This window comes from Afipia sp. GW823-FHT06G09, assembly GCF_058794875.1.
Window position 1 is genome coordinate 114,301 of the sequence record NZ_JBXAHF010000007.1, and the last position, 45,126, is coordinate 159,426.

The 45,126-nt window shown below is 64.7% G+C and carries 38 protein-coding genes and 1 pseudogene (1 of these 39 only partly in view); 11 read left to right on the top strand and 28 right to left on the bottom strand.

Going from position 1 to position 45,126, the window contains the following annotated elements:
- The 4 genes in view from AC1Q67_RS24780 to AC1Q67_RS24795 are tightly spaced (at most 37 nt apart) and all read right to left on the bottom strand, a layout consistent with a single transcriptional unit that may run on beyond the window.
- Positions 1-810, bottom strand: the 5' portion of a protein-coding gene (locus tag AC1Q67_RS24780; RefSeq protein WP_054164256.1) for an HlyD family secretion protein. The gene continues 267 nt to the left of window position 1, outside the view; only the first 810 of its 1,077 coding nucleotides appear in the window; its start codon is at positions 808-810; its stop codon lies off the left edge, out of view.
- Positions 811-847: 37 nt separating this feature from the next.
- A complete protein-coding gene (locus AC1Q67_RS24785; RefSeq protein WP_492237835.1) occupies positions 848-2,038 on the bottom strand; it encodes an acetate/propionate family kinase in 1,191 nt (396 codons plus the stop codon).
- Positions 2,035-3,453 (bottom strand): bifunctional enoyl-CoA hydratase/phosphate acetyltransferase, encoded by a 1,419-nt coding sequence (locus tag AC1Q67_RS24790; RefSeq protein ID WP_492237837.1) that lies wholly within the window; start codon positions 3,451-3,453, stop codon positions 2,035-2,037. Before AC1Q67_RS24790 ends, AC1Q67_RS24785 begins: the two co-directional genes overlap by 4 nt.
- Positions 3,454-3,456: 3 nt before the next feature.
- Positions 3,457-5,214, bottom strand: coding sequence for a PHA/PHB synthase family protein (locus tag AC1Q67_RS24795; RefSeq protein ID WP_492237839.1), 1,758 nt, complete (start codon positions 5,212-5,214; stop codon positions 3,457-3,459).
- A gap of 337 nt (positions 5,215-5,551) precedes the next feature.
- On the opposite strand from AC1Q67_RS24795, the gene AC1Q67_RS24800 reads away from it, so the two are divergent.
- Entirely contained in the window at positions 5,552-5,875 is a 324-nt protein-coding gene (locus tag AC1Q67_RS24800; RefSeq protein ID WP_057196280.1) for a hypothetical protein, read from the top strand.
- Between the two features lie 426 nt (positions 5,876-6,301).
- Here AC1Q67_RS24800 and AC1Q67_RS24805 read toward each other — a convergent pair whose 3' ends face one another.
- The 3 genes from AC1Q67_RS24805 to AC1Q67_RS24815 form a co-directional block, all read right to left on the bottom strand.
- Complete coding sequence (locus tag AC1Q67_RS24805) at positions 6,302-6,676, bottom strand: hypothetical protein (protein ID WP_062313662.1); 375 nt, start codon at positions 6,674-6,676, stop codon at positions 6,302-6,304.
- Positions 6,677-6,736: 60 nt separating this feature from the next.
- Positions 6,737-7,984 carry an APC family permease gene (locus AC1Q67_RS24810; RefSeq protein WP_492238176.1) on the bottom strand — a complete coding sequence of 416 codons (1,248 nt, stop codon included), beginning with the start codon at positions 7,982-7,984 and terminating at the stop codon, positions 6,737-6,739.
- Between the two features lie 182 nt (positions 7,985-8,166).
- A complete protein-coding gene (locus tag AC1Q67_RS24815) occupies positions 8,167-8,970 on the bottom strand; it encodes a universal stress protein (protein ID WP_492237841.1) in 804 nt (267 codons plus the stop codon).
- A gap of 1,890 nt (positions 8,971-10,860) precedes the next feature.
- Between AC1Q67_RS24815 and ihpA the strand changes: the two genes are divergently transcribed.
- From ihpA to AC1Q67_RS24840, 5 genes are all read left to right on the top strand, one after another.
- Positions 10,861-12,132 carry a divalent metal ion exporter subunit IhpA gene (ihpA, locus tag AC1Q67_RS24820; RefSeq protein WP_057196275.1) on the top strand — a complete coding sequence of 424 codons (1,272 nt, stop codon included), beginning with the start codon at positions 10,861-10,863 and terminating at the stop codon, positions 12,130-12,132.
- Positions 12,129-13,103 (top strand): divalent metal ion exporter adaptor subunit IhpB, encoded by a 975-nt coding sequence (gene ihpB, locus AC1Q67_RS24825; protein WP_062313668.1) that lies wholly within the window; start codon positions 12,129-12,131, stop codon positions 13,101-13,103. Before ihpA ends, ihpB begins: the two co-directional genes overlap by 4 nt.
- Positions 13,096-13,455: a P-II family nitrogen regulator gene (locus AC1Q67_RS24830; RefSeq protein ID WP_492237843.1), complete on the top strand. Its 360-nt coding sequence runs from the start codon at positions 13,096-13,098 to the stop codon at positions 13,453-13,455. Before ihpB ends, AC1Q67_RS24830 begins: the two co-directional genes overlap by 8 nt.
- The gene (locus tag AC1Q67_RS24835) at positions 13,452-16,673 is read left to right on the top strand and encodes an efflux RND transporter permease subunit (protein ID WP_492237845.1); all 3,222 of its coding nucleotides are present in this window, start codon (positions 13,452-13,454) and stop codon (positions 16,671-16,673) included. The genes AC1Q67_RS24830 and AC1Q67_RS24835 overlap by 4 nt, the downstream gene beginning before the upstream one ends.
- A gap of 288 nt (positions 16,674-16,961) precedes the next feature.
- Positions 16,962-17,675, top strand: coding sequence for an autoinducer binding domain-containing protein (locus AC1Q67_RS24840; RefSeq protein ID WP_057196271.1), 714 nt, complete (start codon positions 16,962-16,964; stop codon positions 17,673-17,675).
- A gap of 19 nt (positions 17,676-17,694) precedes the next feature.
- On the opposite strand, the gene AC1Q67_RS24845 is transcribed toward AC1Q67_RS24840, so the two are convergent.
- From AC1Q67_RS24845 to traA, 5 genes are all read right to left on the bottom strand, one after another.
- Positions 17,695-18,012: a transcriptional repressor TraM gene (locus AC1Q67_RS24845; protein WP_057196270.1), complete on the bottom strand. Its 318-nt coding sequence runs from the start codon at positions 18,010-18,012 to the stop codon at positions 17,695-17,697.
- A gap of 491 nt (positions 18,013-18,503) precedes the next feature.
- The gene (locus AC1Q67_RS24850) at positions 18,504-19,127 is read right to left on the bottom strand and encodes a TraH family protein (RefSeq protein WP_057196269.1); all 624 of its coding nucleotides are present in this window, start codon (positions 19,125-19,127) and stop codon (positions 18,504-18,506) included.
- 10 nt (positions 19,128-19,137) lie between these two features.
- Positions 19,138-20,373 (bottom strand): conjugal transfer protein TraB, encoded by a 1,236-nt coding sequence (locus AC1Q67_RS24855; RefSeq protein WP_492237847.1) that lies wholly within the window; start codon positions 20,371-20,373, stop codon positions 19,138-19,140.
- Complete coding sequence (gene traF / locus AC1Q67_RS24860) at positions 20,294-20,824, bottom strand: conjugative transfer signal peptidase TraF (protein WP_062313680.1); 531 nt, start codon at positions 20,822-20,824, stop codon at positions 20,294-20,296. The genes AC1Q67_RS24855 and traF overlap by 80 nt, the downstream gene beginning before the upstream one ends.
- The gene (gene traA, locus AC1Q67_RS24865) at positions 20,821-24,141 is read right to left on the bottom strand and encodes a Ti-type conjugative transfer relaxase TraA (protein WP_492237848.1); all 3,321 of its coding nucleotides are present in this window, start codon (positions 24,139-24,141) and stop codon (positions 20,821-20,823) included. Before traA ends, traF begins: the two co-directional genes overlap by 4 nt.
- 250 nt (positions 24,142-24,391) lie before the next feature.
- Here traA and traC point away from each other — a divergent pair, with 250 nt between their 5' ends.
- From traC to AC1Q67_RS24885, 4 genes are all read left to right on the top strand, one after another.
- Positions 24,392-24,661, top strand: a complete 270-nt coding sequence (gene traC / locus AC1Q67_RS24870) for a conjugal transfer protein TraC (RefSeq protein WP_057196265.1) — start codon at positions 24,392-24,394, stop codon at positions 24,659-24,661.
- A gap of 4 nt (positions 24,662-24,665) precedes the next feature.
- Positions 24,666-24,881 (top strand): conjugal transfer protein TraD, encoded by a 216-nt coding sequence (gene traD, locus AC1Q67_RS24875; RefSeq protein WP_492237850.1) that lies wholly within the window; start codon positions 24,666-24,668, stop codon positions 24,879-24,881.
- Positions 24,868-26,796, top strand: a complete 1,929-nt coding sequence (gene traG / locus AC1Q67_RS24880) for a Ti-type conjugative transfer system protein TraG (RefSeq protein ID WP_492237852.1) — start codon at positions 24,868-24,870, stop codon at positions 26,794-26,796. The genes traD and traG overlap by 14 nt, the downstream gene beginning before the upstream one ends.
- A 220-nt stretch (positions 26,797-27,016) precedes the next feature.
- Entirely contained in the window at positions 27,017-27,397 is a 381-nt protein-coding gene (locus tag AC1Q67_RS24885) for a thermonuclease family protein (protein WP_492237854.1), read from the top strand.
- A gap of 352 nt (positions 27,398-27,749) precedes the next feature.
- Here the strand turns inward: AC1Q67_RS24885 and AC1Q67_RS24890 are convergent, their stop codons facing one another.
- Entirely contained in the window at positions 27,750-28,127 is a 378-nt protein-coding gene (locus AC1Q67_RS24890; RefSeq protein ID WP_492237856.1) for a hypothetical protein, read from the bottom strand.
- Between the two features lie 579 nt (positions 28,128-28,706).
- On the opposite strand from AC1Q67_RS24890, the gene AC1Q67_RS24895 reads away from it, so the two are divergent.
- Positions 28,707-28,952 carry a WGR domain-containing protein gene (locus tag AC1Q67_RS24895; RefSeq protein ID WP_492237858.1) on the top strand — a complete coding sequence of 82 codons (246 nt, stop codon included), beginning with the start codon at positions 28,707-28,709 and terminating at the stop codon, positions 28,950-28,952.
- Between the two features lie 15 nt (positions 28,953-28,967).
- Here the strand turns inward: AC1Q67_RS24895 and AC1Q67_RS24900 are convergent, their stop codons facing one another.
- From AC1Q67_RS24900 to AC1Q67_RS24970, 15 genes and pseudogenes are all read right to left on the bottom strand, one after another.
- On the bottom strand, positions 28,968-29,237 hold the full coding sequence (locus tag AC1Q67_RS24900; RefSeq protein WP_492237860.1) for a DUF4326 domain-containing protein: 270 nt from the start codon (positions 29,235-29,237) through the stop codon (positions 28,968-28,970).
- Between the two features lie 64 nt (positions 29,238-29,301).
- Positions 29,302-29,613, bottom strand: coding sequence for a DUF736 domain-containing protein (locus AC1Q67_RS24905; RefSeq protein WP_492237862.1), 312 nt, complete (start codon positions 29,611-29,613; stop codon positions 29,302-29,304).
- Between the two features lie 657 nt (positions 29,614-30,270).
- Positions 30,271-30,564 carry a type II toxin-antitoxin system RelE/ParE family toxin gene (locus AC1Q67_RS24910; protein ID WP_492237864.1) on the bottom strand — a complete coding sequence of 98 codons (294 nt, stop codon included), beginning with the start codon at positions 30,562-30,564 and terminating at the stop codon, positions 30,271-30,273.
- Positions 30,561-30,866, bottom strand: coding sequence for a type II toxin-antitoxin system RelB/DinJ family antitoxin (locus AC1Q67_RS24915; RefSeq protein ID WP_492237866.1), 306 nt, complete (start codon positions 30,864-30,866; stop codon positions 30,561-30,563). The genes AC1Q67_RS24910 and AC1Q67_RS24915 overlap by 4 nt, the downstream gene beginning before the upstream one ends.
- 54 nt (positions 30,867-30,920) lie before the next feature.
- Positions 30,921-31,787, bottom strand: a complete 867-nt coding sequence (locus AC1Q67_RS24920) for an adenine nucleotide alpha hydrolase family protein (protein ID WP_492237868.1) — start codon at positions 31,785-31,787, stop codon at positions 30,921-30,923.
- Positions 31,787-32,713, bottom strand: a complete 927-nt coding sequence (locus AC1Q67_RS24925; RefSeq protein ID WP_492238177.1) for an ArdC family protein — start codon at positions 32,711-32,713, stop codon at positions 31,787-31,789. Before AC1Q67_RS24925 ends, AC1Q67_RS24920 begins: the two co-directional genes overlap by 1 nt.
- Positions 32,714-33,048: 335 nt before the next feature.
- Complete coding sequence (locus tag AC1Q67_RS24930) at positions 33,049-33,636, bottom strand: hypothetical protein (protein WP_492238081.1); 588 nt, start codon at positions 33,634-33,636, stop codon at positions 33,049-33,051.
- Positions 33,637-34,022: 386 nt separating this feature from the next.
- A complete protein-coding gene (locus tag AC1Q67_RS24935; RefSeq protein WP_492238083.1) occupies positions 34,023-34,433 on the bottom strand; it encodes a hypothetical protein in 411 nt (136 codons plus the stop codon).
- Positions 34,430-35,320 (bottom strand): DUF7007 domain-containing protein, encoded by an 891-nt coding sequence (locus AC1Q67_RS24940; RefSeq protein ID WP_492238084.1) that lies wholly within the window; start codon positions 35,318-35,320, stop codon positions 34,430-34,432. Before AC1Q67_RS24940 ends, AC1Q67_RS24935 begins: the two co-directional genes overlap by 4 nt.
- A complete protein-coding gene (locus tag AC1Q67_RS24945) occupies positions 35,317-35,793 on the bottom strand; it encodes a UCP036055 family protein (RefSeq protein WP_492238086.1) in 477 nt (158 codons plus the stop codon). The genes AC1Q67_RS24940 and AC1Q67_RS24945 overlap by 4 nt, the downstream gene beginning before the upstream one ends.
- Before the next feature lie 87 nt (positions 35,794-35,880).
- Complete coding sequence (locus tag AC1Q67_RS24950) at positions 35,881-37,554, bottom strand: ParB/RepB/Spo0J family partition protein (RefSeq protein ID WP_492238088.1); 1,674 nt, start codon at positions 37,552-37,554, stop codon at positions 35,881-35,883.
- Between the two features lie 246 nt (positions 37,555-37,800).
- Positions 37,801-42,900 (bottom strand): helicase-like domain-containing protein, encoded by a 5,100-nt coding sequence (locus tag AC1Q67_RS24955; protein WP_492238178.1) that lies wholly within the window; start codon positions 42,898-42,900, stop codon positions 37,801-37,803.
- 98 nt (positions 42,901-42,998) lie between these two features.
- Positions 42,999-43,604: pseudogene (locus AC1Q67_RS24960) on the bottom strand (DUF1419 domain-containing protein).
- A 171-nt stretch (positions 43,605-43,775) separates the two neighbouring features.
- On the bottom strand, positions 43,776-44,543 hold the full coding sequence (locus AC1Q67_RS24965; RefSeq protein WP_492237693.1) for a hypothetical protein: 768 nt from the start codon (positions 44,541-44,543) through the stop codon (positions 43,776-43,778).
- Between the two features lie 73 nt (positions 44,544-44,616).
- On the bottom strand, positions 44,617-45,006 hold the full coding sequence (locus tag AC1Q67_RS24970) for a hypothetical protein (protein ID WP_492237695.1): 390 nt from the start codon (positions 45,004-45,006) through the stop codon (positions 44,617-44,619).
- Positions 45,007-45,126 lie beyond the last annotated feature (120 nt).

Sequence of the window (45,126 nt, forward strand, 5' to 3'; positions counted from 1 at the left end):
CTCCGCACCGAGCGAGAGGCGGCCGGCCTGGGCGGTCGGCAGGAAGAAGGTCATGTAGACGTCGTTGAGGTCGATCAGGTTGAGCACCCGGCCGCCAGCGGCGATCACTTCGCCCGGCTGCGCCACGCGGTATTGCACCCGTCCATCGCGTGGAGACCGAAGGGCACTGTCGTTGATGTCGACCTGAATACGCTCGATCGTGGCTTCGGCCGCTTCGATGTTGGCTTCGGCATCGACGATCTTAGCCCGCGCCGAAGCGATGCTCGCCTCGGCTGCAGCGACTTGCGCACGCGCGGCGTCACGTGCGGCCGTCGCTCCTTCCCTCCGGGCCCGGTCGTCATCGAGCGTCTGAAGCGACACGGCATTGCGTTCCGCCAACTGCTCCGACCGCTCCAGCCGGCGTTGCGCGGCGTCGAGCTCGGTCGCCCGCTGTGCGAGAACCGCCTGCGCCGCGGAGCGCTCGGCTTCGCGCTGTGAAACTCCGCTCTGCGCCGCCTGCTTGGCAATCTGGCTTCGCTGCAGAAGGGCGCGTGCCTCCCGCAACTGGGCCTGGAGCGGAAGCGTATCCATGTGAACGAGTATCTGTCCGGAAGTGACGACATCGCCTTCCTGAACGAGGATTTCCCTGATCCTCCCCGACGAACGGGCCGCGATGTCGATCGCGACCGCCTCCATGCGACCGTTCCCGCTCGCAATTCCGGCCGGCAATTCGCTCTTGGTCAGCTGCTGCGTCAGATACCAACCGCCGACGCCTGCTGCGACGGCGATGGCAATCCAGAGCCACGGCTTTCCTGTGAACACCTTGCTCATTCCGGCCATTCCTTCCTGGCCTGATCGGTGAACGGCCTCATGAAGGATCTTTCCTAATGACCTGGAGTGTGTGAAGGGCGATCATGCGCTCTTCATCGGTGGGTATGACGAGGATTGCTACGGGGCTGTCGGGCGTCGATATCCGCAGAGCGCTGTCGCGATTGGTCGCCTCGTCGATCCGAAGGCCAGCCCAAGCGAGCCGGCCGCAGATCCGGTGGCGCACATCGGCGTGGTTCTCGCCGATGCCGGCGGTGAACACGAAGGCATCGAGTCCGCTGAGCGAGGCGATGAGGCCGCCCGCCTCACGCGCTGCCCTCCAGCAGAAAAGTTCGATCGCTTCCTCGGCCTCGGGGCCGCCACTAGCCGATAATGTGCGCATGTCACTGGAGATTCCAGACACGCCCAGCAGCCCCGACTTCCGGTAGAGGAGATCCTCGACCTCCGCCGCGGACATTCCGAGCTGCGTCTGGAGATGAAGCACAACGCCGGGATCGATGGCGCCGCAGCGGGTTCCCATCATGAGCCCGTCGAGCGCGGTGAAGCCCATGGTGGAGTCGATGCTTTTGCCGGCGCGCATCGCGCACAGGCTGGCGCCGTTGCCGAGATGAGCCGCGATCACCCGGCCGGCAGCGAGCACAGGATCAATCTCACGCAGGCGCCGCGCGATATATTCGTATGACAGACCGTGGAAGCCGTAGCGCCGAATGCCCTGCTCATGGAAGGCGCGCGGAAGGGGCAGGCGCGCGGCGAACGACGGCTTGTCGTGGTGGAACGCCGTGTCGAAGCAGGCCACCTGCGGCAGCTCAGGGCGGAGCTGCGCGATCGCGCGGATGGCGGCGAGATTGTGCGGCTGGTGCAGCGGCGCGAGCGGGCTGAGCTTTTCCAGTGCATCAAGGACTGCGTCATCGAGGAGACGCGGTGCGGCGAAGGCGGTCCCGCCGTGGACGACACGGTGGCCGATCCCGATCACCTCGCGACCGGCCAAATGTTCCGCCGCCCAAGCGAAGATGTCCTTCAGCAGTTCGGCGTGGGTCAGCGATGCGCCGTCCGGCCAGCCGCGCTCCAGCACGATATCGCCTTTGGCTGAGCGGACGCTCAGGCTGGGCGCGATGCCGATCCGCTCGATCTTGCCGCCAGCTGACAGCGTGGGGTTGTTGGCTCCGTCGAGCGTGAACAGTGCAAACTTGATGCTCGATGAGCCGGAATTGAGACTGATGATGGCTTTCATGCGCTGGCCGGCAATCCTGGGGCCGCCTTGGTCGCCGTGCGCGCCATCAGCACGGCGACCGCGCAGGAGGCCAGACGCGTACGCAGGCTGTCGGCGCGGCTGGTGAGGATGATGGGGACCCGCGCCCCCAGCACAATGCCGGCAGCATCCGCATCGCCGAGAAAGGTCAGCTGCTTCGCGAGCATGTTCCCAGCCTCGAGATTAGGCACGACAAGAATGTCGGCCCGGCCGGCGACGGGAGAGACGATACCCTTCTCCTTTGCGGCTGCCGCACTGATCGCGTTGTCGAAGGCGAGCGGGCCATCGAGAATGCCACCGGTGATCTGCCCGCGATCCGCCATCTTGCAGAGCGCGGCTGCGTCCAGGGTCGACTCCATCGCTGGATTGATGGTCTCGACGGCGGAGAGAATGGCCACTTTCGGCTCCTCCACGCCGAGCACATGGGCAAGGTCGATGGCGTTTCGAATGATGTCGGCCTTTTCCTCCAGCGTCGGAGCGATGTTGATCGCGGCGTCGGTGATGATAAGCGATACCGGATGGTCCGGCACGTCCATCACATAGGCATGACTGATCCTGCGTTCGGTGCGAAGACCGGTGGCGGTAGCGATCACCGCGCCCATCAGCTCATCGGTATGAAGCGATCCCTTCATCAGCAGCCGTGCTTCGCCGGCGCGCACCAGCGCGACCGCCTTCTCCGCCGCGTCGTGGCTGTGGGCTGCCGGCACGATGCGCAGCGCAGCGATGTCTTTGCCGGCCTCTTCCGCAGCCTTCCTGATCTTCGCGTCAGGCCCGACCAGGATCGGCGTGATCAGGCCGGCCTCCGCCGCCTCCACCGCAGCCGTGATGGCCGCGGCGCTGCACGGGTGCGCGACGGCAGTCACCACCGCTTCGCCCCCCGTCGTCTTCTCCATCAGAAGGCGATAGCCACGATGCTCGGCCAGATGGACATCCGGCAGCACGATGCGGGGACGACGCACCTTGTCCTTCGGCGCCCTCACCTCCGCGCGCCCGGAGATCACTTCGTCGTCGTTCTGGTTGACGCAGCGGCAGTCCAACACGATGACGCTTTGCTCGGCCCGTTTCTCGGCCACGGTCACGCTCGCGGTGATCGCGTCTCCCAAGCCCACCGGCCGGATGAAGCGCAGCGACTGGCTGAGATAGACAGCGCCAGCCCCCGGCAGTTCGGTGCCGAGCACCGCGGATATCAGGCCGCCGCCCCACATGCCATGGGCGATCACGCGGCGGAATATGTCAGTCGCCGCGAAGTCGGCGTCGAGATGGGCCGGATTGACATCGCCGGAGACGAGCGCGAACAGCTTGATATCCTCCTCGCGGAGCGTCCGGGTCATGCTGGCTGTGTCGCCGACCCGGATTTCATCGAATGTCCGGTTCTCGATCATCCCATCATCGGCCATCGCTCAACGCTCCAGCACATAGAGGCCGGGCGCGTCGGCGATGATCGGATGGTTCTTGTCGGGCGCGCCCATCGGCGGCGGCGCTACGGCGGCGCCGGAATGACGCTTGAGCCAGTCGCCCCAGGCCGGCCACCAGCTTCCTTCGAAGCGTTGCGCCCTGACGAGCCATTCATCGGGATCGAGCGCCGGCCCGTCCGCTTCGCGGCGAAGCAGGCGGTAGGAACGCCGCGGCCGGCCCGGCTCCGACACGATGCCGGCGTTGTGGCCGCCGCTGGTCAACACGAACTCGATTTCGCCACAGGTCAGGCGATGGATCTTGTGGACCGATCGCCAGGGCGCGACGTGATCGCGTTCCGTGCCCACGACGAACATCGGCTTGCGCATCGCGGAGAGGCTTATCACGCGCCCGTCGACCTTGTAGCGGTTCTCAGCCAGATCGTCCTCGAGGAACAGTTGCCGCAGATACTGGCTGTGCATCGCATAGGGCATCCGCGTGCCGTCGGCGTTCCAGGCCATCAGGTCGGTCATCGGCTCCCGCTCGCCCATCAGATAGGTGGTGAGCACGCGCGACCAGACGAGATCGTTGGAGCGCAGGATCTGGAACGCGCCGCCCATCTGGTTGCTGTCCAGATAGCCCCGGCTCCACATCATGCTTTCCAGGAGGTTCAATTGTCCCTGATCGATGAACAGGCCCAACTCGCCGGGTTCACAGAATTCGGTCTGGGCGGCGAGCAGGGTCACGCTGGCGAGCCGATCGTCACCATCGCGCGCCATCGCCGCGGCGGCGATCGATAGCAGCGTCCCACCCAGGCAATAGCCCACCGAATGGATGGACGCGGTACCGGTGATCGCGCCGATGGCGTCGAGCGCGGCCATCGGCCCGAGCCGGCGATAGTCCTCCATGTCGAGGTCGCGGTCGGCGCTGCCCGGATTGCGCCACGAGATCATGAAGACCGTGAAACCCTGTGCGGTTAGCCAGTTGACCAGCGAGTTCGCGGGCGAAAGGTCGAGGATGTAGTATTTCATGATCCAGGCCGGGACGATCAGCACCGGCTCAGGCCGGACCGTATCGGTCGTCGGCCCATACTGGATCAGTTCCATCAGACGGTTGCGGTAGACGACTTTGCCCTTGGCCGTTGCGACGGTTTCTCCGACCCGAAATGCTTCCGTTCCAATCGGCGGCTGATCGCGGACCAGCCGCCCCATGTCCTCCATGAAGTTACGCATCCCGTCGATCAAGCATTGCCCGCCTGTCTCCAGGATGCGCCGCTGGAGGACCGGATTGGTGGCGAGAAAGTTTGTGGGCGCCGCCATGTCCAGCCATTGCCGCACGGTGAACGCCACCATGTCCTCATGATGTTTGGTAACGCCCGCGACACCGGTCGTCGCCGCGTGCCAGAATTGCTGGTTCAGCAAGAAGGCTTGCGAGATGAGATTGAACGGCGGTGCGGTCCAGGCCGCGTCGGCAAAGCGGCGGTCTTGCGGCAGCGGCTCGATCGCACGCTCGGCGTCCTTCTTCGTCGCGCTCCGCGCGGCGTAGTCGGCCAAACGGAGGCATTTGCGCATTGCTTTCGCGCCGAGCTGCAACTGCTTGCCCGGCGAAGCGGCGAGATGCAGGCCCCAGTCGGAGAAAGCCTGCGCCAATGTCGCGGGAGAAAGCCCGAAGGTCGTTTGCGCGAGGACCGCTGCCGCCGCCCGATCCAGCATCTCTGACAATCCGTCCAACGGATCGGGCCGCGTCTGTGGGTTGATCTCCGGCATTCGTGTTCTTCCTTACAATTCTACAAGCTGAGCCAGAGAATATAGAGATCGACGCAAATCGGGGGCAGCGGCAACCGAGAGCAGCGTGCCTCGACCTTGGCATTAGCGCAGAGACAAAAGACGATTTGTCATAATACCATCTAGAATCTGTCCTACGAATCATTCTGGTTCGTGCACCTTCCGAATGCGGTTAGCCTGCCGCTTTCGAGGACAACACAACAAGATTAGAGCACGATAAGCGGGTTGGCTTGATCTCGCTCAATGTCGACTGGTCCATTTTGGATTAACAGAGTAATAGACGCTGGTTTGACATGTGTCTCAGAAGAGGAGGCTGCCAATGACTTATCCGTTGGAGCAGATGATCGGCATTTCGCATGCCAACACACAGTTGGTGCGGAAGCTTGCTGATATAGGCTACTCTAATTGGGAAGAGCACGTCCGGATGGGCGGCCGGTTCACGAGCGCGTTTGCCGATCAATTTAAGGGCCTGACACCCGGCACAATACCAACGCTAAAGAGCGAGACGGTTTCGGGCCTCTTTGATGATTTTGTACAAAAACGCACGGCGGCCTTTGCCGACACGAAGGCGGCCTGGGATGAGTGGCGATCTTGCTGCGCCGAGGTCATGTCAAAACCCACCGGCGTCGAAAGATCCGGTTGACAAGATGCCGCAGTAGTTCGTCCTAAACTCAGCACCGGCAAATCGGACAAGATTCGCCGTTCGCGATTGGCACATCGCCCGTCAATCGTATAGCGGTTTTGACACTCGTTTGCGACCGAGTTCTCCGGGCGCTCGATCTCGGCCGGCAGACTGTCACTCTCTTTTATCCATTGCGGTATTCCCGCTTCTCCAGGCGAATTACGGAACGCGCGTCGCATCAGTAATGATCCCTCGACGCTTGCAGTCCAGAATGAAAGCCGGGAAGACTTGCTAGGATTACCAATGACACGCGCTGACCCTCTTGCCGCCGTTCACCGCGACGTTCAAACCTCGGCGCAGGCCGTGCGCGATGACGACCTTGTCCCAAAGGGTGCTTTCGGCAGATCGTTGTGACGCCGGCAAGGGCGAGATTCTCCACGTCGTCCGCTACGCAAGGTCGGTCGTCGCGAAATGATTCGGATCGAGCGCCGGCTTCGTACCAGACTCGCGCCGGACGGCCGGTCGCACATAGGCGCCACCGCGTGAGTGATCGCTCATCGTGGTCGACCGCAATGGCCAATGCCGTGCAGTGTTGGCGACCGATACCGCCGCGCCGGTGGCGGCGCTGGTAAGGAGTTGATCATCCACAATGCAGAACCCGAAGCGGACGCGCTCAATCGCCTTGCGCTTTGGGACCTGCGATATACGTCGATCACCGCAGCAGATCCGCACGTGGGCATTGTCATCGATGGATCGGGCACGACGCATCTGCACTGCGGCGAAGACGCGGTGCTTGCTGAGATCATGCAACGGCTGAACCAAAAATGGCAGCCTCCATTTTGGTATTTTGAGCTCCCTCGTTATCGACCTGTCCGCTTCTCTTTATGCAAAAAGGTTTGCGAAGATCAGGGCTACAGCCGAAGCTGCCGCGACTGGCGGAACCCAGCGAGCAACGGCAAAAGCGCGTTCGCCAGTAGGTCGAGTGTTCTGAATGCGCCAAAGCGCCAGATCGACGAGCACGAAAATGCCAAGCGTCAGCGTGTTGGCAAAGCCGACTAGCTGTTTGAACGGGATCAACACAGATGCAGCCAGCACGATGGCGCCGGCCAGCGCGGTGGCCACGATCGGCGTGCGGGTTCGCGGATTGACCTGCTCAAGAAACGCAGGAAGCTGGCGCCGACGCGCCATACCATAGAATAGGCGGGCCAGCATCATAATCTCGACCAGGACGCCGTTGGCTATGGCGAGCGACCCAACCGCTGCAAAAAGCGATGCGTGCGATCCCTGGAACAGGCCGATCAATGGACTTTCACCACCGCGATCTGCGAGGACAAGTGCTGCAGACACAGCGATATAGAGCAGCGTACTGACGACAATCGCACCGACGATCGCATATGGAATCGTGCGGCGCGGTTCTTTGGCCTCTTCGGCCATGTTGACCAGGCTTTCGAATCCGATGAAGGCAAAGAACGCGATGAAAGAGCCCCCGACGACACCCTGCCATCCGGCAACGCTGGATGGCAGCATACCTTCGACATTCAAGTCGGGCGCGGTCAGAAATCCCACCCACGTGGCTACGGCGATGCCCAGAATTTCGAGCACGCCGATCGCAGCGGACAGGCTGGCGCTTTCCCGCACACCGAGCATCGCGAGCATCGTGAAGCCTACCACCAGCAGCGTGGTCAACGCCGTGGGAGACAACCCGATGAGCTTGGAAAGATAGGAAACGGAGCCGCTTGCGATTGAGGCCGCTGCAATTGCAATCGCGACCGTCAACGCCAGCGCCGTCAACTGCGCCAGTCGGTTGGAGCCGAAGCCGTGCATGACGTAGGCTGCCGCGCCCGACGCCTCGGGGAACCGGCTTGCGAGTTCCGCGTAGCAAAGGCCGGTTAGTCCGGCAACTATTCCTGCAAGCAAAAAAGAGAGTGGCGTCGCATCGCCAGCCCGGTCGATAACCGACGCAATTGCGACATAGATTCCAGCCCCGACGATAACCGCGAGTCCATAGAAGAGCAACGTTAAAAGCGTAAGCGAGCGTCTCAGGGAAAGATGCGTGCCCGCTGGCCCAATCGCTGACGAATTCATTGTCAATCCACACTGTGAGCGACCATCTCTACGGCGGCCTGACATTGCCGCCGCACGCACGTGCGGAGCACGTGTGTTGATTACCGCCGCTCTTGCTTTAAGACGTAGGCTCTCCCGGGTGGCGCCATAGTCTGATCTCTGCAACCGTTACGCATCCGTGGAAGCATGGGCCGGATACAAGAATTAGATAAGCTACATGCGTGGTGCTGCCGCCGCCCTAATAGACCTCAATGGGACATAAACCAGGATATCTCTGCATTCTTGAGCATACTTGCGGTCACCCCGCCAAGAACGCGCTCAGTCAATGGGCCACGGCTATAGGCGCCTGTAACGATGAGTTGTGCGCCTTCGTGCTGCGCTTCCTTAAGCAGACTCAAACACACGTCCCCCGTCGTGTCCGATATATGCCAAGGACGCGCCTTGACCGCATGCAGTTGCAGATGCGCCGTAACCGCCTCGAGCCGTTCTGCTGCAAGCTCATCACCAACTCCGATGACTGCGACACTGTCCGCGCGCTTAAGTATGGGTAGGGCGTCATGGACAGCGCGGCAGGCGTGTGGTGAGTCTTTCCACGCCACCACAACGTTTGAGAAGCCAGGGTTTCGCGGCGCTCGTCCCAAGCGAAGAACCGGAGCCCCGGAGCCAAGGGCGACGTAAGCCGGGTTCGCCAATACACAAGCTTCTTCCTCAGCCGAATCGGTGATCAGCAGGTCTGCGGTCAAGAGGCGCGCTTGCATCGCAAGGGTCGGCTCGCCTATCCCGGATTGCCAGCCCGTTTCCTCATTCTTTGCAAACACCTCATCAAACACGCTTCGGCTCGCTTTAAGCGCACGTTCCATCAGTATGGTCTGCTCTTGATCTCGGAATGTATTATGAACCAAAACATCTCCGATCGAGGTTCGCGGCCAAGCATAAGATGCTGCTGACAACTTGGCGCTAAACATCTTAGTCATGTCGCGGGCAAATTCTAACGTTCGATGCAGGTCGGCCCGCGGACTAGCATCAACGACTATGTCACGATAATTAGTCATATTCAGCACTCCTTCAGTGTCGGCTCCAGTCTACGCCCGTAGCCGCTCAGATTGGTCATGGCTTCCAAGCGTAGCTGCAAAAGCCCGAGCCGACGATAGCCTTTATTTCATCGTCGATACCGCAGCCTTGCCGGTGCGACGTTCATGATCACGTGACATTCCTCTCTGACTGAATCAACAGACGATAATTTTTTTGCTATCCTGGACGTTAGATGCATTGATCTGCGTCAAGTCTGCTTAGCCGATCGGCGCCAATAGCTCGTACCTTTCGGTAGTCGATTTCGTATCACGCATCTGCTCAGATCTTGAGTATCAGCCCGGTGTTCGGATTTGCCCGACAGGACTGGGCCGTCGCGGCCGATACAAAAATTAGAGAAGCTACATGCGTGGTGCTGCCGCCTTTCTCGGAAAACAACACTCTCTCAGATTCAAGAAGGGGTTCATGGCGAAAAGCAGCGTGGCGGAGTTGGAGGCCCGTCGTCGCCGCTGCGCAGTGCGGTTCTATGCAAGAGCGATTGCCGGAGTCCCCCTGCGTGCCGTCTCCAGCGAACGCGGCCAGCCTCACTTCGCCAACCGGACGACGCGGTTGTAGAGCGTCTTCTTCGGCCCGGAGACATCCGCGCAATCCGCTCAGCGCGCGCCACAGCGCAAGGCGTGTACGATTCCGCTCAACACCTGTCGCATCAACATGCTTCATCCCAAGGACGTCTGTCGGCAACAACAGCTCGACCCGAGCCCATTCCGGATCCGAAAGCCAGAACAATCAGAGGGCCCATTGCCTCCCAAATCAGAGGCAATGAATCACGATCAACACCACTGGGAATTCCGGCTCTCGGATATGCAGGGCTCGGGCCCGCGGACTTTTCTGGTCGCGGGGCGCATAGCGGCTGGCGACAGCGTTGGCGATTGGCCGAAGGGAGCGTCATTCGCATCCTGTCGGAAGCATCCTTGCCGGTGGTATGTGACGGCGCCGTCATGCAGGAAGACGTGGCGCGCCGACGCAGCACGGCGCTATCATCCTCTCGCGTGGGTATGGTCGAACTCGACGCGCACAAGCATGCCCGCGCTCGCTTCCGCTACCAGTACGCCCGGCAGCGCACGTAGACGATCGGCGACCACCAACCTCCGACTTGAGCCGCGCGATGCAGGCGTCATCGGCGTCCGGCACACCAGGCAGCAGGATCGGTATGTCCAGACGAAGTTTTCAGTCCCTGCGCGTCCTTGTGGAACTCCAGAAGTTGCCCAACTCAAGGCCGCATCATCAATGGCAGCGGTCCGTGATCTGTGCGCCACAATTCGCGCTTGGAGAATGCTCCTCGACACTGCGCGATGTTCCTTGGCATCGAGCGGAACCGCTATAGCTCATGACGGCATGCCAAAGTAGGTGGCAGATGTTACAATGTTCCTGATCGACGTCCGATACTCTGTCGTGTAATGGTGACTTTGAAACTGATGAAGTGCTTATTTTGCGAAATCGAGGCGCAATTTTCGAGACGTGCTGCCCGCGCATTCGACGTGCGTTTGTTGTCGTATTCTTGATCGCAGCTTACCTTTTGTCAGGTCCCCTGCATACGTTTTATGATGACGATGTGGTCAATTCGCCTGGCTCTGGCTTCGTGACAGTGGGTTCTTTTGACGAGGACTCCGGGCAGTCCGGCAAGACCGTTATCGTCAGTCGGCATTGTCATGGCTGCTTCTCTGCATCGATCCCGAATCCCCTTTTAGCAGCCTCCATGTTCACCCGGCCGATGCCAGCGAATTGGCCGTATTGGACAATCCTTACGTCGGGGCTGTTCCGGGGCGTCGACCTACCGCCGCCAAAATCTCTATCCTGAATTGACCGGCCGGCGCACTTGCGCCCAAATTCCGTCATTCGTCAGGTAGGTTCTCATGTTCTTGAAGATCGGCATGCGCCTTGCATGCGCGATTGCGTTGCTCGCGAGCCCCGCGCTGGTGAGTCTGTCGCATTCGCAACCGCTCACGTTGCGGACCGCGCTTTCCCGAGCGCTTTTGGCAAGTCCTCGTCTGACGGCCGCTGAACGCGATGTTGGCATAGCAACTGGCCAGCGCATCCAAGCGGGCGTGCTGATTAATCCTGAAGTGTCATACGAGCAGGACAATTCTTTTGGATCAGGGCCTTACCGTGGGACGAAATCCGCCGAGAGCACCTTGCAGATCAGTCAGCTTTTCGAGCTGTTCGGTAAGCGCGCAGCACGGATTGCTGCGGGCCGGGCGGGCGTCGAGAATGCTGCGATCCAAAGACAGGCTGTCCGGCTGGAGGTGCTCTCAGAGACTGCCATCGCTTTCCTAACCATCCTTGGACTGCAGCATCGGATCGCGATCCTCGACGAACAGGTGGTAGCACTCAATCGGCTGACCCCCCTTTTGCAACGTCGGCTTGATGCAGGGGCCTCATCGCCGGCCGAGACTGGGCGCGCCGAAGTCGCGGCAGCCCTTGTGAAGGTCGAGCGCGAGCGGGCTGCCGCATTGCTCGACAGTGCGCGGCGCGAGTTGGCTGTGCTGATGGGCGATACCTTCCCGAAATTCAGGGCTGTATCGGGCCGGCTGGAGGCGACGGGGCGGCCGCCCAGTTTCCAGACAGTCGTCAAAGCCATCGACGCCAATCCGCAGTTGGTCCGGTGGACGGCCGTTTACGCGCAGCGCAATGCGGAACTCCTCATAGCTCGGCTGAAACCCTATCCGGATGTGCGAGTAGCCGCCGGATGGCGCCACTATAACGATACGAACGATAACGCCGTCCGCCTTACCCTTTCCGTGCCGATCCCGCTCTTCGACCAGAACCAAGGCAATATTCTTTCCGCACAAGAGAACCTCGCGAAGGCGCGAGCCGAGCGGGAAGCCAACCGCAACACGCTGATCACCATTGCCGGGCGCGCTTACGACTCCCTTCAGGGCTCGCTGCGCGAGCTGTCAATTTTGCGCTCGATCGCAATTCCAAAGTCGCGTCAAGCATCAGACGTAATTTTGGACGGATATGGCCAAGGCCGCTTTTCGCTTCTGGAGGTGCTTGATGCACAGGCGAGCTTCACGCAGGCGAAGTTGCGAGAGCAGGAAGCATTGCAGAACTTCCACGTCGCGATCGCAACCATCGAGGGATTGGTTGGCAACCCATTCTCACTCTCACGGGGGAGCGCACCATGAGGAAACTCGGCATTTTCGCGGTAGTTGCCGGACTCATCGCGGTGACCGCCGTCGGCTATCGCATGATGGCGACAGACGGTCCGCGGCCTCCGGCCAGCCAAGCGGAAAAGAAGGGAGAAGCAAACGACACACAAGTCGAAAAGGACGAACATGCCGCTGATAGAGTCATCATGAGCGATGAACGGGTCGCCGCCGCAAAAATTGTGCTCTTGAAAGTGCAGCCTGCGACGTTGAGCAATACGCTGCTGCTTAACGGCGTCATTCGCGCCAATCAGGAGACGCTGGTGCAGGTGACGCCCCGGTTTCCTGGCGTCGTTCGCAAGCTTCAAAAACGAATCGGCGATCAAGCGCGAAAGGACGACCTGATGGCGACAATCGAAAGCAATCAGAGTCTGACGTCCTACGAGCTCAAAGCGCCGATCGACGGAACAGTCATCGATCGACAGGTTTCGCTTGGCGAATACGCATCAGAACAGAAGCCTGCGTTCATATTGGCGGATTTGTCTGCGGTATGGGTTGACCTGTCCGTTTACGTACAGGATCTCAATCGGGTGCGCGTAGGAGACGAACTGACTATCGACCTCGGCGACGGAGGCGCTCCGGTCAGTTCACGTATTTCCTATGTATCCCCCGTAGGAAGCAGCGATACTCAAAGTGCGATCGCTCGTGCTGTCGTTGCCAATCCCGATGGACGTTTGCGGCCAGGACTCTTCGTTCGTGGAAGCGTCATTCTCAGCAGCCGGCGAGTGTCGGCTGCCATCAAAGCCAATGCCCTGCAGACAATGGAAAACAAGACCGTTGTTTTCGTTCGAGAGGGCAACAAGTTGGAGGCTCGCCCGGTCGAGGTGGGAGAGCAAGACAGAGACTATGTTGAGATCACCAAGGGGCTGTCCGTCGGAGAAGTCTATGCCGCCGACAACAGCTTTGTGGTGAAGGCAGAGATTGGCAAATCCGAGGCTGAACATGAATGAAGAACCGAATGTGCTCATCACCGCTTTCATCAAGCCGAACATGGAAGGTCATGTCGTGAAAGCCCTGCATGATCTGCCGGAATTTCCCGGGTTCACGATCGATCGCATTCGAGGACAGGGCCGCGGACGCGGTGCCGGCGGTCAATTCCATGCGACCGAATACAACTTCTCCTATCAGGAGCACCTGCAAATGCAGATTGTCTGCCGAGAGGCGATTTCCGGCGAGATTTGCCGCCGGATTGCGCGAGCTGCATGGACTGGCAGCAAGGGCGACGGCATCATCTTTACGCAGGTCGTCAAGAATTTCTTGCGCATCCGGACAGATGGAAAGCAAGGAGGAGCACCGGAATGATCGATGCAATCCTCAGCTTCTCCATCAAGCAACGATGGCTGGTCCTGATCGCGGTGATTGGGGTCGCGGCGTTTGGCGGCTGGAATTTCACCAAACTACCCATCGATGCCGTGCCTGACATCACGAACGTCCAAGTTCAGATCAATACTCAGGCGCCCGGTTATTCGCCACTGGAAACAGAGCAGCGCATCACCTATCCGATCGAAACAGCGATGGGTGGTCTACCCAAGCTCGACTATACCCGTTCGCTGTCGCGGTATGGACTGAGCCAAGTCACGGTCATCTTCAAGGACGGCACCGACATCTACTTCGCCAGGCAATTGGTCAATGAACGCATCCAACAGGTTAAGGACCAACTTCCCGCGGGCGTTGAAATGGCGATGGGACCGATTTCGACCGGTCTTGGCGAGATTTATATGTACACGGTGGAGGCTCGGCCGGGAGCAAAACGTACGGATGGCGAGCAATACAGCCCGAGTGATTTGAGAACGATCCAGGATTGGATCATCAAGCCGCAACTTCGGCTGACGCCGGGTGTTGTCGAGGTCAATACAATCGGCGGATTTGAAAAGCAGTTTCACGTGCTTCCAGATCCTGCCCGACTGATGGCCTACAAGCTCAGCTTCCGAGACATCATGACGGCGCTCGCCAACAACAACAACAACGTTGGCGCCGGCTATATCGAACGCAATGGCGAACAATACCTCGTTCGAACGCCTGCTCAGGTGGCAAACCTCGGTCAGATTCGCAACATCATCATCGGAGCTCGTAGTGGCAATCCGATACGCGTGCGCGACGTCGCCGAGGTCCGAGAAGGAACAGACCTACGAACCGGTGCCGCCACCATCAATGGCAAAGAGACGGTCGTCGGTACCACAATGCTATTAATCGGGGAGAACAGCCGAACCGTTGCGCAGAGCGTTTCGAAGAAGCTCAGCGAGATAGGCAAGTCCTTACCGGAAGGGGTGGTTACCAAAACCGTCTACGACCGCACGCGGCTTGTTGATGCAACGATCGAAACCGTTCAGCGCAACCTGATGGAGGGTGCGCTGCTTGTCATCATCATATTGTTTCTCCTATTGGGAAATATCAAAGCTGCGATCGTCACGGCCTGCGTTATTCCGCTGGCGATGTTGTTCACCATCACAGGGATGGTAGAGAACAAAGTCAGCGCCAACCTGATGAGTCTTGGCGCAATTGACTTCGGTATTATTATTGATGGCGCTGTGATCATCGTCGAGAACTGCCTGCGCGTTCTTGCGGAGGAGCAACACAGACATGGGCGATTGCTGACGGCGGGCGAGCGCTTTGAGACGATCCTCAGCGCATCGCGCGAGGTCATAAAGCCAAGCTTGTTCGGCACCATGATCATCGCAGTGGTTTATCTTCCGGTCCTCACGCTTACCGGTGTGGAGGGAAAGATGTTCACCCCCATGGCGCTCACCGTGCTGATGGCGCTGCTCGGTGCGGCCATTTTCTCCATGACGTTCGTTCCGGCGGCGGTGGCGTTGCTCGTCACGGGAAAAGTGTCGGAAAAAGAGAATATTCTTATGCGGGGGGCGAAGCGCGTTTACGTTCCTCTCCTTACGCTGTCCATTCGCTTTCGCAAGAGTGTCGCGGTTGGAGCCGTCGCTATCATTGCGGTCAGTGCGTTCGCCACAACGCGGATGGGCGGAGAGTTCATTCCAAGCTTGGATGAAGGCGACGTGGCGCTCGCAGCCATCCGGATTCCCGGCACGAGTCTTACGCAATCGATCGAGATGCAAAAGACTCTTGAAGACCGGATCAAGCAGGTTGCAGAAGTGAAAGACTTTTTCGCACGTACTGGCACTGCTGAAGTTGCGACCGATCCGATGCCACCGTCCATCTCGGATGGCTATGTCATGTTGAAACCGCGTGAGGAATGGCCTGATCCAAAAAAATCCAAGGCGACCGTGGTCGAAGAGATCCAGAAGGCCGCTGAGGAGATTGCCGGCAGCCAATACGAAATTTTGCAGCCAATTCAGCTTCGCTTCAATGAGTTGCTTTCGGGTGTACGCAGCGACATCGGCATAAAGATATTCGGGGATGATCTCGATACCCTTTTAAAGCTCGCACGGGATGTTCAGTCGGCGATCGAGCCGATGAGAGGGATTGCGGATCTCAAGACCGAGCAAGTTTCGGGCCTTCCCGTGTTGACTGTAACACTGGATTACGAAGCGCTGTCTCGGTACGGTCTCAGCGCGAATGATGTCCAAAGCCTGGTTGAGATCGCTGTCGGCGGCAAGGCAGTCGGGAAGGTGTACGAGGGAGACCGAAGGTTCGACATCGTTGTCCGCCTGCCAGAACAAATGCGCGGAGACATCAATACGATTCGAACACTTCCTATACCTCTGCCGCCGCTCGATGATACGCAGACAGCGACGAGGACCTCGTGGACCGCCTCACCACTCGCGCGAATGCGATATATTCCCTTGTCATCCGTCGCGAAAGTCGAAGCTGCCCCGGGCCCCAATCAGATCAGTCGCGAAAATGGTAAGCGTCGGATTGTTGTGACCGCCAACGTTCGCGAAAGGGATTTGGGATCGTTCGTCGAGGAAGCGCAACGTCTGGTCAATGAGAAGGTCAAGCTGCCCCCCGGATATTGGATAACGTGGGGGGGACAGTTTGAGCAACTGGTTTCCGCCACCCAGCGACTGACCATCGTTGTTCCGGTCGCCTTGCTGTTGGTCTTCCTGCTGTTGTTGATGAGTCTCGGTTCGGTCGCCGATGCCCTGCTGGTCTTCAGCGGAGTGCCTTTAGCCCTGACCGGCGGGATAGCAGCCCTACTACTGCGGGGCATTCCCCTCTCGATCAGCGCCGGTGTTGGTTTCATCGCACTGTCCGGTGTTGCGGTGCTCAATGGACTCGTCATTATCGCCTTCATCGAACGTTTGCGCGAGGAGGGCAAGCCTGTCCTAGACGCGGTGCGCGAAGGTGCCGTGACGCGGCTGCGCCCAGTGCTCATGACGGCGCTTGTCGCATCTCTCGGATTCGTGCCGATGGCGATCGCAACGGGGGCGGGAGCTGAAGTTCAGCGTCCCCTTGCAACGGTCGTTATCGGTGGAATCATCTCCTCGACAATACTGACGCTTCTTGTTCTACCAGCGCTTTATGTACTCTTTCGGAAAGATTCTTTGCCGACTTCTCATGGTGAGAGCGCTGATGATGTCGGACAGGCGAGCCCCGGCATGAGGTGATCGGAATGATTTTGGAACGGGGAAATCGTGCCGATGACGTTGATCGCAGGTTTTTGGCCGGAACCGGCGGTAAAGCGCTGATAGTAAACTCGCTCGCTGGGGAAATGCTTGAGGAGCCCTTTATTCGCGGTGCGCTGTGCTCGAGGTTCGGCTTGACATGAATAACATGGATATCAGCTGAGCCTCGAAAAGGCGGCTGAATAAGAAAGGCCGAGGATCGGTCAGGGCTATCAGCGACGCAGGAGAGCGACGTCAGATCAACTAACAAGAGAGGGAGATCGCAGAGGAATGAAGCGCGTCCAGACTCTTGATGGGGCATTCAACGACCTCATGGAAGCGAGTGGTCTCGCACAAGACGAGCGAGCCATCAATCAAGCGCTCCGCAACTTCACGGCCGCGGTCGGATTTGATCGCTTTGCCTACCTCAATGTCCGTGCGGGCGACGCCCGCGCTCTCTCCAACTATCCCGCCGATTGGCAGCACACGTATCTTGACAACAACTACGCCGCCATCGATCCGGTCGTCACCATCGCCAAACGGACGATGCAGCCATTCGTTTGGTCACGCGAAGAAAACGCAGGCAACGTGCCGGAAACGGTGCGCTTCTTTGGCGAAGCCGCCGACTTTGGCATCCGTAGCGGCGTTTCGATCCCGGTGCGCGGCGGCTTCGGCCGGACGGCGTTGTTGACGCTTGCAACCGACAGGCCGAGCGCTGACGCCGAGGTCCGCAACTCGATTCATGCGATCACGGCGGTGGCGTTTGTGCATGTTCACCTCAATCGGCTTGTCCGTGCGCCACATAGCACGATGGTCGTGCTGACACCTCGTCAGTCGCTTTGCCTGTCTTGGGCGTCCATGGGAAAGACCATGGACGAGATTGCCGAGTTGCTCGGCATCTCCGAGCGTGCGGTGCGCTTCTATGTCAAAGGCGCGCGCGACAGGCTCAACGCAACCAATACTACACACGCTGTCCGACTCGCCGTCGAACAGGGTCTGATCTAACTGCCAACCGAGCCTGCGCTTAAGTGGACGGCACACTCGGAATGAAACCGAGCCGTTCAATCAGGGTTGCAAGCACCATCTGTCGTGCTCGCGCTGCAAGCATCAGCCTCGTATAGTCACTATAAAGTTCGGCTACCGTCTCTAAGTTAGCAGCTTGTGCGCTCTTCCAAGAATCGAAAGCTGCTTCGGCTTTCGCAAGCGACTCACGATGCTCAAGAATCGCGTCGATTGTCAGGCTCTCAATTTGGGTTGATGATAGTGGCGCGATTAGATTCGCCATTGTCGTCGCCACGTCGACGTTGTTGTGCTGGCCGCCGTCGTCCTCTGTCGTCACCATAACCTTCAGTCGGTAGGTCCGCGGTGCGCCCCCGCTGACGTCAATCCCGTAAGCCCAAGCCGGGGGTTAGAAAACCGCACTCAAACGGTCCCTGTGACCTTTAGTGCCGAGGCACCTGGACATACGTCGCAGGCCCCCGGCCGTTGGCCAGAGGATCCCGGTGCCGTAGCGGTCGGCACCAACCGTTGAGTGCGGGGTTTCTATGCCCCAGACAGCGCGTACTGTCTGGAGGGGTTATAAGCGGGCAAGGCGAGTGACGCTAGCTGAGGCGCGCACGCACGCCGACTTTTCAGCAGTAGAATTTGCCCAACGGGTGCAGCGCTGGCGCAACGCTCTGCGGGGTTGCATTTTGCGTCGGTGCGCGAAATTCTTCAGGCAAGAGATGATGGGGCTAAATTGGTCGCCGTCACATTGACGGCGCAAGATAGATTCGTGGCGAACCCTTCGGCGCTGCCTTGCGACGACCTTAAGCCCCCGCTCTAGGCGGCGTCTCAGTCATCCACTTTGCTTCTTTGCTTATTATTCAACTTCGCACCACCGATTCCCGACAGGTCGATGCGAATTCCCGCGCGGTTCGGATCGATCTCCGGCGCCGGCTGCTCGGTAGCAGGCTTTGCAGTCGGTCCGCGCGGAGCGCCGTCGTCAGCCCGCCGCGGCGCCGCCGCCGTCGAACCGGGATCGGGCGCCGAGAACACGGCAACGTCCTCGAACGTCCCGGTCCGCCACGCGATGATGGCGTCCTCGAATGCGTTGTCGTTTTCGACGCCATACCATTTCACGACGATGCGATAGACCTTCGCGAACAGCGCCGTGCCCATGCGGATGTTCTTGCAAGGATCGACCAGGTCGGCTGTGAGCTGCGAGGCGTCCGTCACGCCGACGCCGGCCGGATATTGCGTGATGCCGACGCGCACGACGGCCTGGCCGACATAGCGGCGCACGAGCTCGAGCGCTTCGTCCGGCGATTTCGGCGGCGGTACGAGCACCACGCGCCCTCCGGCGCGTACCGTCATAGCAAAACGATCGGCCGACCCCGCCGTGGCGATGAACTTCTCGACGATCGCAGGCTTGAGCCCGGGATCGGCGCATTGCTGGATCAAGGCTGCATCGACCATCACTGTCTCCTCACAGATTGAACGCCATCACGAGCGGCACGCCGAACAGCCGCGCCCAGGCTTCGGCGCTTGCGCGTTGAATCCCGACGATGGATGTGCCGGCGGTCCACCATCCGTTGCCGGTCGCGACGATCATGTCGGGCGCATGCAGCATCGACTGCAGCACCGGCCAGACCAGAAGTTGCTCGTAGCAAATCAGCGGCGCGATCCGCCGGCCTTGCGACGTCACGATCGGATTGGCGAGGAAATGCGCTCGCGCGCTGTCGCCCTCGCCGATCCACGACAGCCACGGCTGCCACATCGACACCGGCACGGGCATTCGTTCTCGATAGAGGACGCGCGCCTGCCCTGCGGCAATCTCGACCAGGACATTGTCGTAACCGTGCCGATCAACCACGGCGGCGCCGGCGATCACGACAACGCGCGTCGTGCGCAACGCGTCCATCCAGACTTGCGAGACAGTCGGGGTCCATAAGCCCAGCGCGCTCTCCGGCAAGACGACGACGCGGGCGCCCGCCTCGTGTGCGCGCTGCACATGCGCCAGCAAGTCGCGATGCTGCTCGAGGTCGGTTGCGCGGCCGAGCGATGCGCCCATCGTGGTGTCGACACCGCGCCAGCCCTCCGGTCCGGACGGCGGCGCCCATCCTGCGGCGGACCACAGCCACGCGCCTATGACCGCGACCGCCGCAACCGGCCACAGCCTGGTCGTGAGCGCGAGCATGACCATCGCGGTCGCCCCCAGGCCCAACCACCCCCATCCCGGAAACAGCACGCCGGCCGCGGTCAGCGGATGCGCCCAGCCGACGATCCCGAGCGGCAGCACCGCCATCAGGAGGCTCGCCAGCGCAAACCGCCCGGCCCGGTCCCATCCCGGCCGAACGGACCATAGAAGGCCGTGGACGGCGACGAAGACAAGGCAGGCCCCGATCCAGAGCGCCCCGCCCAAGGCGATTCCTGGCCCATAGAAGGTCATCACGCCTTGAGGCAGGCCCCGCGAGGCGGCCAGGAAATACGCCGCCGAGACCGCGGTCGCGATCATGCGCGTCGGCGCGGCCGCCCAGAGCGCGGGGAAGGCCAACGCGAGAGGCAGCGCCAAGGCGACGCCGCTCCAGCCGATCGCTCCGGCCGCGGCCGCTCCGGCGATCAATGCCGCCGCGTGCAGCCCATCACGGATCGAACGTGGCAACCGGCCGGGCGAGCCCGAGGAGCCCTGCGTCGGGGAGTGGCCCGAAGTAGCGTGAGTCATATGAGCCTGCGTAGTCGGAGTGGAGATAGAGGTGTCCCGGCGGAACGACGCCGCCCGCATAGGCGGCAAGCGCCCTGCCCTCGGCGTCGACCAGGCGGATGCGGGAATGGGCGAGCGTGCGACCGTCGATCGTGACCGATCGACCGACCGCGACATGCGCGCCGGCCATGGCGGCGACCGTCTTGATGAGTGGTCCGGCGCCGCCTGGGCAGAGACCAGCGCGCAGGTAGCCGCGTTTGAGCCCAAGCGTCAGTCCGGGCCCCGCCGGCATGCAGATAAAGATGAGGTCGCCAACCTTGATCGGCGCGACGGCCCGCTCGATGCGCCAGAGACCAAGCGGATAGCTCGGGGTCGCATTCAAGCGGAAGCCGCCCGCCCAGCCAAGGACCGCGATGCCGGCGACGGCGGCTGCGCCAAGTCCCAGCACTGAGATGACAGGCCGCGGTCTCATTTCATGGCCATCCCGCGACTCCGGGCTTGGCGCTGAACCTGGCGCTCGGTCTCGACCTTGTTCGGCGCTTGAGCGGATTTCTGCTGCGCGGCGAGTTGCTGTCCTGCGCGGAGCATGGGCCATGCAGCCGCGAGCGCGGGTCGTTCATTTTCCCGCAGGCCGGCGGCGGCGGCATCGAAGGCTGCGCCCTTCGGCTCTTTCGCGCGATTGGACAGGAACGCGCCGTCCCCGAAGCGCTCCGCCACGGCCTTGTTGAACCCTTCGATCTCCGCCGCCACCATCTTGTTGGAGAGCGCAAAGGCGAGCGCGTTCGGCAGATCGTTGCGGTCGATGGCGTCGCGAACCCGCTCCAGCACCAGCGTCGCCGCGGGCGAAAGCGCCGGGACGTCGACGGTGACACGCAGCCGCAGCGCACGCTCCTCCGTTTCGTACTTGCGCAACGCCTCCGCGCGCAGTCGCGCATAACGCTCGATTTCGCGGCCGAGCGTGGCGACATTGGCTTCGGCCTCTTTGCGCTCCTTGGTGGCGGCTTTCCCTGCGAGCACGCCCTTCGCGCCGCGCAAATCGCCGAACGATGCCGGCTCGGTTGCGAGGCGGCTGAGTGTCGCCTTGCGGGTTGCGGGATCGTGCAACACGGCATCGAAGTTCATGGCTTTGAAGGCGGTCTCCGGCTTCGCGAACACGAGCGCGAAACGGCTCGACATTTCCTGCCACTGCTTCCTGCAGGCCGGATCGGCGACGATCTTGTCCTCGACCGACTCGGCGACGGATTTCGGCCATGTGGTGACACCGGGCAGCATGGACGCGGCCTCCTTTTTGCGGCTGGTGGGCGGAACATGACGAGGGTTGAAAAGGCCGAGACGGGCGCCGACGGCCCGAAGGCGCGCGGCCACATCATCGAGCCGCTGCTTCTGACGCCGCGCCCAGCGCACGCGGTCGGACACGAGGGTTCGGGCGACGCGCATCACATGCAGGCCGCGGTTGGCGGCGAAGCGAAGCGCGTCGCGATAGAGGCCGCCACGCTCGTAGTCGAGCGTCGTCTCCTTGGCGTTGCGCTGGGACAGGATGGGGATCAGTCCGCCGGCCTTGCCGAACGATCGGCGTCCATAATAGAGCGCAACATCCTCACGGTGTCGGGTCAGCGCCACATAGGCAAGATGCCGGTCAAGCGACAGGCTCGCCAGCACCTTCACGCGGTCGACGGTCGCGCCTTGCGCCTTGTGTATCGTGGTGGCGTAGCCGTGGTCGACATTGCGGTAGAAGCGCTGGTCAACCGCGACGCGCCGGCGGTGACTGCCCTCCCCGACGTCGGCCGTGAACCGGCCTGGCGCCGCTTCGATGACGCGTCCGATCATGCCGTTCTTGACGCCGAGTGACCCCTCGTTGCGCAGGAACACGATCTGATCGCCCGCCGCGAACCGGCGCTCTCCCTCCTCGGTGCGGAAGGCGTGACCCGTGCCGACGATTCCGCGCGATACGAGCGTGGCGCGCGCCATGTCATTGAGCGCGCGCACGTCACGGCGCAGATGCGCCAGGATCAAGGTCGACTTCACCGGATCGTAGTCGCGGCTCCAATCGTCGATCAGCGCAGCCACGGCCTGCGCTTTCAACTCGGAGCCCATGACGTGCCCATGATGGCGATACGCTGCCAGCGCCTTGCCCACGCGGCCGCGGGCGAGATCGAGCGATGCGTCACGCATCCATTGCGTGTTCTGGCGGTAGATCGTCTCGAGCTCGGCATAGCCGATGCGCTCGACCAGCGCGCGGAAGGCAGCGCCGGCCTCGATCGGCTGAAGCTGCTCGGCATCACCCACCAGAACCAGCTTGGCGCCGGCGCGCGACACCGCCTCGACGAAGGTCGCCATCTGGCGTGATGCGACCATGCCTGCCTCGTCGAGGACAAACACCGTGCGGGTGTCGAGGATCGACCGGCCCTTGCTCCAGGCGAGCTCCCATGACGCCAATGTGCGCGAGGCGATCCCTGCTTCTTTCTCCAGACCCTCGGCCGCCTTGCCCGCCAATGTGCCGCCGACAACCCGATAGCCGGCGGCCTCCCAGACCTCGCGCGCGGCCCGCATCATCGTGGTCTTGCCGGCGCCGGCGCGCCCGACCACGGCCGCCGCGCGGCCGGGAGCGGTCACATGCTCGATCGCCGACCGCTGCTCGGCCGAGAGCATGGCGTGTCGATCGAGGACGGCATTGCGGATCTGATCGCGAACGCCGAACGTCTCCGCGCCGGCAAGCCCGATCGCGCGCCTGGCCATCTCGGATTCGATGCGGATCAGCTCGCGTGTCGTGTAGCGCGCCGGCGTTCTGGCGCCGCTCGCAAAGTCGATCCCCTCGTGCTCGAGGCGGACGGCATCCGGGCTTTGCAGGATGCGCGCGAGCAGTACCCCGAACGCGGTCGGATCGTCGACATAGCGATGCAGCACCTTGGCGACGTCGCGCTCATCGAACACGCTCTTCTCGCGCGACACGATATCCAGAATGATCTCCGGGCGGCGCAGCACGCGCTCGGCCGAGACCTGCCGCTGCTCCTCGAACAACCGCAGGCGATCGAGGTTTGGTCCGCGTCCCTGCCGCTTCGCCTTGCGCTCGATCGCCTTTGCGGCGACCCCGACATGGGTCGTCGGCACGATGTCGATGCCACGCTCGGCATAGGATCGGCCATCCACGCGCACGTCGAGCCCGGCGAGCGCGAGATGATGGTTCTGCAGATCGATCCATCCCTGGCGAACCGCCAGAAACTCATTCTTGTCGCCGGCCCAGAGCTTGTAGACGATCTTGCCGGCCCGGTTGCGCAGCGGTGCTCTGTCCGCGCCCAATACGGCCACGCGCTTGGGACCGAATCCATCCTCGGTGAGCGCGCGCAGACTCGTCATCAGATGGACATGCGGATTGCCCGGATCGTCGTGATAGGCCCAATCCGCCACGATCCCTGCGGGCAGGATGTGCTCGGCCACGAACTGGCGCATGAGCGCGATGTTCTGCGCGGTCGTCAGCTCGATCGGCAGCGCGATAATGTACTCCTTGGAGAGCTGCGCATCCGAGCGCTTCTCGAAGCCCTCAATCTTGTTCCAGAACGCCTCCGATGCCTGCGCTACGGAGCGGTCCGCCACCATCGCCCGCGCCCATTGCGGCGCGTCCGCCGGCAGTAGGAATTCTTCATGCACCATGTTGCGCTTGGCCGTGTAATCGACGGTGCGGCCCTCGGCCTCGAAGGTCATCTTCGCGCAGTGGCGATACGCGGCCGCCAGCACAGCGCTGCGGCCATCGGCGCGGCTGATGAGCTGGGGTGTGAAGTGCGTGATGGCCAAGGCGGCGGTCCTGCGAGAATGACGACACGGCTCGTCCGCAGGGATCGGCGTCGTCCTTCCGGCTGAGCAGACCTACGTCGCGCCAGCGACGTATTACTGCGCCCTTGGAGCCGACCCTTCGGATCGGCGGGATGATCCCCCAAAGTGTCGGCTTCGCCGACCTGTCGTTTCCGACGGGGTGCGCTTCGCGCATCCCCGGTCAATTCTCCCTCGCGCGTACCGCGCGCCAGCAGGAGGATGACCAACCGGAATGAAAAAACCGTCCCGACAGATTCGAGAGGAAATCGCCCGCCTGCAGGACCAGCTCAAGGCCGCCGAGACGCGCGAAGCGGAGCGGATCGGCCGGGTGGCCCTGAAGGCCGGCCTCGGCGATCTGGAGATCGACGAGGCAGACCTGCTGACCGCCTTCGAAGAGGTGAAGGCGCGATTTCGCAAGGCCGGCGCCGCGCCGCGATCCGCGCGCGGGTCGGGTTCGCCCGAGCCGCCTGGCGCGGGTGCGGGCGCGTCTTCTGAGGCTTGAGCGCATGGACAGAACCCGCCGCAGCGACGACAGGAAGAAGGACACGCGCGAGAAGATTCAGCTCGGCGGGCTGATCGTGAGGGCGGGACTGCGTTACGAGAAGCGCGCGCTGTTGCTCGGCATGCTGATCGACGCCGCAGAGCGGGCGCGAGCGAGCGAAGCGGAGCGCGAGCGGTTCGTGGCGATCGGCACGAAGGCCTTCAGCCATGAACGCGAATAAGGTGGCGCTGACGATCGTGCCCGCAGCGCTGATGATCGGCGCGATGATCGCGCTGCGCGGTCATGAGCAATGGTTCGCGAGCTTCGCAAAGACGCCGCAGGCGGCGCTGTTGCTGGGGCGGACCGGCATCGCCCTGCCCTATCTCGGCGCGGCCGCAATCGGCGTCATCATCCTGTTCGCCTGCGCCGGCGCGCTGGCCGTGCGCTCAGCCGGCTGGGGCGTCCTCGCCGGCGCGACGGCTGTCGTCGGCTTCGCCGCATGGTCAGAAGGGAGCCGGCTGTTCGCCCTCGCCGGCCGCGTGCGCGACGGATCGGTTCTTGCTTATGCGGACCCCGCCACGCTGATGGGGTCGTTCGCCGCGCTCGCATGCGGTTTGTTCGCATTGCGCGTCGCGCTGGCCGGCAATGCCGCGTTCGCGGCGGCAGCGCCGCGGCGGGTGTCAGGCCAGCGCGCGATTCACGGCGACGCGCAATGGATGAGCGTCGGCGAGGCGGCGCGGCTGTTTCCGGAAGGCGGCGGCATCGTCATCGGCGAACGCTATCGTGTCGACAGGGATTCCGTCGGCGATCGCGCGTTCCGCGCCGGCGAGCCCGAAAGCTGGGGCGCGGGTGGCCGCGCGCCGCTCCTGTGCTTCGATGCATCGTGGGGCTCGACCCACGGCATCGTGTTCGCCGGCTCTGGTGGCTTCAAGACGACATCGGTGACGATCCCGACCGCGCTCAAATGGGGCGGCGGCCTGGTCGCGCTCGATCCATCCAACGAGGTCGCGCCGATGGTGATCGACCATCGCAAGCGCGCCGGCCGCACCGTCTTCGTGCTCGATCCAAAGACGCCGGAGACCGGCTTCAACGCGCTCGACTGGATCGGCCGGTTCGGCGCGACGAAAGAGGAGGACATCGCCTCGGTCGCGTCGTGGATCATGACCGACGTGGCGCGCACCCACTCGGTGCGCGACGACTTCTTCAGGGCGTCGGCGCTGCAATTGCTGACCGCGCTGATCGCCGATGTCTGCCTGTCAGGTCATACGGAACAGAAGGATCAGCACCTGCGCCGCGTGCGAGCAAACCTGTCCGAGCCCGAGCCGAAGCTGCGCGAGCGGCTGCAGGCGATCTACGATCATTCGGGCTCGGACTTCGTAAAGGAGAATGTCGCATCCTTCGTCAACATGACGCCCGAGACCTTCAGCGGCGTGTACGCGAATGCGGTGAAAGAAACGCACTGGCTCTCGTATGAGAACTATGCGGCGCTGGTGTCCGGCGCGAGCTTCTCGACCGACGAGCTGGCGGCCGGCACAATGGACGTGTTCATCAATCTGGACTTGAAGACGCTGGAGAACCATCCGGGGTTGGCGCGCCTCATCATCGGCTCATTGATGAACGCGATCTATAACCGCGCGGGCGAGGTGGCCGGCCGCACGCTGTTCCTGCTCGATGAAGTGGCGCGGCTCGGGTTCCTGCGCGTGCTCGAGACCGCGCGCGACGCTGGACGCAAATATGGCATCACGCTCCTGATGCTGTTCCAGTCGATCGGCCAGATGCGCGAGGTCTATGGCGGCCGCGACGCCGCATCGAAGTGGTTCGAGTCGGCATCGTGGATGTCGTTCAGCGCCATCAACGATCCCGAGACAGCCGAATACATCTCGCGGCGCTGCGGCGACACGACGGTCGAGGTCAGCCAAATCAGCCGCAGTTCGCAGGCCTCCGGGTCGTCGCGGACGCGCTCGCGGTTGCTGTCGCGTCGGCCGCTGATCCTGCCGCACGAGATCACGCAAATGCGCGGCGACGAGCAGATCGTGTTCACGGCCGGTAATCCGCCGCTGCGGTGCGGGCGAGCGATCTATTTCCGGCGCAAGGACATGACGGCCTGCGTCGGCAGCAACAGCTTCGCGCCCAAGGGCGGGCGCCGATCGGCTTAATCGCGCGCCGAGCGAATCGGCGGAAAGACCTGTGGTCGCCGGATGAGATCGGCGTGCGGAGAGGATCAAGGTGAGGATCGGACGGCCTTCCAGGAGAGCAGCGAGCAGCGCCGGTATCGCGACCGCCGGCAAAGGGCTGACGGTCGCGGCGCTTGCGGTCGCCGGCCTCGCGATGTGGGCAATCCATTCTCGCGACGGCGGTCCGTCCGGAGCGCCGGCGATGCCTACCAACGCGGCCGAGCAGACATTCGCGATGACCTTCTCGATCTGCGGCGCCGGGCGGCGAACGAACTGCGTCGTTGACGGCGACACGTTCTGGTTCCGCGGCGAGAAGATCCGGATCGCCGACATCGACGCGCCCGAGGTGAGCCCGCCGCGCTGCCAGCGCGAGGCGGTCCTCGGCGAGGCAGCAACGCGGCGCTTGCAGGCGTTGCTCAACGCCGGTCCTTTCACGTTGGTCGCCGGCGCGCGCGACCAGGATCAATATGGCCGCAAGCTGCGCAACGTGTCGCGCGGCGGTCGCTCGATCGGCGACGTGCTGATCGTCGAAGGCCTCGCCAGGCGATGGGGCGGTGCGCGCCAGAGCTGGTGCAGCGGTTGAATGCTGGCGCGGCGCAAGCCGCGCCAGCGCGAGAGGATCGTCACCCGAAGGGCGGAGACCGCGCAGCGGGCTCCGTGAGCGAAGCGAATAGAGCCGTCCGCCAAAGGCGGCTCGCCCAGACCGCTCTCATCTTCACGCCAAAATCAAGCCGACGAGGGACTGCGATGCCGAAGCCGCCGCAAGTCATATGCGCGACCACAGATTCAGGATCGACCGCAGGAAACACACGCGGGCCTTTCCCCGGCGACGGGAGCTCCTGCGCCCGCCAGCGGCGCCGGCCGGTCGATCCGGTCGGCGGCGCTTTGGGCATGGCAAAGAGCAGAGGCGGCGCGAGCCGCCTCTGCTCTGGACATCAATCCGTGTCCGGGCCCCAGAGCGGATTGTTCACCGGATCTTCGATGGGGTCCTCCTCCAATCGCGTCACCGCGAGGATCACCTCCGGGATCGGGCGGCCGCCGATGTGGGTCCGGCGCTGCGCCACCAGGATGCTGACAGCCGTCTCGTTGGCCTCGATCGCCCGAACCGCGTCCTCCATATCGTCGTGAGGTCCGAGATTCTCGACGGGGATGACGTCGCCGTCTTCATCGTATCCGCCGTGGAGATAGAGCGGCGCGGTCTCCAGCCGCTTGGCGCAATCCTCCGCGTCGTGGATCAGGCGGAAGCCTTCGGTCCGGCGCTTCCAGTAGTCGGCGCTGCCGCCATCGACGGACGTCACGGTCTGATGTGTCATGATGATCTCCTTTCGTCTTCTGACGGAAGGAGACGACACCGTAGCCGCGAGGTGTCAGGGATCGCGCAGCGACCGGCGGAGCCGGCGAGCGGGGGAGCCGATTTTCTGGCGCCGCCCACTTCGGCGGCGGCGGAAAATTGGGGGGACCGCGATGTCCTTGACGCCGGAGTGGCGGGTGTAGAATTGGAAGTCAGAGGAGCACCCACGGCGCCGGCAGGCGCCGTGTCCGCATGCCGGCCGGCGCCGGCCCAGGAGCGCGAGGGGGAACCCTTCGCGACGAGACGCCCGGTCGATCCGGGCGATCTCGTCTTGCGAGAGGATCGTTACCCGGAGGGCGGAGACCGCGCAGCGGGCTCCGTGAGCGGAGCGAGTAGAGCCGTCCGCCGAAGGCGGCTCGCCCAGATCCTTATCCTGGACACGCAGGATCACGCACACCGACATCCAGCGAGGATTCGCAGGATCTCGGCCGGCGCGGGACGGGCCAGGCGCCACTGAGCCATCAGCGCGGTGAATCGAACCAGGCGGACCGATTCAATAAAGCAATTGGACGGCGCTTCCGAAGGAAGCGAGACTCCGTTCATGCCGAACTGGGATAGAGCCCCGCTTCATCTTCGCCGCATCAATCCCGCGCTCAACATGCGGCGGTTCTATACGCTGTCGATCCAGCCGACGCTGTTCGGCGGCGCGTCGCTGGTTCGCAATTGGGGACGGATCGGCGCGGGCGGCCAATCCATGATCGAGACCTTCGACGCGCCGGAGGAGGCCGACGGCGCGATGGGCCGCCTCGAGCGCAGCAAGCGCCGCCGCGGCTATGCCGATCGCTGAGGCGCCGCCGCGCCGTCAGCGTCCGTTCGCGAGCTCGCGCAGCACGTCGCCGTGGCAAGCCAGCGGCGCGCACCAGCAGACGAGATCGCGGCCGCGCAGCTCGCCGAGCGCGTTCAGCAGCTCGGGCTGCGCGACGATCCATGCGCGATATTTCGCGATGACATCGGCACGCGAGCCGTCGCGGCCAATGACGAACGGATTCCCCCATTTGCTCGGCCGGCCGATATAGACCTGCGTCGCCGTGCTGTGGCGGCCCGTCCGCCGCGCGTTCAAAACCTTGCACATGACAGTCCTCCTTTTCCGGACGCCGAAGGCCCCGCCGCCGGGCGGGGCCTTCTTGCGCGACCGCTCAGTCGCGGTTGGGGCGGGACCAGATGACCTGGAGGCCTTCCTCGCCTTCCACCGCGACCATCGTCGCGTAGATGGGGTTCGGGAAGCTCGGGTCGTCGAACTTGAGCGAGACGTAGTCCCGACCCTGCTCGGACTTCTTCTTCCACCCGGCCCCGAACTCGATGGCGCCTGCGAAGACCCGGTAGTCGGGAGCCTTGTCGGAGGTGCGCTCGGCCGGGACGATCTTGGCCTTGATGGTGCCAAGGGCGAGGGTCTTGATGGTGCCGACGAAGCCGTTGCCGTTCACGGTGAAGTTGCCGATGGTAGCCATGTTCGTGTCCTCTTTCGTTTCTCGGGCCGCGACCATCGCGACCTCGATGGCTGTCGATGACCGGAGGCGATCGGGCCGCACCCGAAGGGCCGCAACGCAGTGGAGGGCGGCCAGGGCGAGGCTTTCTTGGCTCGCGAGGAATGGGCGCGCAGCGACCAGGGGAAGAAAGCTGAGAACGGCCGTTGCGGTCATAAGAGATCGAGGCGGCGCGCAGCGCCGACGGCCTTCGGTCAGACATGCCAGATCGAGGACGCAGTGGACGCGAACAGGCCGAACGATGGGGACACGTTGAGCTACCGGCAAACCACACCGCATGGCGACGGCCCGGCCACCATCCCGGAAGACCCGACTGAGACCACCAAGGCCGCCCCGGCTTCTCCGCACCTTCAGGGCCGCTGACGCCGCAAGGTCGAGCGCAGTCGCTGTTCAACCGGGGGAAAGTCCGCAGCCGAGGGACGGGCTCCTTGGCTCATCGCCGGCGACCCTCCCCGTCCCCTCAACGCCGATGGGCGGGAAGCGAGGTGCTGGTCCGGTTTCGGCGCTGTCACTCCGGCGCGATGACGCTCCGCGGGAATGCCCGCCGCGCGGCGGGGCCTTCGGCGCACGATCGGAGGGCGATGCGCAATGGTCGGGTCAGTGCGGCGAATGCGGATCGCCTCAGCCTTGCGGAAGCTCGTCCGGCCATCTCTGGGCGCCGTGCAGGACGCGGAGAATCCGGATCGTCTCTGCGGTCACGGCGTAGGCGGCGATATAGGGCGTCCCGGTGATGACGAGCTCGCGCGTGCCGGCGACGCGGCCGGGACGGCCGCTCTCCGGGAAGTCGACCAGGCGGCGGGCCGCGGCCGCGATGCGCTCGTCGACGGCGATCGCCGCGCGTGGATTGTCCGCTTCGATATGGGTAAAGATGCCGTCGCGATCGGCGAGCGCGAAGACCGACCAGACGAGCTTCACGATCCGCCGGCGGCCTTGCGCCGGGCGGTGGCGCGGCGCTCGGAGAAATGCGCCTCGGCCTGTTCGTCAGGGATGTCGGGGCGCGTGTCCTGCAGCGCCTCCTGCACCTTGGCGCGGAACCAAGCGTCATGCGCCTCGCTGTTGGTCACGAGCTCGAGCGGCAGCGCGCCCTCATTCGCGGTCCGGGTGAGCAGGATGCGCACGGCGTCCGACACCGTCAGCCCCATGCCCTCGAGCACGGCGGACGCGCGGTCCCGCACGTCCGCGTCGATTCGGGTCTGAACAAGCGCATTCGCAGCCATGATCGCCTCCTTGACGAGGCAATGTAATGCAATTGAATGACGATTTCCAGCCCGTCAGAGGCCGCACATGCCTTCGCATTCATTCGGCCAGAGGTCGAGCTGGCCGCGATCCGCCTCGGTCGACAGGTCCGCCTCGTCGAGCGGGACCGCCGAGCGGTGCAGATAGACCTCCCCGCGGATTCCGCGCAGGCCGGACCGGATGGCGCGGTCGACCTCGACCGCATCCGCCCAGGCGGCCGGGTCGCGATCGCGCATGGCGCGCCAGACCGCATCGGAATGGAACGGGCAGCCGATGCACGCGCTTTTCGGGGGGCGCGGATAACCGTGGCGGTCGAGCCAGCGCAGGCAGTCGCTGCGCGCCATGCGCCGCTCGACGAGCGGCCAGCGATTCACGCGCCAGCGCTCGAAGCTCGGCTTCATCCGGACGATTTCATCCGTCGAGATGCCGATCCACTGCTCGACGACAGGGACAGCGGGGGATCGCTTGCGGGTCAGGCCGGCGAGTTCGCGCACCTTGCGGCGGATCGGGTCGATCTTGTAGTCGCCGGTGCATTGGCGGCGGATCATGCCGATCGAGACCTGGCCGCGCCGGTTCGTGGTGCGGGTGAAGGCGGGGATCGACGCCCAGCGCCGCCCGCACCCGGCGGCGATCAGGTTGTCGCGGATATTGCCTGCCGAGACGATGTGGACCGGGAACGGCAGGACGTTGGGCGACATCAGCCAGGCGAGGTGCTCATACACGGCGTCGGGCTCCCAGCCGGTGTCGGCGAAGATCGCGCAATCGGGCATCGGCCCGATTTCTTCATGCGCCGCCAGCAAGGCGAGCGTCGTCGATTGCACGCCGGCGCCGAGGCTGAGCACGCGCAGGCGGATCGGGGAGAGCTCGGCGCCCTCCCCTTCTGCAGCCGGAGCGGAGAGCATCACGCCGCCTCCGGGACCGTCGCGGCCTGCGGCTGCAGGCCGTGCAGATAGGCGCAGGCCCGTTGCGCGTGCGCGGCGGCCGAGAAGATGAAGCGCTTGTCGTTGGCGAGGACCGCGAGCCAGGATGCGAGGTAGCTCGCATGGTCGGCGCGCGGCTCGATCTCGGGGACGATGCCGAGATCGGCGCTGACGAAACAAGCGCCCAGATCCGCGATCAGCTCCTCGCGGGCGCGTTCGCTGCGATCGCTGTGATAGCGCGAGAGATCGCGGTTCAGCCGGTGCTCGGCGCCGGCCCAATGCACGGTCTCATGCGCGAGCGTGGCGTAATAGCTCTCCGGGTCGCGGAACGACTCGAAGGGCGGCATCTGGATGAGATCGAGCGACGGCGCGAAGAACGCCTTGTCGCCGCCATGCCGGATGGCGGCGCCGGTGTTGGCGAAGAATGCGTCGGCATGGGCGATGCGCTGCGCCGGCGCGGCGGGCGCCGCCGGCCGGGCGTAGAAGTGCTCCGGCAAGCCGTCGATCTGGTCGACGCAGAAGACCGAATAGGCGCGCAGGAACGGAATCGCGCGCTCCACCTCGTCGCCATGCTCGTCGGTCTCCGTTCTCGTGAACCGATTGGCATAGACGACGGTCGTGGCCGTCTCGCCCTTGCGGACATTGCCGCCGAGCTCCAGGGCCTGCTTGAACGTCATCCAGATCGGCGAGGCGAAGCCGCGCGCCACGGCCTCCGACCAGAGCAGCACGATATTGATGCCCTGATAGGGCATACCGTTGTGGCGCAGCGGCCGCGTGATGCGTCCGGCGCCGTTCGCAGCGCTCCACGGCTGAACCCACGGGCGCACGCCGCGTTCCAGGTCGGCGACGATGCGATCTGTGATCCGCGCATAGATGTCGACGCGAGACTTTGTTTCCTTACCAGTCATAATCCGAACCTCCGTTGGAGGCCGCGCCCATCGCGGCCCGTCACGGCGGTCCGCCGCGGAGGCCCGCACGGCCGCGCATCCGGTGAGGTTCATGGGCGAGGTGACTGTCGACGCGCCGGACCGGAACGTCAGTGGAGGACGGCTATGCCGTTGCGCTGCCGCGCAGGCCGGAGCATGGACCGAAAGCCGAGACGGGCGGCGATGGCCGCCCGCATCTCTCCTTTCCGTCCTTCTTTTCGCGTCCGCGCTGCGCGACATGAAAAAGGCCGGTCCCGAAGGACCGGCCGGACTTGGTCGGAGAGGAAGAAGGCGGGGCCGAAGCCCCGCCGGCGGCGTCACTCGAATGCCGCCATCTGGACCTCGGCCGCCTTGCGGCTGACGGTCTCGCCGGGATGCTCGGGCTGGCGCTCGAAGGGCTTCCAGCTCTCGCCGACGACGTGCTCGTAAGCGGCGACCGCGCCTTCGGCCGCCATGCGCAGCGCGTGCGCCTGCAGGCCGACCTCGGCGGCGAACTCGCGCTTGCGCTGGGCCGCGGAGTCGAAGCCGACGGGTCCGTCGAGGTCCTCGTCGCGGGCGTCGTTGGCCAGTCGCGCCGTCGCCTCGCGGGCCTCGGTCACGGCCCGGCTGTAGAACTGCCCGGCGCCGTGGGCGGAGCCGACATAGGAGCCGACGATGCGCTGCAGGTGGATCTGCATGGCGCGTTCGCTGAGGCCCTCGCCGAGCGCGTCCGCGGTCTCGGTGATGAGCCTCTGATGCAGGTCGCGGATGCCGTCGCTGTCGAGGATGGCGAGACCGAAGCTCTCGGCGATGCGGGTGGCCTGTGCGGCGTCGGGGCAGACGAGCCGGATCATTTCGACCGTGGTGCCGCGGCGAAGCTGGACAACGCGGGCGCTGGTGCGAGGTGCGCGAGCGGTCTTGGTCATGGGAGTGTCCTTTCCTGGTTGCGCCGTCGGGGTCGATCCGGCCCCTGCCGGACCCCCTTCGGGTGCGGTCGCCCGGCGCCGCCGGCACGAGGGCCGCTTCAAGACCCGGGGGCCGCCAGGCGAGCGAGGTCCGGTTGCGGACAAGCGGGGCTAAAGCCCTGCGCAGGCCGCGGCCGGGCCTTGCCGAGATCGGCGGGCTCCGGCCGCTTGCGGCTTGGTCTTGAAGCGGACCGCCGGGGGCGCAGACCGCAGCAAACCCGAGGGGAGGGCCGACAGGGTGCGGGCCGGGTTGGCGATGCCGGAAAGGACGGACCTGGCCACGCCGATCACCACGCTCACGCCGTGCCGTGCCGCTCGCATCCGCATGGCGGTGACGCGCGATGCAGCTAGACCAGACCGCCGCGCTGCTCTCCCGGCCGACAAGTGCGCCTGCCATCCTCGACAGCGGCGGCGTCTGCCGGCTGTGCCGGCCGGGACCCGCATGGGCCGGCGCCGCAGCGTTCGCGCAATGCCTCGATCGCCGCATCCTGCCGGGCGAGCTTGCGCGACAGGGCGTCGATCTCCGGCTGGCGTGCGGCCGTGATGGCGGCGAGGTTCGAGCGGTAGCGCTCGAGGAAGGCGCTCGGATCGGCGGGTTTGCCGCGGCGATATGCGACACGCTTGCGACCGAGCTGCGGGATCAGCGCCGTCATGCGCCGGATGATCTGCCGGTCGATCATGTCGAGCTGGCGCTGCGTCTGGCGGCGCGCCTCCTCCATGCGCGAAAGCTGCGCGATGCGTTGAGGGGAAGGTGTCATCGCGCCCTCCCCTGCCAGCCGATGAAGCTCGACGGGCCGGAATAGACCGGATGACGCGCCACATCGACGACGAAGCCGAAGCGTCCGACCTTGTATTCGCCGGACGGCACGAGGAAGCGCCGTTCCTCGGCGCCCGCGCCGCGGCGGCCGCCGGGCGTGGCGACGACTTCGACGAAGCCCGGCTGCTGATCCGATGTGATCGCCGACACGACGATCCAGTCGTCGGCGTGCCGCTGCTCGAAAGCGCGGCGATCCTTTTCAAGGGACTCGCCGGGCTGAAGGATCGTGCCGAAGATCGTTTCCCAGGCGTCCGGCCAGCTATCCTTGATCGTGCGCTCGGCGCAGCGCCGCTCATAGCTGGTGAAGAGATGCGGGAAGGTCAGCGCGACGATCGCCCAGCCTGCATCTTCCTCGTACCAGCCGCCGCGCGACCGCAGCATGGAATGGACCGTGCGATTGCGCTCGGCCGAGAGGTGGAAGCCGCCATGACCGGCGGTCGAATGGCAGATGACGCCCTCGGCATAGACGGTCGCGCCCTGCGACCGACCCCACGGCGTATTCGCCGTGGAGCCGATCTCGCGGCGGCCGAGCGCGCGCTTCTCGCGCTGATGCTCCGCGTTTTCCGCGACCTTGCCGCGGAAGGCCGCCTCATCGGCAAGCTCGCCGGCATGACCGTAGAAGTCGGATCGCTTCCATTCGGCCATCGGCCGGCCGATGCGCCAGCCGGTGGCGAGATAGTGCCGGCCGTCGCGCGCCGGCAGCATGGCGAAGGCCGTGTCGGCGACACAGGCGACGAAAATGCCCTCTGCTGTGCGGCCGAACGCGATCGGCGGAAATGCGGTCGCGGAATCCGCGATCATCGTGACGGAGGGTGCGGTCGTGCTCATGCGGCCGTCCTCCCCTCCACGACGGCAGCCGCGACCTCGTCGGCCGAGATCTCGCGCAGGACGGCGTTCGGATAGCCGTGCCGCGTCAGCCATTCCTGCGCGTCGGCGCGATGGCTGGCGAGATAGACCAGCTCGCCGTCGTCGCCCGGCCGGTCGAGCACCTGGACCGAACCGATCTTCGGTCGCTCGGTCACGACGAACGTCAGGCTGCTGTCGACCGAAAACGTCCGGTGGACGCGCAGCACCACGACGCCGCGACTGCCATAGTCGCCGGCATGCAAGGTGATGCTTGCGCCGACGACGGTATTGCCGATGCGGCGCTCGGCCTGCTTGCGGATGAGGCGCCCGCCGCTGTTGTTGTTCTCCCAGGCGGAGAGCTTCCTGCGATGGCGTTCCGGCGGGCGCGGCGCGCCGTCGGAGAAGCGAATGATCGAGCCGAGCGGCGCGAGGTCATAGATCAACTGTGCGGACATGATGTCCTCCTGTGCGGATGGTGGAAATGAAGCCGCCGCCGGCATGGGCCGGCGGCGGCGGTCGTTCGGGAGAGAAGAAGGCCGGCGCTATTCCGCGGCTTCGCGGAAGGCCTCGTCGTCAGCGGCTTCGCCGCCATCCTCGCTGTCTTCGACGAGTTCGTCGGACTCGTCGTCTTCGGCGACGGCGTTCGACGCGATCCAGCTCAGGAGCGCGGTCTTGTCCGGCGCGAACAACGCGGCCGGATGGACGAAGCGGCCCTCCTTGAAGTGCTCGACCAGGGCGGCCCGCGTGTCCTTCACCTTCTGGCGCGGCAGGACCGGCGTATCCTTGAACGAGCCCTCGAGCGCGCTGCGCGACAGGCACGACAGGAAGTCATCACTGCCCATGTTCGGCAGGAAGTTGTCGGCGCCGACGACATCGCCGGCGACGCGCGCGACGATGCCGCTGTCGGTACGGTTTTCCCGGCACGACAGCACCTCGGCGAGGATCGAACGTGCGGCGACGCGGAGCGCGTCGTTGTCGAGCACGAGCTGACCGTCCTGATCGAACAGGTTCACCGCATGGCGGGCGATCCGGCGGTTGCCGTAATAGGTCCCGCCGCTGGCGGACGCGACGGTGACGTTCTGGCCGGCGAAGGCGAGGATCAGCAGCGCCATCAGCGCGTCGTCCTCGATCGGCGCGCGGGCGAGCGCCTCATGCAGCGCGTCGGTGCGGAAGTCGCCGATCATCTCGACGCCCTTCCGGGTGACGTCCGGACGCGGCTTCGAGATGGCGCCGGTCTCATCCGCCGCATCATGAGCGGCCGACGCACCCTTGCCCTTCGCCTTCTTCGCCGCGGGCATGCGATAATGCACCGTCTGCACCCGGCCGTCACGGTCGAGATACATGGCCGTGCAATCGCTCTTCGACGGCTTGCCATAGACGCGCTCCGCCTTCGGCGGCAGCTTCACCTCGCCATAGTTCGTCGCCTCGGCGATGATGCCCTTCTTCGGGAGATTCGCCGTCATCCACTCCTGCTGCGCGCCGAGGAACGCCTCGACGTCCGTGGTGTAGCGGCTGTCCTCGTCGGCCGGAGCGAACAGGTCCTCGACCCACTGGATGCCGTAGGCCTGGGCGAGGTCGTCGCCGAAGCTCGCATGACGTGCGTACATGCGGGCCTTGGTCAGCGCCTGCGCGACGCTCCACCACGACACCTGCGGGTCGGCCTTGGACGGCTTGTGTTTCTTCCAGACCTCCTTCTGCTCGTCGGGCGAGGCCGCCGCGATCGTGCGGAGCTGGCGCTCGTCGGGCATGTCGCCCTTGGCCATATGATCGAGCATCGCCGGCAGCACATTCGCGAGCAGCCGGAGCTTCCTGACCTGCCGGACCGGCAGCGTGAGAGCGACGCCGATCGCCTCCTCCGTCCAGCCGAGCGCGACGAGACGTTCGATCGCGCGCCACTGATCGACCGGGTTCAGCGGCTCGCGCGCGATGTTCTCGACAAAGGAGCGCATGGCGCCGTTGTCGTTCGCCGGATCGTCGACGAGCACGTCGATTTCGTCGAGGCCCGCCGCGATGGCGAGACGCACGCGGCGCCGGCCGGCGTTGATGAGGAAGCCGTTGCCGCCATCGGCCTGCTGCGACACGACGGGCGGCTGCACGATGCCGACGGCCTTGATCGAGGCCAGCAACAGCGCGTCGGCCTGCGGCGTCGACTTTGTCTGGCGCGACTGGTCGGGATTCTCCACGAGCGCGCGCGGATCGACTTTCAAGAGATACATGGGATGCTCCTTTTCCGGGGTTCGCGGACCGCGCCTCGCGGTCCTTCCTCGTCTTCTTTCCGAAGACACCCCCCGGCCCGCGGAGCGGTCGGGCCGGCACAACTGCGGCCGAGCAGCCCTGCCCGGCCGGACAAGCAGGGCTCACAGCCCTGCGAAGGACGACGGGCCGGGCGCGCGCAGGCGGCGGTTGAGCTCAGGCGTTGCCGGCCTGGCCGATCTGCGAGCGGGCTTTCCCTCTTTTCTTCTTCACGCCGCGGCGGCCTGTTCGCCGCCACCCTCGACATCGCTCGCCAGGGCTTCCTCCACCTCGGCCAATTGCCGGCGCTTTTCGGCGAGCTCGCCGGCGAAGGTGAAATCGCCCTCGCCGCGCGCCTGGTACGAGGCGAGCCTGCGGCGGGCGTCGGCAAGGCGCTGGCGATAGCGCTCGCGCTCGCCCTCGAAATCGTCCAGCGCATGTTCGAGGCGCGAGATTGCGCCGAGCGGCGTGACCGTAACCGGCAGCTCGATCTCGTATTCCGATCCGGTGCGGAGCAGCATGGTGCCGTAGCGATAGCCGTCGCGGCCGAAACGCTTGCCGGAATATTCGAGATCGAAGCCGCCGATCGACGCGATGATGCTCTCGCCCTCCTGCTGAAGCTGGACGAGGGTGAGGATTTCCTTCATCAGCGCGCGGCCGGCGTCCTTGCGCTCGACATGACGCTTGCCGGCGATCGTCGCGGCGAAGGCGTCGCCCGTCGTCGGCACGAGGCGCTCCATATCCTGGCCGATCTCGGCGATCCGCCGGGTGCAGAACTCGATGTCGCGCTCCGCGTCGCGAAGCTGGCGGCGCACGGCATGCTGATCGTCGATATGGGCGGCGCGCAGCCGTTCGAGCCGCGCGATGTCGGCTTCGAGCCCGGCCTTGAGCATCAGGCGCTGATCGCCCGATGCGATCGCCTTCGCCATCGCGAACTGGCTGGCCTGGCCTTCGCCGAGATCCTCGAGGCGGCGGATCGAGGCGTCGCCGGACAGCGCGGCCGCGATGAAGCGGGCCTTGCGCTCATTGTTCTGCCACATCGTCGCGTCGAGCGAACCTTCCGTCGCATAGGCGAAGATGTCGATGACGTCGTGCTGATTGCCCTGACGCTCGATCCGACCTTCCCGCTGAGCGATCTGCGACGGAAGCCAGGGCACATCGAGGTGATGCAGCGCCTTCAGGCGGAGCTGCGCGTTGACGCCGGTGCCCATCGTATCGGAGGAGCCGATCAGGAAGCGAACCTTGCCGGCGCGCACGTCGCTGAACAGGCGCTGCTTCGCCTCCGACTTCTTGTAGTCCTGCATGAAGGCGATCTCGGACGCTGGCACGCCCATGCGGACGAGTTCGTCCCTGATCCAGCGATAGGCCGAGAAGCCGCGGCTCTTCTCGACGGAAATGGTACCGAGATCGGAGAAGATCATCTGCGCGGCGCCGGGGAGGTCATAGGGCTTGCCGTCGGCACGCACATAGGCGTTGTCGGCGGTTTCCCGCCAGATGCGCAGCGCGTTGCCGATCATCAGGTTCAGCTTGTTGTCCGGCTCGTCGTCATTGTCCGGATCGACAAGGCGAAGGTCGATCGCGGCATGGCGGCCGTCGGTGATGACGGAGAGCAGGATGTCGTCGCCCGGCTCCGGCGGGCGGTCGCGCATCTCGATCGCCTTGATGCGCGCATCGAGCTGGAGCTGGTAGCGCTTGAAGGCGGCCGTCGGCTTCGCCGTCACGATCTGGCGCTTGCCGGTCGAGATCGCCGGAATCTTCACGTAGCGACGCAGGTCATCCGGCATCACCACGTCGGCGAAGGACCGGAACATGGCGATCAGCTCGGGGACGTTGACGAAGGTGGCGAAGCGCGTAACCGGCTTGTATCTGCCGGAAGGCTGAAGCTCGAGCTCGGTCGATACGTCGCCGAAGGTCGAGGCCCAGGCGTCGAACTCGTGCAAGCCGCGCTCGAACAGCGCGGCGTAGCCGAGATAGCGCTGCACCGAGTACATTTCGCCGATCGTGTTGGTGATCGGCGTGCCCGAAGCCAGCACGAGCGCGCGGCCGGGATTCTTCGTCTCGATGAAGCGGGACTTCACATAGAGGTCCCAGGCGCGCTGCGAGCCGTTCGGATCGACGCCCTTCAGCGTCGACATATTGGTCGCGAAGGAGAGCTTGCGGAACTCCTGCGCCTCGTCGACGATGATCTGGTCGACGCCGATTTCCGAGATCGTGAGGAGATCGTCCTTGCGGGTGGCGAGCGATTCCAGGCGCTCCTTCAACCCCTCCTTCAGCCGCTCGAGCCGCTTGCGCGAGACGCGATCGTCGGTCTCGACCTTGGTCAACAGCGTCTCATAGAGCTCCAGCTCGTCCTGGATCATCTGCTGCTCGAAAGCGGACGGCACGCCGATGAAGCGGAAGGCCGAGTGCGTGATGATGATTGCGTCCCAGGTCGCCGTCGCCGCCCGCGACAGGAGGCGCTGCCGCTTGTCCTTGGTGAAGTTCGTCTCGTCGGCGACGAGGATGCGGGCGTTCGGATAGAGCGCGAGAAATTCGCGCGCGGCCTGCGCCAGGCAATGGCCGGGCACGACGAGCATCGCCTTGGCGATCAGGCCGAGCCGGCGCTGTTCCATGATGGCGGCCGCCATCGTCATGGTCTTGCCGGCGCCGACGGCGTGGGCGAGATAGGTCGCGCCCGCGGCGATGATGCGCCAGATGCCGCGCTTCTGGTGATCGTAGAGCACGAAGGCGCCGGACGCGCCCGGCAGCTTCAGATGCGAGCCGTCGAAGGCGCGCGGCACGATGTTGTTGAAGCGGTCATTATAGACCCGCGCCAGCCGATCCGTGCGATCCGGATCGGTCCAGATCCAGGTCTGGAACGCGGTCTTGATCTTCTGCAGCTTCTCCTTCGCCGCCTCGGTGTCGACGACGTTGAGGACGCGGCGCTCGCTGTCGCCGTCTTTGATCGTGTCGAAGATCTGCGGCACGGACGAGTTGAGGGCGTCGGCGAGAAGCTGTCCGGCGTGCCGACGCTCGGTGCCCCATTCCGACGTCCCGGCCGCCATCCAGGCGAGCTGCCGGGCCTCGACCGTCCACGACGCCAGCTCCGGCATGTGGTGGATCTTGATGTCCGCGCCCATCGTCTCCTTCACGAAGGCGACGATGTCGTCAGCCGGAATCCACGGCGCCCCGAGCCGCGCCGTGATGTCGGAAGGCCTGAGATCGGCGGGCTGCACATCGCGCAGCGCCGCGACATTGCGCTCATAGGCAGGATCGAGCGCCGCTGCTGCCTCGGCCGCGACGAGCTTCGACCGGACCGCGCCGGAGAGGTAGGCGTCGGCGCTCTGCCAGGAGCCGTCCGACGGATCGCGGAAGATGGCGCTGCCGAGCTCGGCGATCACGTCCTCGACGTCGCGATGCACCAGCTCCGCGACATGGTCGGGATCGACATGGCCGCGCTCGTTGAGCACGACGGCCAGCGCATCGACCGCGCTGGTGATGACGGGCGGCGCCGGCGGCGCGATCACGCGCTCGGTGAAGATCGGCCCCGGCCGCGCGGTGTCGGATTCGAGGTCGTAATCCTCGATCGACGCCACGAGCCAGCAATCGGGATCGTCGAGGAAGGGCTGAAGATTGGGGCGGCGATGCGTCTCGCGGACCTCGCCGGTCTCCTCATCCTCACTCGTGGAGACGACGGTCGTGTTGATCGGGCCGAAGCTGCGCACGAAGTTCGACCAGGCGATGCGCAGCCTGACCTGCGCGTCCTTCCACGGCCGATCGAGCTCCTGGCATTTCAGGACCTCGCGCACGGCCTCGCGGATCGGGATCAGCTTCTGAATGATCCGGACGTGCTTTTCCGGAATCCCGTCGGCGCTGCGGCCCTTGCGGACGGTGACGGCGACGGGACCGCCATCGAGGACCTGCATCAGGCCGTGGCGGGTGTCGAGGAGGTAGCTGCCCTCCCGCGCCGTAAGGCTTCCGCCGCCGGCCGCCTGCGCTGAGGGCGCCTCGTGCTCCGCATCGAAGTCGATCGGCTCCGGCTCGCCGTCATAGAGGTCATCCGGAAGAGAAGTGATCGCAGCGGCGAGCGCGGATTCGAGATCCGCGCCGGCATTGGGCAGGCAAGTGTAGGTCTCGCCGAAGGGGCCGGAGGTGAGCGCATGGACGCCGAGCACCATGTCCGGACGTCCGGCGAACCAGCGATTGACGCGAATGGCGCCCTCGTCCGCGGTCGCGGAGCGCACCTCCTCGAGATCGAGCCAGGACGGATTGCCTTCCGCCTCGCCATGCTTGCGCCGGCGGAAGAACAGCACGTCGACCACGACGTCGGTGCCGGCGTCGGCGCGGAAGCTGCCCTCGGGCAGGCGGATTGCGCCGACGAGATCGGCGTGCCTTGCGATCTCCTCGCGCGCGCCGCTGTCGGCCTTGTCCATCGTGCCGTGCGACGTGACGAAGGCCGCAACCGCGCCCGGCTTCAGCAGCCGGATCGCCTTGACGATGAAATAATCGTGGAGGCGCAGGCCAAGGGAGCGCAGCGCGCGATCCGAGCGCACGGTGCGATCGGAGAACGGCGGATTGCCGACGACAAGATCGAACCGCGCCGGCAGCTCCGTGCGCGCGAAATCGCCGGTGACGATCCGCGCGCGCGGCTGCAGAAGCCGGGCGATGCGCGCGGTGACGGGATCGAGCTCGACGCCGGTGACGTGGCTGACGTCGCGCAGGTCCTCCGGCATGAGCGCGGGAAAGAGACCCGTGCCGATCCCCGGCTCGAGCACGCGGCCGCCGCGCCAGCCGAGCCGCTGCACGCCCATCCAGATGGCGCGCACGATGAACTCCGGCGTGAAATGGGCATATTGCGTGCAACGCGCCAGCGAGGCGTAGTCGGCATCGTCGACGGCATCCTGCAGCTCGGCGCCGATCTCGTCCCAGCCCTTGGCGAACACGGTCTCGCCCGGGCGGCGGAAGACGCCATTGGCGAGTTCCGAGGCGCCGAATCCGGTGAAGCGGATCAGCCGCTCCTGTTCCTCGCGCGTGGCGGGCCGTTCATCCGCCGCGATCTTTGCGGCGAGCCGCACGGCCGCGATGCTGGCGCGGGCGCGCTGCTTCCAGCCCCTGGCGAGGCCGCGGTCGTCGGCGAGATGGAAATTGGCGCCCCGCTTGCGCGAACCGGATCGCGCGGGCCGCGCCGATGCGGCCGCCGGCGCCGCGGGGGACGGCGGCGGCGGCGGATCATCGTCGGGATCGTCATCGCCGGTGATGTCGGCGGCGAAGGCGGTGACGCCGAGGCCGAGGCCTGACGAAAGCGCCGTATTGCCGAAAAGATCGAGGGTGAAAGGGTCGTCCTGCGCCATTGGAAAGTTCCTTCTGCTGGGCGCGCGCGACCGCGCCGCCGCCGCGAGGGCGGCGGACGGCACGGCGTTGCGGGATTGGCGGGAGAGGCCGGCGCGGGCTAAGCCGCGATCGTCTCGGGCAGATGCCGGAGCTGAACCGGCAGCGTCGCCGCGATCTCGGCGTCGGTGAGCTCGTCGAGCGGCTTCAGCATCGTGCCGTGCCGGCCGGCATAGACGAGCACGGTGCGGCGGCCGCGCATGGCGGCGGGCCAGCGTTCGCCGGCATAGCCGCGCTAGTCGTCATGCGTGCTCGACCAGATATGCTCGAGCCGTTCCTCACGCGTCATGGCGCGGACCGGCCGCGACTCGCGCTCGATGATCGCGGCCTTCATCCGGTCGGGCGACGCGCGATCGGAGAGATCGCAATAGCCGTGAAACCAGCGCTGGCGACCGTCGATGACGAGCGCGAAGAAGATGCTGGTTACGCTGTCCGTCATGAACTCGCGCATCGCGAACAGATCGGCGCGCATGAAAAGCGGCGGCAGGATATTGAGCATGTAGTCATGCTCGGCCTCGGCGATCTCGAACCACTCTCCAGCGAAGAGCTGTGCGCATTCACCTGCGCCATAGGCGGGATCGCCGCGATGGCGGTTGAACATGCGGTACATCTCATGGCGCGTGGCGACGCCCTGGAAGACCTTGCGGATTGTCGGGACGGCGTGCATGGCGGCTCCTTTCAGCCTCGCGGGCCGAAGCGCGAGCGATCGCCTGATCCCTCATCATTACAGCCCTTCATCACGCCTTCCCGCGGCCGCCTCTCCGGTCCGGCGGGTCAAGGGCCGCGAAGCGGGCGAAGCCTCCCTTGACGCGCCGGCCGGGCATGCGGCATCGCGCCTTCATTCCTCCTCTTTCCTCCCTTCCTTTTCTTCCTCCGCGAGACGCCGCTCGGCATTGCCGATCGCGCCGAGCGCGGCCTTGAACAGCGCCGAGCCTCGTTCCTCCGCGAGATCCGTGGCGGCAACGACGGCGAGGCTCGCGGCATGGATGTCGTCGTCGCTCACCGCATCGGGCGACAGGCGTGTCAGTGCGCTGTCATAGGCGATGACCTCGCCGATCATCGTGCGCACCTCGGCTTCGTCGAAACGCAGGAGCACATGGCTGGGCGGCGGCGCCGCCACGGCGGCTTCGTCGCGGAACTGCGCGATCATCTCGTCGGTCGCGCAGGATCGGATCGCGTCGGCGGTGATGAGGGTGGCCATGCCGCCGAATCCGTCCGGACGCATCCGCGAGCAGGTGAAGGCCGACGTCACGACGATTTCCCCGAGCGTTGGCGATCGCCGCACGATGTCCTGGAAGATCGTCGCCCATGACGTCATGGACAGGTCGAGTTCGATGTGGGTGTCGGCATCGGTGCTCTCGGCCAGGCGCTCCGCGACGATCGAGTCGAGAACGCTGTCGATGCCGGCCGAGTCCCGATGCGCGGCGCGCAACTCGGCGGAGTCGACCTCGATGCACTCGGCCGGGCTTTCCTCGGCGAAGAAGTAAAGACCATCGCCATCAGCCTCGGCGCTGAAGATGTTCGACAGCACGAGGCGCTCGAGCGGCGTCATGTCGGTGTTGGGGATCGTCGTCTGCACGACGGTCGGCACGTAGTAGCTGGCCATGTCGGCCTCCTTAAAATGACAAAGCCCGGCGGGGCCGGGCGGGATTGCGGGGATGGTGGGCGCCGGCGCCGGATCAGTCCGGATCGCGGGCGCCGGCGAGGATGGCCTCGGCCTTGGCGATCGCGGACACGGCGCGGTCCTGCCAATAGGCGCGATCCGACGCCTCGGCGCCGCTTAGCACTTTCACCAGGCCGAGCAGGACCTCGAAGTGATCGGCCTTGCGCTGCACGGTCTCGCGATAGTGCGAGGGGACCGGCACGGACGGGCCGCTATAGGCGCTGTCGCGGCCTTCCCAGACGCCGGTGACATAGGTCTCGCCGGCGGTCTCGTAGTCCTGCTTCTCGTTGTCCCAGTCGTCGTCCTCGACGGCGAGCCGGCAGGCCTCGGCGAGGCTGTCCGCCTCGTAGTTGCGCTGCCGATAAACCGGCAGGCGATACGTGGTCTCGATCGTGAAGATGGGCATCGGAGTCGTCCTTCCCTTCGGGTGTTGAAGACACCCTCGGGTCGGCCGCCTCTCCGGTCCGGCGGGTCAAGGGCCGCGGCACGCGGGCGAAGCCTCCCTTGACGCGCCGGCCGGGCATGC

Excerpts from the sequence above, each read along its gene's own strand:
- AC1Q67_RS24850 (WP_057196269.1), bottom strand. The coding sequence starts at position 19,127 with ATGGTCGATGCAGCCTTGATCCAGCAATGCGCCGATCCCGGGCTCAAG.
- AC1Q67_RS24940 (WP_492238084.1), bottom strand. The coding sequence starts at position 35,320 with ATGAGCACGACCGCACCCTCCGTCACGATGATCGCGGATTCCGCGACC.
- AC1Q67_RS24890 (WP_492237856.1), bottom strand. The coding sequence starts at position 28,127 with ATGACACATCAGACCGTGACGTCCGTCGATGGCGGCAGCGCCGACTAC.
- AC1Q67_RS24790 (WP_492237837.1), bottom strand. The coding sequence starts at position 3,453 with ATGGCCGATGATGGGATGATCGAGAACCGGACATTCGATGAAATCCGG.
- AC1Q67_RS24935 (WP_492238083.1), bottom strand. The coding sequence starts at position 34,433 with ATGACACCTTCCCCTCAACGCATCGCGCAGCTTTCGCGCATGGAGGAG.
- AC1Q67_RS24885 (WP_492237854.1), top strand. The coding sequence starts at position 27,017 with ATGCCTACCAACGCGGCCGAGCAGACATTCGCGATGACCTTCTCGATC.
- traD (WP_492237850.1), top strand. The coding sequence starts at position 24,666 with ATGGACAGAACCCGCCGCAGCGACGACAGGAAGAAGGACACGCGCGAG.
- AC1Q67_RS24795 (WP_492237839.1), bottom strand. The coding sequence starts at position 5,214 with ATGCCGGAGATCAACCCACAGACGCGGCCCGATCCGTTGGACGGATTG.
- traG (WP_492237852.1), top strand. The coding sequence starts at position 24,868 with ATGAACGCGAATAAGGTGGCGCTGACGATCGTGCCCGCAGCGCTGATG.
- ihpA (WP_057196275.1), top strand. The coding sequence starts at position 10,861 with ATGTTCTTGAAGATCGGCATGCGCCTTGCATGCGCGATTGCGTTGCTC.
- AC1Q67_RS24915 (WP_492237866.1), bottom strand. The coding sequence starts at position 30,866 with ATGGCTGCGAATGCGCTTGTTCAGACCCGAATCGACGCGGACGTGCGG.
- AC1Q67_RS24945 (WP_492238086.1), bottom strand. The coding sequence starts at position 35,793 with ATGTCCGCACAGTTGATCTATGACCTCGCGCCGCTCGGCTCGATCATT.
- AC1Q67_RS24830 (WP_492237843.1), top strand. The coding sequence starts at position 13,096 with ATGAATGAAGAACCGAATGTGCTCATCACCGCTTTCATCAAGCCGAAC.
- AC1Q67_RS24905 (WP_492237862.1), bottom strand. The coding sequence starts at position 29,613 with ATGGCTACCATCGGCAACTTCACCGTGAACGGCAACGGCTTCGTCGGC.
- AC1Q67_RS24950 (WP_492238088.1), bottom strand. The coding sequence starts at position 37,554 with ATGTATCTCTTGAAAGTCGATCCGCGCGCGCTCGTGGAGAATCCCGAC.
- AC1Q67_RS24800 (WP_057196280.1), top strand. The coding sequence starts at position 5,552 with ATGACTTATCCGTTGGAGCAGATGATCGGCATTTCGCATGCCAACACA.
- AC1Q67_RS24815 (WP_492237841.1), bottom strand. The coding sequence starts at position 8,970 with ATGACTAATTATCGTGACATAGTCGTTGATGCTAGTCCGCGGGCCGAC.
- traC (WP_057196265.1), top strand. The coding sequence starts at position 24,392 with ATGAAAAAACCGTCCCGACAGATTCGAGAGGAAATCGCCCGCCTGCAG.
- traF (WP_062313680.1), bottom strand. The coding sequence starts at position 20,824 with ATGAGACCGCGGCCTGTCATCTCAGTGCTGGGACTTGGCGCAGCCGCC.
- AC1Q67_RS24845 (WP_057196270.1), bottom strand. The coding sequence starts at position 18,012 with ATGGTGACGACAGAGGACGACGGCGGCCAGCACAACAACGTCGACGTG.
- AC1Q67_RS24895 (WP_492237858.1), top strand. The coding sequence starts at position 28,707 with ATGCCGAACTGGGATAGAGCCCCGCTTCATCTTCGCCGCATCAATCCC.
- AC1Q67_RS24930 (WP_492238081.1), bottom strand. The coding sequence starts at position 33,636 with ATGACCAAGACCGCTCGCGCACCTCGCACCAGCGCCCGCGTTGTCCAG.
- AC1Q67_RS24835 (WP_492237845.1), top strand. The coding sequence starts at position 13,452 with ATGATCGATGCAATCCTCAGCTTCTCCATCAAGCAACGATGGCTGGTC.
- AC1Q67_RS24900 (WP_492237860.1), bottom strand. The coding sequence starts at position 29,237 with ATGTGCAAGGTTTTGAACGCGCGGCGGACGGGCCGCCACAGCACGGCG.
- AC1Q67_RS24810 (WP_492238176.1), bottom strand. The coding sequence starts at position 7,984 with ATGTCAGGCCGCCGTAGAGATGGTCGCTCACAGTGTGGATTGACAATG.
- AC1Q67_RS24965 (WP_492237693.1), bottom strand. The coding sequence starts at position 44,543 with ATGGCCAGCTACTACGTGCCGACCGTCGTGCAGACGACGATCCCCAAC.
- AC1Q67_RS24855 (WP_492237847.1), bottom strand. The coding sequence starts at position 20,373 with ATGACTCACGCTACTTCGGGCCACTCCCCGACGCAGGGCTCCTCGGGC.
- AC1Q67_RS24785 (WP_492237835.1), bottom strand. The coding sequence starts at position 2,038 with ATGAAAGCCATCATCAGTCTCAATTCCGGCTCATCGAGCATCAAGTTT.
- AC1Q67_RS24970 (WP_492237695.1), bottom strand. The coding sequence starts at position 45,006 with ATGCCCATCTTCACGATCGAGACCACGTATCGCCTGCCGGTTTATCGG.
- AC1Q67_RS24840 (WP_057196271.1), top strand. The coding sequence starts at position 16,962 with ATGAAGCGCGTCCAGACTCTTGATGGGGCATTCAACGACCTCATGGAA.
- ihpB (WP_062313668.1), top strand. The coding sequence starts at position 12,129 with ATGAGGAAACTCGGCATTTTCGCGGTAGTTGCCGGACTCATCGCGGTG.
- AC1Q67_RS24955 (WP_492238178.1), bottom strand. The coding sequence starts at position 42,900 with ATGGCGCAGGACGACCCTTTCACCCTCGATCTTTTCGGCAATACGGCG.
- AC1Q67_RS24920 (WP_492237868.1), bottom strand. The coding sequence starts at position 31,787 with ATGCTCTCCGCTCCGGCTGCAGAAGGGGAGGGCGCCGAGCTCTCCCCG.
- AC1Q67_RS24925 (WP_492238177.1), bottom strand. The coding sequence starts at position 32,713 with ATGACTGGTAAGGAAACAAAGTCTCGCGTCGACATCTATGCGCGGATC.